This is a genomic window from Streptomyces sp. NPDC001828, assembly GCF_042892175.1.
In the GTDB taxonomy this organism is placed as follows: domain Bacteria; phylum Actinomycetota; class Actinomycetes; order Streptomycetales; family Streptomycetaceae; genus Streptomyces.
In genome coordinates this window covers 799,049-856,719 of sequence record NZ_JBIATV010000002.1, presented here as the reverse complement: position 1 = coordinate 856,719, position 57,671 = coordinate 799,049, and the positions used below count along the sequence as shown (strand labels likewise).

Annotated in this window: 45 protein-coding genes and 1 riboswitch (2 of these 46 running past the window's edge); of the genes, 28 read left to right on the top strand and 17 right to left on the bottom strand. The window is 72.1% G+C overall.

All coding sequences use genetic code 11. The annotated features are described in order from the left end of the window. Window positions 1-910 carry the 5' portion of a regulator gene (locus ACFYZA_RS10805; protein WP_382582617.1) on the bottom strand. Its footprint begins 539 nt before the window's first position, so 910 of the gene's 1,449 nt are visible here — the first part of the coding sequence; its start codon is at window positions 908-910; its stop codon lies beyond the left edge, outside the window. A gap of 232 nt (window positions 911-1,142) precedes the next feature. On the opposite strand from ACFYZA_RS10805, the gene lipB reads away from it, so the two are divergent. The 4 genes from lipB (at window position 1,143) to ACFYZA_RS10785 (ending at window position 4,256) form a co-directional block, all read left to right on the top strand. Continuing rightward, window positions 1,143-1,940, top strand: a complete 798-nt coding sequence (gene lipB / locus ACFYZA_RS10800) for a lipoyl(octanoyl) transferase LipB (protein ID WP_382582713.1) — start codon at window positions 1,143-1,145, stop codon at window positions 1,938-1,940. A gap of 131 nt (window positions 1,941-2,071) precedes the next feature. Beyond that, window positions 2,072-3,028: a lipoyl synthase gene (gene lipA / locus ACFYZA_RS10795; protein ID WP_382582614.1), complete on the top strand. Its 957-nt coding sequence runs from the start codon at window positions 2,072-2,074 to the stop codon at window positions 3,026-3,028. 288 nt (window positions 3,029-3,316) lie between these two features. Beyond that, window positions 3,317-3,529: a hypothetical protein gene (locus ACFYZA_RS10790; protein ID WP_388489236.1), complete on the top strand. Its 213-nt coding sequence runs from the start codon at window positions 3,317-3,319 to the stop codon at window positions 3,527-3,529. A 19-nt stretch (window positions 3,530-3,548) separates the two neighbouring features. Further along, the gene (locus ACFYZA_RS10785) at window positions 3,549-4,256 is read left to right on the top strand and encodes a DUF4191 domain-containing protein (RefSeq protein ID WP_100576873.1); all 708 of its coding nucleotides are present in this window, start codon (window positions 3,549-3,551) and stop codon (window positions 4,254-4,256) included. Between the two features lie 74 nt (window positions 4,257-4,330). Here ACFYZA_RS10785 and ACFYZA_RS10780 read toward each other — a convergent pair whose 3' ends face one another. After that, window positions 4,331-4,798 (bottom strand): RDD family protein, encoded by a 468-nt coding sequence (locus ACFYZA_RS10780; protein ID WP_388489234.1) that lies wholly within the window; start codon window positions 4,796-4,798, stop codon window positions 4,331-4,333. 209 nt (window positions 4,799-5,007) lie between these two features. Between ACFYZA_RS10780 and glnA the strand changes: the two genes are divergently transcribed. Together glnA and ACFYZA_RS10770 are read left to right on the top strand one after the other, a co-directional pair. Next, complete coding sequence (gene glnA, locus ACFYZA_RS10775; RefSeq protein WP_382582605.1) at window positions 5,008-6,417, top strand: type I glutamate--ammonia ligase; 1,410 nt, start codon at window positions 5,008-5,010, stop codon at window positions 6,415-6,417. A gap of 258 nt (window positions 6,418-6,675) precedes the next feature. After that, window positions 6,676-8,586 carry an ABC transporter ATP-binding protein gene (locus ACFYZA_RS10770; RefSeq protein WP_388489232.1) on the top strand — a complete coding sequence of 637 codons (1,911 nt, stop codon included), beginning with the start codon at window positions 6,676-6,678 and terminating at the stop codon, window positions 8,584-8,586. Between the two features lie 36 nt (window positions 8,587-8,622). Here the strand turns inward: ACFYZA_RS10770 and ACFYZA_RS10765 are convergent, their stop codons facing one another. Then, window positions 8,623-9,732, bottom strand: a complete 1,110-nt coding sequence (locus ACFYZA_RS10765) for a HoxN/HupN/NixA family nickel/cobalt transporter (protein WP_382582552.1) — start codon at window positions 9,730-9,732, stop codon at window positions 8,623-8,625. A 28-nt stretch (window positions 9,733-9,760) separates the two neighbouring features. Then, window positions 9,761-9,960: riboswitch (cobalamin riboswitch) on the bottom strand. A 122-nt stretch (window positions 9,961-10,082) separates the two neighbouring features. Beyond that, entirely contained in the window at window positions 10,083-10,364 is a 282-nt protein-coding gene (locus ACFYZA_RS10760) for a hypothetical protein (protein ID WP_189961004.1), read from the bottom strand. Between the two features lie 117 nt (window positions 10,365-10,481). Between ACFYZA_RS10760 and ACFYZA_RS10755 the strand changes: the two genes are divergently transcribed. Then, window positions 10,482-10,844 carry an ArsC/Spx/MgsR family protein gene (locus tag ACFYZA_RS10755; RefSeq protein WP_388489229.1) on the top strand — a complete coding sequence of 121 codons (363 nt, stop codon included), beginning with the start codon at window positions 10,482-10,484 and terminating at the stop codon, window positions 10,842-10,844. 37 nt (window positions 10,845-10,881) lie between these two features. Here the strand turns inward: ACFYZA_RS10755 and ACFYZA_RS10750 are convergent, their stop codons facing one another. Further along, window positions 10,882-11,787 carry a Gfo/Idh/MocA family protein gene (locus ACFYZA_RS10750; protein ID WP_388489227.1) on the bottom strand — a complete coding sequence of 302 codons (906 nt, stop codon included), beginning with the start codon at window positions 11,785-11,787 and terminating at the stop codon, window positions 10,882-10,884. 347 nt (window positions 11,788-12,134) lie between these two features. On the opposite strand from ACFYZA_RS10750, the gene glnII reads away from it, so the two are divergent. The 6 genes from glnII to ACFYZA_RS10720 all read left to right on the top strand — a co-directional run bounded on the left by glnII (window position 12,135) and on the right by ACFYZA_RS10720 (window position 19,101). Continuing rightward, window positions 12,135-13,166, top strand: a complete 1,032-nt coding sequence (glnII, locus tag ACFYZA_RS10745) for a glutamine synthetase (RefSeq protein ID WP_382600167.1) — start codon at window positions 12,135-12,137, stop codon at window positions 13,164-13,166. A gap of 419 nt (window positions 13,167-13,585) precedes the next feature. After that, a complete protein-coding gene (locus ACFYZA_RS10740) occupies window positions 13,586-14,170 on the top strand; it encodes a winged helix-turn-helix domain-containing protein (RefSeq protein WP_382600169.1) in 585 nt (194 codons plus the stop codon). Window positions 14,171-14,374: 204 nt separating this feature from the next. Continuing rightward, complete coding sequence (locus tag ACFYZA_RS10735) at window positions 14,375-15,640, top strand: sensor histidine kinase (RefSeq protein WP_388489223.1); 1,266 nt, start codon at window positions 14,375-14,377, stop codon at window positions 15,638-15,640. After that, on the top strand, window positions 15,625-16,272 hold the full coding sequence (locus tag ACFYZA_RS10730) for a LuxR C-terminal-related transcriptional regulator (protein WP_382600173.1): 648 nt from the start codon (window positions 15,625-15,627) through the stop codon (window positions 16,270-16,272). Before ACFYZA_RS10735 ends, ACFYZA_RS10730 begins: the two co-directional genes overlap by 16 nt. Window positions 16,273-16,351: 79 nt before the next feature. Continuing rightward, on the top strand, window positions 16,352-17,497 hold the full coding sequence (locus ACFYZA_RS10725; RefSeq protein ID WP_382600205.1) for a methyltransferase: 1,146 nt from the start codon (window positions 16,352-16,354) through the stop codon (window positions 17,495-17,497). 98 nt (window positions 17,498-17,595) lie between these two features. Beyond that, window positions 17,596-19,101 carry a DUF1996 domain-containing protein gene (locus tag ACFYZA_RS10720; protein ID WP_388489220.1) on the top strand — a complete coding sequence of 502 codons (1,506 nt, stop codon included), beginning with the start codon at window positions 17,596-17,598 and terminating at the stop codon, window positions 19,099-19,101. A 51-nt stretch (window positions 19,102-19,152) separates the two neighbouring features. Here ACFYZA_RS10720 and ACFYZA_RS10715 read toward each other — a convergent pair whose 3' ends face one another. Next, complete coding sequence (locus ACFYZA_RS10715) at window positions 19,153-19,539, bottom strand: hypothetical protein (RefSeq protein ID WP_382600177.1); 387 nt, start codon at window positions 19,537-19,539, stop codon at window positions 19,153-19,155. A 98-nt stretch (window positions 19,540-19,637) separates the two neighbouring features. Here ACFYZA_RS10715 and ACFYZA_RS10710 point away from each other — a divergent pair, with 98 nt between their 5' ends. The 6 genes from ACFYZA_RS10710 to ACFYZA_RS10685 all read left to right on the top strand — a co-directional run bounded on the left by ACFYZA_RS10710 (window position 19,638) and on the right by ACFYZA_RS10685 (window position 25,869). After that, window positions 19,638-20,240: a rhomboid-like protein gene (locus ACFYZA_RS10710; RefSeq protein ID WP_388489217.1), complete on the top strand. Its 603-nt coding sequence runs from the start codon at window positions 19,638-19,640 to the stop codon at window positions 20,238-20,240. Between the two features lie 28 nt (window positions 20,241-20,268). Next, complete coding sequence (locus tag ACFYZA_RS10705; protein WP_382600181.1) at window positions 20,269-21,063, top strand: tyrosine-protein phosphatase; 795 nt, start codon at window positions 20,269-20,271, stop codon at window positions 21,061-21,063. A gap of 86 nt (window positions 21,064-21,149) precedes the next feature. Beyond that, entirely contained in the window at window positions 21,150-23,084 is a 1,935-nt protein-coding gene (locus ACFYZA_RS10700; protein WP_388489214.1) for a hypothetical protein, read from the top strand. 88 nt (window positions 23,085-23,172) lie between these two features. Next, a complete protein-coding gene (locus ACFYZA_RS10695; RefSeq protein ID WP_382600185.1) occupies window positions 23,173-24,060 on the top strand; it encodes a metal-dependent hydrolase in 888 nt (295 codons plus the stop codon). A gap of 1 nt (window position 24,061) precedes the next feature. Then, window positions 24,062-25,126: a PDR/VanB family oxidoreductase gene (locus ACFYZA_RS10690; RefSeq protein ID WP_388489211.1), complete on the top strand. Its 1,065-nt coding sequence runs from the start codon at window positions 24,062-24,064 to the stop codon at window positions 25,124-25,126. 29 nt (window positions 25,127-25,155) lie between these two features. After that, window positions 25,156-25,869 carry a TetR/AcrR family transcriptional regulator gene (locus tag ACFYZA_RS10685; RefSeq protein WP_382600189.1) on the top strand — a complete coding sequence of 238 codons (714 nt, stop codon included), beginning with the start codon at window positions 25,156-25,158 and terminating at the stop codon, window positions 25,867-25,869. A gap of 15 nt (window positions 25,870-25,884) precedes the next feature. Here ACFYZA_RS10685 and ACFYZA_RS10680 read toward each other — a convergent pair whose 3' ends face one another. The 4 genes from ACFYZA_RS10680 to cynR all read right to left on the bottom strand — a co-directional run bounded on the left by ACFYZA_RS10680 (window position 25,885) and on the right by cynR (window position 36,122). Beyond that, on the bottom strand, window positions 25,885-27,486 hold the full coding sequence (locus tag ACFYZA_RS10680; protein WP_382600191.1) for a SpoIIE family protein phosphatase: 1,602 nt from the start codon (window positions 27,484-27,486) through the stop codon (window positions 25,885-25,887). Window positions 27,487-27,606: 120 nt separating this feature from the next. Beyond that, window positions 27,607-29,658: an ATP-binding protein gene (locus ACFYZA_RS10675; protein WP_382600193.1), complete on the bottom strand. Its 2,052-nt coding sequence runs from the start codon at window positions 29,656-29,658 to the stop codon at window positions 27,607-27,609. 72 nt (window positions 29,659-29,730) lie between these two features. Beyond that, on the bottom strand, window positions 29,731-35,040 hold the full coding sequence (gene pulA / locus ACFYZA_RS10670) for a pullulanase-type alpha-1,6-glucosidase (protein ID WP_388489206.1): 5,310 nt from the start codon (window positions 35,038-35,040) through the stop codon (window positions 29,731-29,733). 185 nt (window positions 35,041-35,225) lie between these two features. Continuing rightward, entirely contained in the window at window positions 35,226-36,122 is an 897-nt protein-coding gene (gene cynR, locus ACFYZA_RS10665) for a transcriptional regulator CynR (RefSeq protein WP_388489204.1), read from the bottom strand. Window positions 36,123-36,246: 124 nt separating this feature from the next. Here cynR and ACFYZA_RS10660 point away from each other — a divergent pair, with 124 nt between their 5' ends. Both ACFYZA_RS10660 and cynS read left to right on the top strand, forming a co-directional pair. Next, window positions 36,247-36,825 carry a carbonic anhydrase gene (locus ACFYZA_RS10660; RefSeq protein WP_382600200.1) on the top strand — a complete coding sequence of 193 codons (579 nt, stop codon included), beginning with the start codon at window positions 36,247-36,249 and terminating at the stop codon, window positions 36,823-36,825. A 43-nt stretch (window positions 36,826-36,868) separates the two neighbouring features. Next, on the top strand, window positions 36,869-37,339 hold the full coding sequence (gene cynS, locus ACFYZA_RS10655) for a cyanase (RefSeq protein WP_382600203.1): 471 nt from the start codon (window positions 36,869-36,871) through the stop codon (window positions 37,337-37,339). 46 nt (window positions 37,340-37,385) lie between these two features. Here cynS and ACFYZA_RS10650 read toward each other — a convergent pair whose 3' ends face one another. From ACFYZA_RS10650 to ACFYZA_RS10630, 5 genes are all read right to left on the bottom strand, one after another. Beyond that, the gene (locus tag ACFYZA_RS10650) at window positions 37,386-38,450 is read right to left on the bottom strand and encodes a LacI family DNA-binding transcriptional regulator (RefSeq protein ID WP_388489201.1); all 1,065 of its coding nucleotides are present in this window, start codon (window positions 38,448-38,450) and stop codon (window positions 37,386-37,388) included. Further along, window positions 38,435-40,084 (bottom strand): glycoside hydrolase family 13 protein, encoded by a 1,650-nt coding sequence (locus ACFYZA_RS10645; protein WP_388489198.1) that lies wholly within the window; start codon window positions 40,082-40,084, stop codon window positions 38,435-38,437. The genes ACFYZA_RS10650 and ACFYZA_RS10645 overlap by 16 nt, the downstream gene beginning before the upstream one ends. Window positions 40,085-40,154: 70 nt before the next feature. Next, entirely contained in the window at window positions 40,155-41,006 is an 852-nt protein-coding gene (locus tag ACFYZA_RS10640; RefSeq protein WP_382599996.1) for a sugar ABC transporter permease, read from the bottom strand. A gap of 7 nt (window positions 41,007-41,013) precedes the next feature. Continuing rightward, window positions 41,014-42,006, bottom strand: coding sequence for a carbohydrate ABC transporter permease (locus ACFYZA_RS10635; protein ID WP_388489197.1), 993 nt, complete (start codon window positions 42,004-42,006; stop codon window positions 41,014-41,016). Between the two features lie 80 nt (window positions 42,007-42,086). Continuing rightward, a complete protein-coding gene (locus ACFYZA_RS10630) occupies window positions 42,087-43,361 on the bottom strand; it encodes an extracellular solute-binding protein (RefSeq protein ID WP_388489194.1) in 1,275 nt (424 codons plus the stop codon). A 286-nt stretch (window positions 43,362-43,647) separates the two neighbouring features. On the opposite strand from ACFYZA_RS10630, the gene ACFYZA_RS10625 reads away from it, so the two are divergent. The 3 genes from ACFYZA_RS10625 (at window position 43,648) to ACFYZA_RS10615 (ending at window position 47,320) form a co-directional block, all read left to right on the top strand. Then, entirely contained in the window at window positions 43,648-45,252 is a 1,605-nt protein-coding gene (locus ACFYZA_RS10625; protein ID WP_388489193.1) for a glycoside hydrolase family 13 protein, read from the top strand. A 25-nt stretch (window positions 45,253-45,277) separates the two neighbouring features. Further along, complete coding sequence (locus ACFYZA_RS10620; RefSeq protein WP_167153659.1) at window positions 45,278-46,306, top strand: LacI family DNA-binding transcriptional regulator; 1,029 nt, start codon at window positions 45,278-45,280, stop codon at window positions 46,304-46,306. Between the two features lie 102 nt (window positions 46,307-46,408). Then, entirely contained in the window at window positions 46,409-47,320 is a 912-nt protein-coding gene (locus tag ACFYZA_RS10615; protein WP_382600005.1) for a phosphatase PAP2 family protein, read from the top strand. A gap of 177 nt (window positions 47,321-47,497) precedes the next feature. On the opposite strand, the gene ACFYZA_RS10610 is transcribed toward ACFYZA_RS10615, so the two are convergent. Further along, window positions 47,498-50,491 (bottom strand): bifunctional [glutamine synthetase] adenylyltransferase/[glutamine synthetase]-adenylyl-L-tyrosine phosphorylase, encoded by a 2,994-nt coding sequence (locus ACFYZA_RS10610; RefSeq protein ID WP_388489189.1) that lies wholly within the window; start codon window positions 50,489-50,491, stop codon window positions 47,498-47,500. An 833-nt stretch (window positions 50,492-51,324) separates the two neighbouring features. Here ACFYZA_RS10610 and ACFYZA_RS10605 point away from each other — a divergent pair. Then, window positions 51,325-53,421 (top strand): PIG-L family deacetylase, encoded by a 2,097-nt coding sequence (locus ACFYZA_RS10605; RefSeq protein WP_388489186.1) that lies wholly within the window; start codon window positions 51,325-51,327, stop codon window positions 53,419-53,421. Window positions 53,422-53,500: 79 nt separating this feature from the next. Here the strand turns inward: ACFYZA_RS10605 and ACFYZA_RS10600 are convergent, their stop codons facing one another. Further along, window positions 53,501-54,607, bottom strand: coding sequence for an acyltransferase family protein (locus ACFYZA_RS10600; RefSeq protein WP_388489184.1), 1,107 nt, complete (start codon window positions 54,605-54,607; stop codon window positions 53,501-53,503). A gap of 196 nt (window positions 54,608-54,803) precedes the next feature. Between ACFYZA_RS10600 and ACFYZA_RS10595 the strand changes: the two genes are divergently transcribed. The 3 genes in view from ACFYZA_RS10595 to ACFYZA_RS10585 are tightly spaced (at most 1 nt apart) and all read left to right on the top strand, a layout consistent with a single transcriptional unit that may run on beyond the window. Continuing rightward, entirely contained in the window at window positions 54,804-55,691 is an 888-nt protein-coding gene (locus ACFYZA_RS10595) for an alkaline phosphatase family protein (protein ID WP_382600014.1), read from the top strand. A 1-nt stretch (window position 55,692) separates the two neighbouring features. Continuing rightward, window positions 55,693-56,961 (top strand): MFS transporter, encoded by a 1,269-nt coding sequence (locus ACFYZA_RS10590; protein WP_388489181.1) that lies wholly within the window; start codon window positions 55,693-55,695, stop codon window positions 56,959-56,961. Further along, on the top strand, window positions 56,958-57,671 hold the 5' portion of the coding sequence (locus ACFYZA_RS10585; RefSeq protein ID WP_388489178.1) for a TolB family protein. Its footprint extends 312 nt past the window's final position; 714 of the gene's 1,026 nt are visible here — the first part of the coding sequence; its start codon is at window positions 56,958-56,960; its stop codon lies beyond the right edge, outside the window. The genes ACFYZA_RS10590 and ACFYZA_RS10585 overlap by 4 nt, the downstream gene beginning before the upstream one ends.

Sequence of the window (57,671 nt, the reverse complement as noted above, 5' to 3'; positions counted from 1 at the left end):
CCTCGCGGCCGTGCCCCAGATAGACGGCCTGCCGGCTCATGGTGACCAGGACATAACTGCCGTACGCGCGGTCCCCCGCCGCCTGGGACAGCCGCAGCGCCTGCACGAAGTACCGCTGCGCGAGCCCGTGCGCCGCGATGTCGTACGAGGTCCAGCCGGCCAGTCTCGTCAGGTCCGCGGCGGCCGCGAAGAGCCGGCGCCCCACGTTCTCGCCGTAGGTGCCGCGCAGCATCGGCTCGGCCTCGTGCTCCAGATAGCGCACCAGGGCCTGGCGCGCGTGGCCGCCGCCGTAGGCGTGGTCGAGGGTGCGGAACAGTTCGCCGACCGAGCGGAGCGCCGCGATGTCCCCGCTGGTCACCCGCTGTCCCGGGCCCCGGTCGGTGGTCCGCTGGCGGGGCACCGACGGGCGGCCCTGGACCGGGATGCGGGTCACGTTGCCCTGCGGGTTCGGCTCACCGCGGCCCACCCGGTCGTCGGCCCGCCCGATCAGCCAGTCCCGGCTGGGGACCACCAGGCCCGCCGGGGTGAAGGCGATCTTGCGGAGTTCGGCGTGGCTGCCCGAGTCCTTGCGCCACAGACCGCTGACGATGTCGACGGCCTCCTCGGGCGTCGCCGCGAACTCCAGGCCCGCGTACACCGGCGCACAGGCGTCGAGCCCGAGATCCTGTGCGGAGAGCCGGCGGCCGAGCCGCCGGGTGAACACCTCGGCGATCAGCGCGGGTGTGGTGCCGCGCGGCTGCTGGCCGCGCAGCCACCGGGTGACCGAGGTCTTGTCGTAGCGCAGGTCCAGGCCGTGCTCGAGACCGAGCTGGTCAACGCGACGGGCGAGCCCCGCGTTGGAGAACCCGGCTTCCGCGATGAGTGTGGCGAGCTGGCGGTTGGGGGTGCGCTGCGAGGGTCGTTCCGTCATCAGCTCTGCGTTCTCCTGCCTTCCGGGCCAACCTTGCAGCCCTCATGGAACGGCGAGAATTTAGCGGTCAATAGGGCCGGTGCCGCCACCTTCGCCCCGCATTCATCCGATCGTGTGGTGACGTGCCGTTTCTGCCGGGCTCCGGGGGGCGTGCGGGGGTCATCGAACACGGTCGTACAGTGATTGAGGGCGCGCATCGATGGCATCCGAGAAGTTCGACAGGGGAGCTGGAGTGAACGAGCTGCGATTTGTCCGGCTGGGTTTCGGCGAGGACGCGGTCGAGTACCAGGAGGCCTGGGACGAGCAGCGCCGGGTGCACGCGGCCCGGTTCGCCGACGAGATCCCGGACACCTGTCTGCTGCTTGAGCACCCGCCGGTCTACACGGCGGGCCGGCGCACCGAGGACAGCGAGCGCCCCCTGGACGGCACTCCGGTCATCGACGTCGACCGCGGCGGCAAGATCACCTGGCACGGCCCGGGCCAGCTGGTCGGCTACCCGATCCAGAAGCTGCCCCGGCCCGTCGACGTCGTCGCGCACGTGCGCCGCCTCGAAGAGGCCCTGATCCGTACCGCCGCCGACTTCGGCCTCGCGACCACCCGGGTCGAGGGCCGCAGCGGTGTGTGGGTGCTCGGCGATCCGGTGGAGCAGCGCCCGAAGCTCGGCGGCCTCTCCCTCGACTTCGACCCGCGCCTGAACGACGACGAGTTCGACGCCCGGCTCAACGGCCCCGAGTACGCGCCCTCCAACGCCGGCCAGCGCCGCGAGGACCGCAAGCTGGCGGCGATCGGCATCCGCGTGGCCAAGGGCGTCACGATGCACGGCTTCTCGTTCAACGTGAACCCGGACAACACCTGGTTCGACCGGATCGTGCCGTGCGGGATCCGCGACGCGGGTGTGACCTCGCTCTCGTACGAGCTCGGCCGCGAGGTCACGATCGAGGAGGTGCTGCCCGTCGTGGAGCGCCATCTCAAGGACATCCTGGAGCACGCGGAGCTCGCCCCCCGCGAGATCGAGCGGGCCTCCGCCTGACGAACCCGTGGCGAGGGAATGCTCCCGCGCCTCCACGGGTTGCCCCCACGGCAGTGGGCCGCACCCCGGCCGTTCAATCAACGGGCGTACCCTAGGGTTCGCCGAAGAATCGAAGTCACAGGGAGCCGGACGTGTCCGCAGTCGCACCCGACGGACGCAAGATGCTGCGCCTGGAGGTCCGGAACAGCCAGACCCCCATCGAGCGCAAGCCCGAGTGGATCAAGACCCGGGCGAAGATGGGCCCCGAGTACAACCAGCTGCAGAAGCTGGTGAAGAGCGAGGGTCTGCACACGGTCTGCCAGGAGGCGGGCTGTCCCAACATCTTCGAGTGCTGGGAGGACCGCGAGGCGACCTTCCTCATCGGCGGCGACCAGTGCACCCGGCGCTGCGACTTCTGCCAGATCGACACGGGCAAGCCCGAGGCGCTGGACCGTGACGAGCCCCGCCGCGTCGGCGAGTCGGTCGTCACGATGGACCTGAACTACGCGACCATCACCGGCGTCGCCCGCGACGACCTGGCGGACGGCGGTGCCTGGCTGTACGCGGAAACCGTGCGCCAGATCCACGCGCAGACCGAGGGGCGCGCCGAGGGCCGCACCAAGGTCGAGCTGCTCGCCCCCGACTTCAACGCGGTCCCCGAGCAGCTGGAAGAGGTCTTCTCCTCCCGCCCCGAGGTCTTCGCGCACAACGTCGAGACCGTGCCGCGGATCTTCAAGCGGATCCGCCCCGGCTTCCGTTACGAGCGTTCCCTCGACGTGATCACCAAGGCCCGCGACTACGGCCTGATCACCAAGTCCAACCTGATCCTCGGCATGGGCGAGACCCGCGAGGAGATCAGCGAGGCGCTCCAGCACCTGCACGACGCGGGTTGCGAACTCATCACGATCACGCAGTACCTGCGGCCCTCCGTGCGCCACCACCCCGTCGAGCGCTGGGTGAAGCCGCAGGAGTTCGTGGAGCTGAAGGAGGAGGCCGACGAGATCGGCTTCTCCGGTGTGATGTCGGGCCCGCTGGTCCGCTCCTCCTACCGGGCCGGCCGCCTGTACCAGCAGGCGATGGAGGCCCGGAGCGCCGCCGCCACCGCCTGATGCGGGAGCGGATCCGGGAGCGGATCCGGAAGCACCGCACGTGAATCTGCTCACAAGCGACTACTGACCGGTAATGGCCTCGTCGACGCGGCTCGTACCGTCCCCGCAGGTCGGGGCGCGCGTACGGGCCGCGTCAACGTTTGCGGGGTCCGCGTCAATGTTTCATTGGGGTTTGACCGCTTGGACACGCCCTGGTAACACCAATCAGTGACTCTGGCTTTACGCACCGCACACGCCCCCACGCCCACCGTCCGTTCCGACTTCCCGTCCCGAGGGGGGACCCCGACGATGCAGGCCGCTACCGCTCCGCAGACCGTCCGAGCCACCACGCTTCCGTCCGTCACCGGCGCGCTGCGCGCCATGGAGTCGTTGATCATGAGCTCCGGCCAGCGGACCGCCCGGCGCAACGCCTGGACCGCGGTCCTGGAGGACCGGCGCCGGGCCAAGGACCGGGTCGAGGCCCAGCACGTACTGGAGGCCGTGGCCACCCGCCGCTCCTAGGCCACGTAAACTTCCTGGTATGGCGAGGAAGGCAACCGCAGAGAGCGCTGCGAACGATGCGAATGCGGGGCGACTGAAGCAGATCGCCCTGACCTACAAGATGACCCGCAAGGCCGATTCCAAGATCGGGCTTGTCATCGCTGGCGTGGGAATCGTCGTCCTCGGCGTCTTCCTCGCGATCGGGTTCCTGCTCGGACACCCGGTCTATCTCGGCATCCTGGGCCTCCTGGTGGCCGTGCTCGCGATGGCGATCGTCTTCGGACGGCGTGCCGAGCGGGCGGCGTTCGGACAGATGGAGGGCCAGCCGGGCGCGGCGGCCGCCGTGCTCCAGAACATCGGGCGCGGCTGGACCACCACCCCGGCCGTGGCGATGAACCGCAGCCAGGACGTCGTCCACCGGGCCGTCGGCCGGGCCGGCGTCGTGCTCGTGGCCGAGGGCAACCCGAACCGGGTCAAGTCCCTGCTGGCCGCCGAGAAGAAGAAGATGGCCCGCATCGTGGTGGACGTCCCGGTCCACGACGTGATCGTCGGCGACGGCGAGGGCCAGGTGCCACTGAAGAAGGTGCGCACCACGCTCCTGAAGTTCCCCCGCGTGCTCTCGGGCCCGCAGGTGACCGCGGCCAACGACCGGCTGCGCGCCATGGGCGACCTGATGAGCAACATGCCGCTGCCGAAGGGTCCGATGCCCAAGGGCACGCGGATGCCGCGCGGCGGAAAGATGCGCTGACCCTCACCTCGTACGCATACGAAGGCGGCCCGGACCATCTGGTCCGGGCCGCCTTCCGACGTTCGGCGGGCGCTCTAGATCCTGACCTGGACCGCGCGGGCGAGGCGGTCGTGCAGACCGCGGCCGTCGCGGTCCCAGATCAGCGCGGGGATCGCCAGGCACAGCAGCACGGTACGGACGATCACGCGCACGACGCCGAGCCGGCCGCCCTCCTCGGCGACCACGCGCAGGCCGAGCAGCCGCTTGCCGGGCGTGAACCCGACGGTCCCGACCGTGAGCACACCGAGCACAAGGAACACCAGAAGTGCCCAGTTGCCCGCGCTGTGCGGGTTGCCGCGGGCGATCAGCTGGTACGCGATCAGGGCGCACAGGGCCCAGTCGATGAAGATGGCGGCGAAGCGCCGCCCGAGCGGGGCCACCGAGCCGGGCCCGTCCTTGGGCAGACCGAGCCGCTGGCCCCGGTAGCCGAAGTCGACGCCCATCTCCTCGGCGGCCGCGCGGGGCCCCGAGAGCCACGATCCGATTGCTTGCCTGTTGTCCACGGATCCCACGGTACTGCGCCCGTTTTCGATCACTTCGGCCCGGGTCAGTCTTGGCGCGCCCGTCACCAGGCCGGTTAACTTGGGTGAAACAAACGGGTCACGCTTGAGAAATCCCGCCTGCCTATGGTCGGGTCCAGCGTGTGCCACCGCACTGGCCGCACGACCGAGCTGCAACCCCGCCCCTCCCGGGTGGGAGTAGGAGGAGTTGGATGTTCCAGAACGGCGACGACGCGAAGAAGTTCATCGCGGACAACGACGTGAAGTTCGTCGACGTCCGGTTCTGCGACCTGCCGGGCGTGATGCAGCACTTCACGATTCCCGCGAAGGCGTTCGACGCGACGGAGGAACTGGCCTTCGACGGCTCGTCGATCCGCGGCTTCCAGGCCATCCACGAGTCCGACATGGCTCTGCGCCCGGACCTGTCGACGGCCCGCCTGGACCCCTTCCGCCGTGACAAGACGCTGAACATCAACTTCTTCATCCACGACCCGATCACGGGCGAGCAGTACAGCCGCGACCCGCGCAACATCGCCAAGAAGGCGGAGGCCTACCTCGCCTCCACCGGCATCGCGGACACCGCCTACTTCGGCCCCGAGGCCGAGTTCTACGTCTTCGACTCGGTACGTTTCGAGACCTCCGCGAACCAGGCGTTCTACCACATCGACTCCGAGGCCGGCGCCTGGAACACCGGCTCCGAGGAGAACAACCGCGGTTACAAGGTCCGTTACAAGGGCGGCTACTTCCCGGCCCCGCCGGTCGACCACTTCGCCGACCTGCGTGCCGAGATCTCCCTGGAGCTGGAGAACTCCGGCCTCCAGGTCGAGCGCCAGCACCACGAGGTCGGCACGGCCGGCCAGGCCGAGATCAACTACAAGTTCAACACGCTGCTCGCCGCGGCCGACGACCTGATGCTCTTCAAGTACATCGTGAAGAACGTCGCCTGGCGCAACGGCAAGACCGCGACCTTCATGCCGAAGCCGATCTTCGGCGACAACGGCTCGGGCATGCACGTCCACCAGTCCCTGTGGGCCGGCGGCGACCCGCTGTTCTACGACGAGCAGGGCTACGCGGGCCTCTCGGACATGGCCCGCTACTACATCGGCGGCATCCTCAAGCACGCCCCGTCGCTGCTCGCCTTCACCAACCCGACGGTGAACTCCTACCACCGCCTGGTCCCGGGCTTCGAGGCGCCGGTCAACATGGTGTACTCGCAGCGCAACCGCTCCGCCGCGATGCGCATCCCGATCACGGGCTCCAACCCGAAGGCCAAGCGCGTCGAGTTCCGCGCCCCGGACCCGTCGTCCAACCCGTACCTGGCGTTCTCCGCGCTGCTGCTCGCGGGCCTCGACGGCATCAAGAACAAGATCGAGCCGGCCGAGCCGATCGACAAGGACCTCTACGAGCTGGCTCCCGAGGAGCACGCCAACGTCCAGCAGGTCCCGACCTCGCTCCCGGCCGTCCTGGACGCCCTGGAGGCGGACAACGAGTACCTCCAGGCCGGCGGTGTCTTCACCTCCGACCTGATCGAGACCTGGATCGACTACAAGCGCACGGCCGAGATCGCCCCGATCCAGCTGCGTCCGCACCCGCACGAGTTCGAGCTGTACTTCGACATCTAAGCCGCGGATCTCCGCACGCAGGCCGCCGTCCCGTCCCGGGGTGGCGGCCTTCGTCGTGCGGCGCCGTACGGGTGGGCGCGGCACCGGGCCCCGCCGCCCCTCCCCGGGCGGCGGGGCTCGTCGCGTTCGGGGCTGCTCCCGGTCGGGCTCCTCCGCTCCCCCGTCGCGCTCCCTCCTATGGGGTGGATCGGCTTACGGGGTGGGCTTGTTGGGGGGATCTTGCGGGAGAGTGGGCGGATTCCTAGTTCAGGGGGCGGCATGGCCGAGGTGCTGGGGGAAGAGCGGGTCGACGAGCAACTGCGGTACAGGTCAAGCTCGTTGGAGGCGAGCCGGCGGCGGCCGGTGAGTACGCGGACCATGGCGCGGCGGCTGCCGCAGCTGGTGCGCAAGGCGCTGGCGCTGGCCTGGCGGGTGGACCGGCGGGCGGTGGTCGTGCTGCTGTGCTGCCAGGCGCTCTCGGGGTTCTTCGAGGCGTTCGGACTGCTCGCCACGACGCGTACGATCACCGCGCTCATCGCGAGCGGGGACATCGCGCACCGGCTGCGCGACGCGCTGCCCTCGATCGTGGTGCTCGCCGGGGCGGCCGGGCTGCGGGCGCTGCTCGGGATCGTGGTGGTGAACATCTCCGGCCGGCTCTCGCCGCGGATCTCCCGCGAGGCCGAGATGCAGATGCTGGCGGCCGCCGTACAGGCCGAGCTCTCGGCGTACGACCAGCCCGGGTTCAACGACAAGCGGGAGGCGGCCGACCGGGGGGCCGAGGTCGCCCAGCAGCTCCTGACCGACTCGCAGGACCTGATGGCGTGCGTGGCCTCGCTCGTCGCGGCCGCCGGGGTGGTGACGGTGCTGCATCCGGCGCTGCTCCCGCTGCTGCTGCTCGCCGCGCTGCCGCAGGGCATCGCCGGGGTCCGGGCGGCCCGGGTGCACTACGAGGCGTCGCGGGCGATGAGCGCGGAGCGGCGCACCCTGAACCTGCTGCGCTGGTTCGTGATCGACAAGGACACCGCCGACCAGCTGCGGTCCTGCACGATGGACCGGTTCCTGCTCGACCGCTACCGGTCGATCGGGCAGCGGGTGGACGCGGCGACCGACGAGGCCGTGCACCTCGGCGCCCGTTACTCGGTGCTCGGCGCCCTGGTGGGCGGGCTCGCGGCGGGGACGGTGTGGGGCGCGCTCGCCTGGCTGCTCGGCTCGGGGCGGATGTCGGTGGCCTCGGCGGGCACCGCGGTGTTCGCGCTGCGCACGGTCTCCTCCTCGCTGCACGGCGTGGTCGGGTACGGGACGCGGCTCTTCCGTACCGGGCTCTACCTCGACGACTGGGCCGAGTTCATCGACGAGGCCGGCGGGCACCGGATGGCCCGCGGCACCCTGGTTCCGCCCGCACCGGACGTCGTACGGGCCGAGGCGCTGACGTACCGCTATCCCGGCAGCGAGCGGGCCGCCCTGGAGAAGGTGACGCTTGAGGTGCGCAAGGGCGAGGTGCTCGCGCTCGTCGGCGAGAACGGGTCCGGCAAGACCACCCTCAGCAAGCTGCTCACCGGTCTGTATCTGCCCAGCGAGGGGGCGGTGACCTGGGACGGGATCGGCGTCGAGCGGTGCGATCCGCAGGCCCTGTGGCGGCAGACCGCCGTCGTGCCGCAGGACTTCGCGCACTGGCCGATGTCCGCGCGCGACAACATCACGCTGGGGCAGCCGCACGGCGGCGACGAGTCCGTGCACCGCGCCGCCGCCCACTCCGGCGCCGCCGAGGTCGTCGACGGGCTGCGCAGCGGGCTCGACACCCTGCTCGCGCGGGAGTGGTTCGGGGGCGTGGAGCTGTCGGGCGGGCAGTGGCAGCGGATCGCGATCGCCCGCGCCTTCCACCGCCCGGCCGGACTGCTCGTGATGGACGAGCCGACGAGCGCGCTCGACGCCCGTGCCGAGCACCGCATCTTCACCGGCCTGCGGACGGTCGCCCGCGACCGCGCGGTGGTCCTGGTGACCCACCGGCTCGCGAACGTGGCGGTCGCCGACCGCATCGTCGTGCTCGACCGGGGCCGGATCCTCCAGGAGGGCACCTTCGCCGAACTCGTGGCGGCGGACGGCCTGTTCAGGGAGTTGTGGCTGCTGCAGAACGACCGGGGCAACCCACGGGACGACCCGGGCGTGCCGGGGCCGCGCGCGGGCGGCTGACCCCGGCCCCCCTCACGCACGCGCCGGGCCCGCTCTTCACACCCCGTTCGCCGCCCACTTCTGCTCGACCTTCCCGAACCGCCAGTACGCGAGGGCCGCCGCCCAGACCACCACGAACAGGCCGACGATGACGAAGCCGACGTTGTCCATGTTCAGCTCCGCGATCCAGCCGCTGACCGGGTCGGTGAGGTCGAGCTTCTCGTGCAGGACGCCGACGAGTTCGATGGTGCCGATGAAGAAGGCCACCGCGATGGAGAGACCCGTGATGGTGAGGTTGTAGTAGACCTTGCGGACCGGGTTCGAGAACGCCCACTGGTAGGCGAAGTTCATGAACGTGCCGTCGAGGGTGTCGAACAGGCTCATCCCCGCCGCGAACAGCAGCGGCAGGCAGAGGATGGCGTACCAGGGCAGTCCGGCGGCGGCGCCGGTGCCGGCCATCACCATCAGGGTGACCTCGGTCGCGGTGTCGAAGCCGAGGCCGAAGAGGAAGCCGAGCGGGAACATCTGGCCGGGCCGGGATATGGACTTGGTGAAGCGGCCGAGGACACGGTTCATGAACCCCCGCGAGTCCAGGTGCGCTTCGAGTTCCCTCTCGTCGTACGCGCCCGCCCGCATCGCGCGGAACACCTTCAGGATGCCGAACAGGGCCACCAGGTTGAGGGCCGCGATGAGGTAGAGGAAGGAGCCGGAGGCCGTGGTCCCGACCACGCCGAGCACCTGGTGGGCGCTGGAGTCCTCGTTCATCAGGGTGCCCGCGAGCTGGGCGCCGCCCGCCACCAGGCCCGCCATCACGACGACGACGCTGGAGTGGCCGAGCGCGAACCAGAAGCCCACGGACACCGGCCGCTTGCCGTCGGCCATCAGCTTGCGGGTGGTGTTGTCGATGGCCGCGATGTGGTCGGCGTCGAAGGCGTGCCGCATGCCGAGGGTGTAGGCGGTGATGCCGAGGCCGATGCCGTACGTCTTGGTGCCGACGGCGTAGTGCGCGGGGGCCACGAGCAGGAACAGGACGCCGAAGGCGACGACGTGCAGGGCGGTTATCACCGCGAGGAGGACGGCGGTTCGGACGGTGTCCTCGCGCCGCCAGCGGAAGGAGGGCACCGCTGTGGTGCCCGTCTCGGGGGACGTGCGAACGGGCAGGGTCATGCGGGTCACGCTCCAGCACCTCGTGGATCACTTCGTGAGATGCCGCGGCCGGTCTCCTGGCTGACGGGTGGGTGCCTTGGTCCCGGCCTTCCCGGGCAGGTGGATCCTGGCCAGTGGCGACGCGAGGGGACGGCGGCTCCCCGGAACCCCGGGGAACCCGATCACAGTGGCGAGGGCCGCTCCGGTTTCGCACCGGTCTTCCCGAACACCACGGCCCGGCCACCCTAAATCATCCGTCGCCCGGGGCCGGGCGCGGGCCCGCGTCGCACCCCCGGCTTCCCGGGGGCGCGACCCGGCCCGAAGCGCGGGCGCCTCCCGGCGCCCCGCGATACGGGAGAACCCGTCGTGCGTCAGCGCCCGTCGTAGATCAGCGCACGCACCATCCGGCAGGTCGTCTCCGACGGCGGATGTACGCCGATGAGCGCGGCCACGGTGCGTATCGTCCGGTCGGGCGCCTGCTCGGGCCGGTAGACGCCGGTGTCGAGCAGGGCGATGGCCAGGCGCATGGCCTTCAGGCGCCGGTTGTGGGACTCGTACCACACGCGCGGACGCCCGGCGGGCAGCGGGACCTTGTGAAGGGGCTGGAGGGACAGCTGTTTCGGGGCGTGCGAGGTGAGTACGGCAGCGGTCATGGGCATCCTCCTGGGCGGTCGGGAACCCTCACTTACTACCTCGATTTTACTGCGGGGCACTGACAATCGGCCCTGGCCAGCGGGGCTTTGACGAGGCGTCGCGGGTAGCCTGGCGGCATGGAGATCTGGATCAACCCGGCCTGTTCGAAATGCCGCGCCGCGGTGGACCTGCTGGACGCGGAGGGTGCCGACTACACGGTGCGCCGCTACCTCGAAGACGTCCCCTCGTCCGAGGAGATCCGGGCCGTGCTCGACCGGCTCGGCCTCGAACCGTGGGACATCGCGCGCACCCAGGAGGCCGCCGCCGAGGAGCTCGGCCTGAAGGAGTGGCCGCGTGACGCGGGTGCCCGCGAGCGCTGGGTGACCGCGCTCGCCGAGCACCCCGAGCTGATCCAGCGCCCGATCATCACGGCGGACGACGGCACGGCCGTGGTGGGCCGCACCGACGACGCCGTGCGCGACGCCCTGGCGCGCAAGTAGCGCGTCGCCGGGCGGACTTCCGCCCGGCAGCCGTTCGTCAGGCCCGGCCGAGCTGGGCCTCCGCCTCGGCGAGCAGCTCGGTGATCCGGGCGCCGAACCGGGCGTCGCAGGGGTGCGGCACCCCGGTACGGGCCGCGTCGAGGAGGGCGTCGATCGCGGCGCCGAAGGCGTCGAGCGCGCCGCCCCAGCCGGGCATCACCTCGGCGCCCGACTCGCCGAGCAGCGACACCTCGACGCCCGCCGCGGCCGGCGGGGCGGTGAAGCTCAGGTCGGCGGTGCTGGAGGCGCCCGAGGCGTGCCGCAGGATCAGGTGCGCGGTGTCGCCGGGTCCCGCCGCCGCCGTCAGTGCGGTCACCTCGCCGAGCACCCCGGCGAGCACGGCGAGCGCGTGCGGGCCCACGTCCCAGAGCGCGCCCTTCTCGCCCCGCCAGGGCGAGGCGGCGTACGGGCTGCGCTCGGCACCCGGCGTGAACAGCGACCCGTACCACCGCGCCCGGCCGGTGAACCACCCTTCCGCAGCGGCCTGTTGGGCCATCCAGGCCGCGGTCTCCCGCGCGAAGCGCAGCGTGAAGAACACGACGGAGGCGACCTCGGCCCGCTCGGCCGCCCCGGCCAGCTCGCGGGCGCTCACCACGCTCGTCGCGACCGGCTTGTCCAGGAGCAGATGGCAGCCCGCCGCCGCGGCCCGCACCGCGAGCGGCGCCTGCACGTCCGGTGGGAGCGCGAAGGCGACGGCGTCGCAGTCCGCGAACAGGGCCTCGGCGTCCTCGTACACCGCCACCCCGTGCTCCCGGGCGAGCACGCCGGCCGCCTCGGGCCGCCGGCCCCACACCCCGACGAAGTCCACGCCGGGGTGCGCGGCGAGCGCGGGCGCGTGGGTGGCGGCGGCCCAGGGGCCGGTGCCGAGGAGTCCTATGCGGGGGGTGGCGGCGCTCTCGTTCATGGGGACCAGTCTGCCCCGGGCGGCGCGTGGGGCGCGAAGGACGGCTCGCGCTGTCGGTATACGAGCCGGATACGAACCTCAGCGCGCCGCGGCGGCCTGCGGTCGGGACGGCCCGGAGTGCCTCTCCGGACGGCCGTTTGGGACGAAACGCCGAGGTTGCGGGCACCGCCGTCGGAGGAACCACACAGGCGTGGGCTTCTCGACGCGCCTGTGGAACCCCAGGTAACACCGGGTTCACAAACGGGCAACGGGCGGGAAATTTCGGGGTGTGAGGCTGCGGGGCATACAGCAGCGCCGCAGCGTGGCAGCGCGCAGGCAACCCGCAGCTCCCACAGAGGATGGCTTCCGTGACGTACAAGGCCGAGTACATCTGGATCGACGGCACCGAGCCGACCGCCAAGCTCCGCTCGAAGACGAAGATCATGGCCGGTGCGCCCGTCGCCGTCGCGGAGCTGCCCATCTGGGGCTTCGACGGGTCCAGCACCAACCAGGCCGAGGGCCACGCGTCGGACCGCGTCCTGAAGCCGGTGTTCGCCTGTCCGGACCCGATCCGGGGCGGCGAGAACATCCTGGTCCTGTGCGAGGTCTTCGACATCGACGGGACGCCGCACGCCTCCAACACCCGTGCCCTGCTGCGCCCGCTCGCCGAGCGGTTCGCCGCGCAGGAGCCGGTCTTCGGCATCGAGCAGGAGTACACGTTCTTCGACGGCGCCCGCCCGCTCGGCTTCCCCGTGGGCGGCTTCCCGGCCGCGCAGGGCGGCTACTACTGCGGCGTCGGCGCGGACGAGATCTTCGGCCGCGAGATCGTCGAGAAGCACCTCGACCACTGCCTCGCCGCGGGCCTGAGCATCTCCGGCATCAACGCCGAGGTCATGCCCGGCCAGTGGGAGTTCCAGGTCGGACCGGTCGGCCCCCTGGAGGTCTCCGACCAGCTGTGGATCGCGCGCTGGCTGCTCTACCGCACCGCCGAGGACTTCAACGTGTCGGCCACCCTCGACCCGAAGCCGGTCAAGGGCGACTGGAACGGCGCGGGCGCGCACACCAACTTCTCCACCCGGGCGATGCGCGAGGGCTACGACGCGATCATCACCGCGTGCGAGGCGCTCGGCGAGGGCTCCAAGCCCATGGACCACGTCAAGAACTACGGCGCCGGCATCGACGACCGGCTGACCGGCCTGCACGAGACGGCCCCGTGGGACCAGTACAAGTACGGCGTCTCGGACCGCGGCGCCTCGGTCCGCATCCCGTGGCAGGTCGAGGTGGACCGCAAGGGCTACATCGAGGACCGGCGCCCGAACGCCAACGTCGACCCGTACGTGGTGACCCGTCTGATCGTCGACACCTGCTGCACCGGCCTGGAGAAGGCCGGCCAGGTCTGAGCCGTCCGCCACGCGTTCACGAGGGCGTCCACCGCTGCGGCGGTGGGCGCCCCCACGCGTTCCGGGGCCGGGTTCGCGGGGCCGACGGCCCGGTTCGGAGCGGCTGACGGTCCGTTCGGAGCGGCTGATTCCGGTCACGCTGTGCCAAGGATCCGTATCAGTCTGTGGGAGGGGGCTGCTGCACCGGGCGGATCGTCTGGTTGAATGGGGACATGACCAGCATCCAGAGCACCTCGACAGGTCGCACCGACCTCGAGCCGTTCTGGCCGTCCCGTCAGGACCACGACTTCGACCGGGTGTGTTGCCGCGCGATGAACGCGCCGGCCCTCTAACGCCTCGATCCACTCCAGGCCTTCGGCCCGCGCGCAACGACGTACGTCTCCTGCTGACGACTCCTCGCGCGAAAGAGCTGACCCCTCATGGCGAACACCCGTACCCTCCCCTCCCCCGACGCCCACACCCCCCTTCCCCTGGGCCGGCACCGACTGCGATCCGTGGACCGTGACGAGGTGGCCCGGCCGGCCGCCGGTCAGGTCGTCGACTTCCTCCCGCCGGGCGCCACTTGGCTGCCCGCCCCGCAGCACACGCTGCCCGCGCTGCCGGGCCGCCCGGCGATGGTCGGCTACCTGGTCCTCGTCCCCGCCGACCAGCAGCCCCCGCTGCTCGCCGCGGCGCCCGAGCCCCTGGCGCCGGTGCCGGTCGAGCCCGCCGCGACCGGCGGCGACGCCCTCGTGCGGATCGACACCGTGCGCCGCACCGCCGAGGTCGACGGGTCCCAACTCGACCTCACTTACCTGGAGTTCGAGCTGCTGGCCCATCTGGTGGCGCACCCGCACCGGGTGCACACCCGCGACCAGCTGGTCACCACGGTGTGGGGCTACGGGCACGTCGGCGACGGCCGCACCGTGGACGTCCATGTCGCCCGGCTGCGCCGCAAGCTGGGCGTCCAGCACCGCGGGGCGATCCAGACCGTGCGCCGGGTGGGCTACAAGTACGCGCCCTGAGCGGGCAGTCGGGAAGGGCGGGGCGCCGGGGGGCACCCCGCCCTTTCGCGTGCGTCTCCTCCCGCTCCCGCGTTCCGGGGTGACCTGCGAGGTCAGGGGGTGTTGCCAGCAACACCCCGGGCCGGGGGCGGGACCCAGTGACCGCGCGTGCGGGGCCCGGCCACACTGGAGGCCGGTCCAGTGCGGCGAGGAGACGGGGAAACCATGAATGCGACCAAGGCGCGCGAAGCGCTCCTGGCGGGGGTGCGGGGCTTCGCCCTGACGCTGGTGTCGATGACCGGCTCGATCCTCCTGTTCACACTGACCGTCGTCTCGATCGCCCTCATACCCGTCGGCATCGGCGTGCTCGCCACCCCGCTCATGATCGAGCGGGTGCGCGCCCACGCCGGCTTCCGGCGCGAGCTGGCCCTGCGCTGGAGCGGGGTGCGGATCGCGTCGGCGTACCGTCCGCTGCCCCGGCGCCCGGGCCCGGCCGGCTGGGCCGTGCGGTGCGCCGCGCTCCTGCGCGACCCCGCGACCTGGCACGACCTGCGCTGGATGCTCGCGGACATGACGGCCGGGTTCCTCATCGCGCTCCTGCCGCCCGTCCTGCTCCTGTACGTGGCGTACGGCTGGGTCATCGCGCTCGGCGTATGGCGGCCGATCGCGGACGCGGGCGGCGACTGGTTCCTGTTCATCCACGTCACCAGCCAGCAGAGCGGCTACGCGGCGGCCGCGCTCGGCACCGCCCTCTTCGTGCTCGGCCTGTTCGTCAACCCGGCCCTGCTGCGCGGCCACTTCCAGCTCGCCCGGGCGCTGCTCGCCCCCTCCCGCGAGGCCGAGCTGGCGCAGCGCGTCGACCGGCTCACCGAGACCCGGCACGACGCGGTGGACACCTCGGCGGCCGAACTGCGCCGCATCGAGAGGGACTTGCACGACGGGGCGCAGGCCCGCCTGGTCGCCATGGGCATGAACCTGAGCACCATCGAGGCACTCGTCGAGAAGGACCCGGCACAGGCCAAGCGGCTCCTCGCGACGGCCCGCGCGTCCTCCGCCGAGGCCCTGACCGAGCTGCGCGACCTGGTGCGCGGCATCCACCCGCCGGTCCTCGCCGAGCGTGGACTCGCCGACGCCGTAAGGGCGTTGGCGCTGCGCCTGCCGGTGGCGACCGAGGTGTCGGTGGATCTGCCGGACCGGGCCCGCGCCGACGCGCCGGTCGAGTCGGCGGCGTACTTCGCGGTCAGCGAGCTGCTCACCAACGCGGTCAAGCACGCGGCGGCGGACAGCCTCTGGGTCGACCTGTCGTACGAGGCCGGCGCACTGCGGGTGTCCGTCGGCGACAACGGCAGGGGCGGTGCGAAGGCCGGGGCGGGCGGTGGCCTGAGCGGGGTCGAGCGGCGGCTCGGTACATTCGACGGCGTCCTGGCCGTCAGCAGCCCCGTGGGCGGCCCCACCCTGGTCACCCTGGAGATCCCTTGCGCGTTGTCCTAGCCGAAGACCTGTTCCTGCTCCGCGACGGCCTGGTCAGAATGCTGGAGGCGTTCGACTTCGAGATCCTGGCCGCCGTGGAGACCGGACCGGAGCTGACCCGGGCCTTCGCCGAGCTCGAACCGGACGTCGCGATCGTCGACGTCCGGCTTCCGCCGTCGCACACCGACGAGGGCCTCCAGTGCGCGCTCGCCGCCCGCCGCGCCCGGCCCGGGCTGCCGGTCCTGGTCCTGTCCCAGCACGTGGAGCAGCTGTACGCGCGCGAGCTCCTGGCGGACGGCGACGGCGGGGTCGGCTACCTCCTCAAGGACCGGGTGTTCGACGCGGCGCAGTTCGTCGACGCGGTGCGCCGGGTCGCGGGCGGCGGCACCGCGATGGACCCCCAGGTGATCCAGCAGCTCCTCTCCCGCAAGGCGCGGGACAAGCCGCTCGGCGGGCTCACCCCGCGCGAGCTGGAGGTGATGGAGCTGATGGCGCAGGGCCGTTCCAACGCCGCGATAGCCGAGCGCCTGGTCGTCACCGAGCGGGCCATCGCCAAGCACACGTCCAACATCTTCGCGAAGCTGGGCCTGCCGGTCTCCGACGACGACAACCGCCGGGTCCTCGCGGTGCTCGCCTACCTCGACCGGGGCTGAGCCCGAGCCGATCCCGGGCCCGGCCGCCGCGGCGGGGCACGAGCGCGGTTTCGGGTTAGCCTGGCAGGCAATGAACCGCATGATCACGCCCTGGGGCGAGCACGACCTGACCCGATTCCCCGAAGACCCCCGCGACCCGCTGCGGGCCTGGGACGCCGCCGACGACTACCTGCTGCGGCACCTCGCCGAGATCGGCGACCTGGACTTCTCGGGGACCGTCGTCGTCACCGGTGACCGCTGGGGTGCGCTCGCGACGGCGCTCGCCGAGCACCACCCCGTACAGATCAGCGACTCGTTCCTGGCCCAGGAGGCGACCCGGGCCAACCTGGCGCGGGCCGGCTCCGCGCCCGATGCCGTACGCCTCCTGTCGACCCGGGACGCGGTGCCCGAGCGCGTCGACGTGCTGCTCGTGCGGGTGCCCAAGAGCCTCGGGCTCCTGGAGGACCAGCTGCACCGGATCGCGCCCTCGCTGCACGCGGGCACGGTCGTGGTCGGCGCCGGCATGGTCAAGGAGATCCACACCTCGACGCTGAACCTGTTCGAGCGGATCCTCGGCCCGACGAAGACCTCGCTGGCCGAGAAGAAGGCCCGGCTGATCTTCACCACCCCGGACCCCGGGCTCAGGCGGCCCCGCAACCCGTGGCCGCTGACGTACTCGCTCGAACTGGGCATCGGTCCGGCCTCCGGGCTCGCCGTCACCAATCACGCCGGGGTGTTCTGCGCCGACCGCCTCGACATCGGCACCCGCTTCCTGCTCCAGCACCTGCCCGAGCGCACGGGACCGGACCACGTGGTGGACCTGGGCTGCGGCAACGGCATCGTGGGCACGGCCGCGGCGCTCGCCAACCCCGAGGCGCGGATCACCTTCGCCGACGAGTCGCACCCGGCGATGGCCTCGGCCGAGGCCACCTTCCGGATGTGTGCCGGGCCGGCGCGCGAGGCCGACTTCCGGCTCGGGGACGGCCTGGCGGACTTCCCGCCCGGGACCGCGGACCTGGTGCTCAACAACCCGCCGTTCCACACCCACCAGGCGACCACGGACCGCACCTCCTCGCGGATGTTCGCGGACGCCCGGACCGCCCTGCGCGAGGGCGGCGAGCTGTGGGTGGTCGGCAACCGCCACCTCGGCTACCACGACAAGCTCCGCCGGATGTTCGGCAACTGCGAACTCAAGGCGTCCGACCCGAAGTTCGTGGTGCTCCGCGCGGTGAAGCAGGCGCGCTGACCCGTCGGATGGCCCCAACTCCCCTGGATCTCCTGAGCCGTTGAACGCCCCACCGTTCCCATCCGTATGGAACGGCGCGCTTCAAGCGAAGGAGTTCCATGGGACGCATCGCACGCTCACCCCGAAAACGGCCGACCCTCCCCCGTCGGATGACGCTGGCCGCGGCCGCGCTCATCCTGGGCGGAGGCGGGCTCGCCGCGGTCAATTTCTACGCCTCCGCCAGTGAGGGCGGTGCGGGCGGCCACGGGCCGTCCGGGCACGACATGTCACAGATGCGCATGTTGTCGACCATCGACTGTCCGGACGTGGGCAATTCCCTTTCCACCGTGCCCGATTCCGCGAAACCGCGCGTCGACCGACAGCTCGCCGATCTCGATACGCAGATCACCGACGCCTATGCCGAGTTCGCCGACAACAAGGACCGGATCCAGCGCGACCCCGGCCTCGCGGACAGCATGGTGCTCACCCCGCTGAAGGCGAAGCGGACCGATTCCATCGGGCAGATCGCGGACGCCACCGGACAGCCGGACCTCAACGGCAAGGGTCTGGCGGCCTGTTCGATGCGGGCCGCCGACGCGCCGGCGCCGGGCGACCGGGCCGGTGACCCGCAGGGCGGCCAGAGCAGCGGCCAGAGCGGTGACCAGGGCGCCGATCAGGGGCAGGCCGGCGACCAGGGCGACGGCCAGGCCGTCGTCACGTCCGCCGCCGCTTCCGCCTCCGGCCTCTCACGTCGCGACTTCGTCGACATCCGCTCCGTACGCCCGAACGCCGCCGCCCCCGCCCCCCGGCGCGGCGCCTCCACCGGCACCTTCACCAGCGACTGCGGCCGCAATCAGAACGGCAAGCGCAACCCCGACAACGTCATCGTGGCGCCGGGCGTGAGCAATGGCGCCCACCACATGCACGACTACGTCGGAAACCAGGCGACGGACGCCTTCTCCAGCGATGCCGATCTCGCCAGGGGCGGTACCAGCTGCCGCAATCAGGGCGACAAGTCCACCTATTACTGGCCGGTCGTGCGAGTTCTCGACCAGGGCAACGACATGGACGCGCGGGCCGACGGCGGCGGCAAGGACAAGAACCTCGGAAAGATCCAGACCCCGGTGCAGGCGACGATTCGATTCGTCGGCAGCCCGGTGGGCAAAGTGACCGCCATGCCCCGGTTCCTGCGGATCATCACCGGCGACGCGAAGGCGTTCACCAATGGCAACGCGAATGCCAACGCCTCGTGGAGCTGCACCGGATTCGAGAACCGTCAGCTCAAGGACAAATATCCGCTCTGCCCCCAGGGCAGCAAAGTGGTCCGCACCTTCACATTCCAGAGTTGCTGGGACGGGAAGAACACCGACAGCGCCAATCACCGCACCCATGTCGCCTTCGCCGACAAGAGGGGTGCGTGTCCGGCCGGCTTCAAGGCCATTCCCCAGCTGGTGCAGCGCATCGTCTACGACGTGCCCGCCAAGGCCGGCGCCTTCGCGGTGGACTCGTTCCCCGAGCAGCTCCACAAGCCGGTCACCGATCACGGTGACTTCATCGACGTCTTCAGCGATCAGCTGATGAGGAAGGCGGTGAACTGCATCAACACGGGGCGCTCCTGCGCCTGACCCCCCGCGCCCCCGCGCGAGGAGGCATCTGCCGCTGCGCGGCCGACCCGGTCAGTGTCCGGAATGCATGGTCCCGGTCTCGACACTGCCACCGAGGCGGCCGTGCAGTGCCGTGACCACCGGCTGCTCGCCGACCGCCACCCACTTGCGGCCGACCAGGTAGACGCCGCCGTAGTCCTTCGCCTCGTTGATCCACTCGCGCTGGCCCCGGTCGGTGGCGAAGGTGGCGAGCACATAACGGCCGTCCCGCGTCGCGCAGTTGGCCTGGCGCAGCTCCGCCGAGTCGGTCGAGACGACCGGCTCGCAGTCGGCGCGCGCGGCCAGCTGTTCCAGGGTGCCGCTCGCGGTGGCGACCGGGTGCGGGGACGACGAACCGCAGCCGGTCACGACGGCGAACGCCGCAAGCACCCCAAGGACCACTCGTGCATCGTTTCGCATCACCCCATCGTGCCCCCAACTCCCTTGTAAATAAAGCGACTTGGCGACACTTCACCGGCCGATGGGCAGCGGCCCGCACGATGCCCGATCATGGACGCATGCGTGTACCCACCCTCGCCCCCGCCTACGTGGGCGGCGTCCAGCTCATCGCGTACGCGAGCCGACGGCTGCTCGGCGGTCAGGCCCGCCGGGACCTGCTGCGCTCGTGCTCCACCAACGTCGACAACCTGGCCGCGGGCCGGTGGGCCACGCTCGCCACCAGCGCGCTGCTCGTCGAGGAGCCCATGGAGCTGCCGTACGCGCTGCTCCTGCTCGCCGTCCTCGGCTACGCGGAGTACGCGCACGGGGCCTGGTGGACGGCAGGGGTGTTCCTCTTCGGGCACGCCGGCGCGACGCTCCTGGTGTACGGGGGCCTGCGCGCGGGCCGCCCCTCGCCCGCCACCCGCACCGCCCTTGACGTGGGCACCAGCTACGGCTTCTACGCGGTCCTGGGCGCCCTGACCTCGGCGCTGCCGCGCGGCCCGCTGCGCGGCGGCGCCCGGATCACCCTGCTCGCGCTCGCCGCGAAGCCCCTTCTGAACCGCGGGCGCACCTTCACGGACGCGGGGCACTTCGCGGCCCTGGGGCTCGGTCTCGGGGTGGCGGGAGTCATGGACTACCGTTCGGACGTCGTGGACTACCGTTCGGTTATAAACCGGTAGATTCCACCCGCTCAGGAGCCGCCCACCCATGATCGCGATCCCCGCCACCACCGTCGCCAACCTCCGCGACCTCGGCTCCACCCCGCTGTCCGGCGGCCGCACGGTCCGCCCGGGCCTGGCCTTCCGCGCCGGCCAGCTCGACCGCATGGACCCGGCCGCCGACCCGGCGGTGGCCGAGCTCGGACTGCGTACGATCCTGGACTTCCGCACCGACGCCGAGCGCGCCGACCATCCCGACCGGGTGCCGAGCGGGGCCCGGCTGCTGATCGCCGACGCGCTCGCGGACAAGATGGCGTCGGCCGGCGCTCCCGCCGCCGCCCAGCTCAAGCACATCCTGGCCGACCCGGCCCTGGCCGAGGAGCACCTCGGCGGCGGCAAGGCGCAGGCCCTGTTCGCGGACACCTACCGCTCGCTCGTCTCCTCCGGTTCGGCCCGCGCCGCCTACCGCACCCTGCTGACCGAACTCGCCGCGAAGGACGCGGGCCCGCTGCTCTTCCACTGCACGGCGGGCAAGGACCGCACGGGCTGGGGCGCGACGGTGATCCTCACGCTGCTCGGCGCCGACGAGGCGACCGTGGAGCGCGAGTACCTGTCCGTCAACCCGGCGGTGCGCCAGGCCTTCGCCCCGCTCATCGAGGGCTTCGTCGCGCAGGGCGGCGACCCCGAGATCGCGCTCGCCATCATCGGCGTGGTGCCCGAGTACCTGGCGGCGGCGCTCGACGAGGTCGACTCGACGTACGGCTCGATGGAGAAGTACGCCCGCGAGGGACTCGGCGTGCCGGACGACGCGGTGGCCCGGCTGCGCGAACGGCTCATCGCGTGACCGCCTCGCGGAGCCGTCAACTCCCTTGAGGGGCGGACCGGTTGGCCACGGGGTGACCATCTCCACATTCGCTCGTTTTGCTGAACGTGGCCCCAGAGCAGGACATCCTCAACCCACCCGCCCCCACCGTCGGCGTCGAGCAGGCCGAGGCCGCGCTCGTCGAGCACTATCCGCGACTGGTGCGGCTCGCCTATCTCGTACTGCCGCCCTCCCTCGGGCGCAATCGCCGGGTGCTCACCGCGCACGCGATCGTGCAGCGCTCGCTGCCGCGCGGCCGCGGCGGCCCCGGCGACGGCTCCGACGAGGGACTGATCCCGGGGGCGCGCAGGCCCGGGGCCGGCGGTGACCCGGGGTACGTGTACGTGCGGCGGCGGGTGCTGCGCCAGGCGCTCGACGCGGGGCTCCCGCTGCGCCGCAGGGCCTGGCCCAAGCGGGCCCAGCTCCCCCCGCTGCTGCCTCAGGTCTGGGGCCTGCGGCTCTTCCCGCGCTCGGGCGGCGCCGATGAACTCGCCCTGGACCAGCGGCTTTCCGCGCTGTCCGGGCCCGCTCGCGCGGCCTATGTGCTGCGCGGCCTCGAACGGCTCGGCGACGACGCGGTGTGCGCCGAGCTGACCGCGGCCGGGGTGGCCGAGGCCCGCCAGGCCCTTGCGGCGGCGGGCGAGCGGGAGTCGCGCTCGGCGCTCCTGGAGTCCGCCGAGTTCGACCCCTGCTCGCTCCAGGCGCGGCCCACCGATCTGATGCGCCGGCGCCAGCACGGCCGGGCCGCGCTCGCCGCCGTCGCCGCCCTCGTGGTGTGCGGGGCGCTGATCGGCCTGCCGGGCGACGGCTGGGGGCCCGACGGGGCGGCCGCGCCCTCGTACGCCCAGAACCCGGCGGCCCAGGCCGCGCTCGACCCGGCCCATCTGCTGCGGGTCGAGCCCACGGCGTGGACGACGGCGACGCGCAGCGACTTCTCGGTGTGGCCGGCCCGCGGCAATCTGCTCGGCGACTCGGCGCTGCTGCGCCGCGCGCTCGCCGTGTGGGCGAGGCCGGGCGAGTCGGTGCAGGTCTCGGCGACGCCGGGCACGCCGTCGGGTCCGCCGATGGGCGCGCCCCAACTCCTGTTCGCGGGCGATGTGGACCGGGCCCGGGTGGTGCTGCTCTACGACGGTCTGCGGGTCGCCCGCTATGCCGAGCCGCACGAGGGCACGACCGGGGCGGCGCTCGACTTCGCGCGCGTGGACGCCGCCGACATCGCGTCCGCGGGCGCGCTCGTGGTGGGCCGCACCGACGGCAACGTGCGCTATCTGACGGCGCCCTGGGTGCGCGAGGCCTCCGTACGCGATCTGCTGACGCCGGACGCGGCGGCGCGGCCGTTGCACCGGGACACCTACGGGGTGACCGACCCCGTCGTGTCGCCCACGCAGGCCCGCCAGTGCACGTCCTGGGAAGCGCTCGAATTCCACGACGACAGCGGGGTGCGGCTCGTCACCGACCTCGGCGAGCTGGCTCCGGCCCGCCTGACCTGGGGGCCGCCGTCGGACGCGCGGGACGTCGGGGACCGCTCCGCGCGCGAGGGCTGGGCGCGTACCGCGTGTCTGCTGCCGACCGTCCGCTCGCACGGGGTGCGCTCGGTCAACGACTGGCAGTTCGCGCGGCAGGCGCTGCCCGAGGGCAACGGCACCGCCGACTGGATCTGCACCCGGGCCGAGACCTGGCGGGGCGCGGGCAGCCGGGTGTTCGCCCAGTTCCAGGCGCCCTCCGAGCGGCTCGCGCCGGGTGCGATCGCGGCCCGCGCCGAGAACTCCGCGTCCTGCGGGGCGCGTGAGGCGCGGGTGCTCGCCGGGGTGCTGTGGAAGTCGCGCGGCGGGAACTGGTTCGTGCTCGCGGCGGGCAGCCCGCAGGTGTCGTCGGTGACGCTGTCCGGCGGGATGTCCGGCACCGAGAAGGGCAACCTGCTGGCCGTGCGGGCCAAGGAGGGGGCGCGCGCCGAGCTCAACGGGCGGCTCGCGGACGGGAGTCCGATCAGCACCCTGCGCTGAACGAGCCTCCCGCACGCAAGGAGGCCTTCCCCGAACATTCCGGCGCCGACCCCTGTCGCTGCGGCGTACCCGTCAGTACATTGACGCCATGTCTAATACGCCGCAGCCCGCTCCGATCGCGGAGGAGCGCATCGAGCTCAAGGCCCGGAACGTCTCGTTCGCGTGGGAGAACACCCCGCTGCACTGGATACCCGGCGACCCGTTCACCGGCCACACCATCAATGTGCTGCACCTGTTGCTGCCGGCCGGTGAGCGCTGGTTCGTGCACGTGTACAAGCAGGTCCTGCCGTACATCACGGACGACCGGCTGCGCGAGGACGTCATCGGCTTCATCGGCCAGGAGGCGATGCACTCCGCCGCGCACGACGACGTACTCCCCCATCTGAAGAAGCTCGGCCTCGACCCGACGCCCTACACCGCCCAGGTGGACTGGCTGTTCGAGAAGCTGCTCGGGGACCGTACGCTGCCGCCGGGCCGGGCGAGCCGCTGGTGGCTGATGGAGCGGGTCGCCACGATCGCGGCGATCGAGCACTACACCGCGTTCCTCGGCAACTGGATCCTCAACGCCGAGACCCTGGACCGGCGCGGGGCCGACCCGACCATGCTGGACCTGCTGCGCTGGCACGGCGCCGAGGAGGTCGAGCACCGCTCGGTGGCCTTCGAGCTGTTCATGCACGTCGACGGCGGCTACCGGCGCCGGGTGCGCACCTGGGCGACCGCGTTCACCGCGCTCGCCTTCCTGTGGCAGCGCGGGGCCCGCTTCTTCATGGACAACGACCCGACGCCGGCGGTCGGCAGGGCGAGCCTCGGCGCGTTCTACCGTGCGGGCCGCAAGGGGATGCTGCCCTCCACGCCCGACATGCTCAAGTCGATCCCGCGCTATCTGAGCCGCACCTACCACCCCTCCCAGGAGGGCAGCACGGCCCAGGCCGTGGCCTATCTCGCCTCCTCGCCCGGCGCCAACGGAGGCCACTGACATGCGCCGCGCCACCACCCTCACGCTGGCCGCCGGAGCCGCGCTGCTCGCCCGGCGGGCGCTGCGCCGCCGCATCGGGGCCTCCCCGCTGTGGCCGATGCCCGCCCTGGAGGAACCCGTCTCGGGGCGCGGCACCCGGCGTTCCACCATCACCCTGAAGCTGACGGTCACCGAGCGCGCCGAGGCGGCCGAAGGCGTCGTACGCCTTCGCCTCGAAGCCCTCGACGGGGCCGAGCTGCCCGCCTGGGAGCCCGGCGCGCACCTCGACCTGGTGCTGCCCTCCGGCCTCGTACGGCAGTACTCGCTCTGCGGCGACCCGGCCGACCGCACCGCGTACACGGTCGCCACCCGGCTCATCGAGGACGGCCGGGGCGGCTCGCGCGAGGTGCACGAGCAGCTCCAGGAGGCGGTGGAGCTGTCGGTGCGCGGGCCGCGCAACCGCTTCCCGCTGGCGGCGAGCGAGTCGTACGTGTTCATCGCGGGCGGCATCGGGATCACGCCAATCCTGCCCATGATCAAGGCAGTTGAGGCGTCCGGCGTCCCGTGGCGGCTGCTGTACGGCGGGCGCTCGCGGGCCACCATGCCGTTCCTCGACGAGATCGAGCGGCTGGGCGGGAAGGTCACCGTCGTCCCCGAGGACGAGTCGGGGCTGGCGGACCTCGGGGCGTTCCTCGCCGAAGCCCCCGCGGACGCGGCCGTGTACTGCTGCGGGCCCGATCCGCTGATGGACGCGGTCGGGGCGGCGCTGGGCCCCGGCCGCACCCCGCACCTGGAGCGCTTCGCGCCCGGCGCGGCCGCACCGGGCGCCGGGTTCGAGGTCGAGCTGCGCCGCTCGGGGCGCACGCTTGCCGTCCCGGCGGACCGCTCGCTCCTCTCGGTGCTGCGCGCGGAGCTGCCGGGCGTCGCCTACTCGTGCGAGCAGGGCTTCTGCGGAACCTGCCAACAGCGGGTCCTGGAGGGGGAGATCGACCACCGCGACGAGCTGCTCACGGACGCGGAGCGCGACGGCTCGATGCTGATCTGCGTGTCGAGGTGCCTCGGGAAGAAGCTGGTGCTCGATCTCTAGGCGGATCGTCCTATAGGTAGTCTGTTCGCATGACGACCGGGGTACGGCGCAGGATGGGCGTCGACGAGCGCAGGCAGCAGCTGATCGGGGTCGCCCTCGAACTGTTCAGCCACCGTTCGCCCGACGATGTGTCCATCGACGAGATAGCGGCGGCCGCGGGGATTTCGCGGCCGCTGGTGTATCACTACTTCCCCGGCAAGCAGAGCCTGTACGAGGCCGCGCTGCGCCGGGCCGCGGACGAGTTGGCGGGTCGTTTCCTGGAGCCGCACGAGGGCCCGCTCGGCTCCCGGCTGCTGCGGGTGATGGGCCGGTTCTTCGACTTCGTCGACGAGCACGGGCCCGGTTTCTCCGCGCTGATGCGGGGCGGCCCGGCGGTCGGCTCGTCCACCGCGAACGCCATGATCGACGAGGTGCGCAACGCCGCCTACCTCCAGATCCTCTCGCATCTGGACGTCCAACAGCCGCCCGCGCGGCTTGAGTTGGTCGTCCGCTCCTGGGTCTCGCTCGCCGAGTCGACGGCCCTGATCTGGCTGGACGGGCGGCGGATCCCGCGCGCCGAGCTGGAGTTGCAGCTGGTGCACGACTTCGCCGCGCTCGCCGCCGTGAGCGCCGCCTACGACGAGGAGATGGCGGCGATCATGCTGCGCATGCTCGCGGACGAGCCGGCCGACGGTCCGTTCGGCCAGCTGGTGGACCGCCTGGCCGCCCTGCTCCCCCTGGTGCCCGCCCCGCGCGTCGGCTGAGCGGCGCGGCGACGGTCATGTCGCCACGGAGGCGCCCCGGTCCGCGCCCAGGCGCAGGGCGAGCAGCGCCACGTCGTCCTCCGGGTCGTCGCCGAAGCGCGCGAGCAGGGTGTCGCAGAGCGCCTCGGTGGCGGACGGGGCCGCGGCCGCCGCGTGCCTGAGGTGTTCGAGGGACACCTCCAGGTCGGTGCCCCGGCGCTCGATGAGTCCGTCGGTGACCATCAACAGGCCGTCGGACGGCCCCAGTTGGAGCCGGGTCGAGGGCGGGTGGCGCAGGCCGAGGCCGAGCAGCGGGCCCCGGGTCTCGATGAACGAGGCCCCGCCGCGCCCCGGAAGCAGCAGCGGCGGGAGGTGCCCGGCGTTGGCGATGCGGGCCGCGCCGGTGGCCGGGTCGATGAGGGCCAGGCACAGGGTGGCGGTGGCCTCGGGGTGGTAGAGCTGGAGCATCCGGTCCAGGAGGCGGACGAGGGCCGCCGGTTCGTGCTGGTCGGTGGCGTACGCCCGTAACGCGTGGCGGAGTTCGACCATGACGGTGGCCGCGTCCAGGGAGTGCCCGACCACGTCGCCGACGCCGACGAGGAGTCCGGCGGGGGTGCTCAGCGCGGTGTAGAAGTCGCCGCCGATCTCGGCACGGCTGGAGGCCGGGACATAGCGCAGCGCGATGTCGGCGCCGGGGAGCCGGGGCGCACGCTGCGGCAGGAAGCTGTGTTGCAGGGTGAGCGCGATGTGCCGCTCCTCCGCGTGCGTGCGCAGGGACTCGGCGGCGACGGCGAGGGACTGGGCGAGCCGGGAGAGCAGCGTCTCGGTCTCCTGGCCGTACGGGAGCCGGGCCGGGACGGCCAGGCACACCGGCGGCTGGTCGGCGTGGCCACGGGCGAGCACGAGGCGGGCGCCTTCCGGGCCGTAGAGTTCCGGCGGCCACAGCGGGGCCGGGGCGAGGACGGAGCGCACACCGCTGCGGCCCGCCATGGCGCGGCGCAGCAGCACGCCGATGGCCGGGGTCTCGGCGGCCTGGTCGGGGCGGGCCACGCCGCCCGCGTGGAGGAAGGCGTCGGCGCCGAACACGAAGGCGGTGACGGGGCCGGAGGTCAGCAGCATGGCCGCGGCGGCGGCCGCGTCCGCGAGCTCTTGCGGGGAGCGCGCCTCGTGCAGGGTGGCGGTCGCCTCGGCCAGGCGGCTGAGCCGGCCCGCCCGGGCGGCGGACTCGTGCCGCAGCCGGGCGCCGCGCAGCGCGGCCCGGATGACGGCCTGGATCTCCTCGGGCTCGACCGGCACGGTGAGATAGGCCTCGGCGCCCGCGTCCAGGCCCCGGGAGCGGTCGTGCGGGGTGACGGAGGCGGCCGAGAAGTGCACGACGGGCATGGGCGCGATGCCGGGGTGGGCCTTGAGGCGGCGGCACAGTTCGAAGCCGTCCATGTCGGGCAGGCCCACGTCGAGTACGGCGGCGTCGGGCAGGGCGCCCGCGCGCAGCCGGGCGTCGAGTTCGATGAGCGCGGCCGAGGCGCTCGCCAGCGGGACGACCCGGTGCCCGGCCCGGCTCAGCACCGCGCCCATCGCACAGCGGTTGGCGTCGACGTCGTCGACCACCAGGACGGTCGTGTCCCAGGACCTGAACATCCGCGTACTCACCGCCGATCGGCTTGGGGAGCCCGCCAACGGGGAGGTGACTCACCGCTGTTGACTCGTCGCCCACCGTAGCGCCGTCGGGCCGTCGAGTGCGGTCACATGCGGGATTCGTCAACTTCCCTCCGGGAAACCACCCTTGAGGGCGAGCGCGAGCCCCTCGTCCAGGCCGGTGGCCACGCCCCGGTCGAAGGCCGAGTCGTACGCGCCGTCGCCGAGCGCCGCGCGCGCACGGCGCTCGCACCGCTCGCGCACGGCGGTCAGTGCGGGCGCGCCCATCTGCGCCTTGCCGACGGTGCGCCAGCACTCCTGGCCGACGCCGAGGAGCAGCGCGCCGTCCTCGCCGTCCCCCTGGCAGGCGACCGCGCAGGCCAGCAGGTCGAGGCCGATCGCGATGCCGAAGCTGTCGTGCAGCAGGCGCTTGCCGCCCAGCATGGCGCGGGCGTGGGCGGCGGCCTCGGCGGGCCGGCCGAGCGCGAGCGCGCTGACGGCCAGCATGTAGTCCGCGTACGCCCGCATCCAGCGTTCGCCGAGCGCGGCGCACCCGTCGCGCAGCAGGACCGCCTCGGCGGACGCCTCGACGTGCCGGCCCACGTTGTTGAGGGCGTAGATCCGGGCGAGTGCGCACAGCGCGCGGCCCGGGGTGAAGGCGGTGTCCTGGGCGAGCGCCGGGTCGAGGATGTCGAGCGCCCCCTGGGGGTCGCCGGGCATCAGGACGCTGCCGCCGTGGAGGTAGGCCGCGCGCAGCCGCTGTTCGGGGTCGGTGGCGGCGCGCGAGGACTCCTCGCCGAGCCGGTGCGCGATGACGAAGTCGCCCTGGAGGAAGGCGCACATGCCGAGTGCCCACACGGCGGCGGCCCGATGGGGGCCCGGCCCCGGGCAGCCGTCCAGGGCGCGCTGGAGGTAGCCGCGCCCCTCGCGCAGCCGGCCGCAGCAGAACCAGACGAACCAGAGCGAGCCCGCCATGTCGAGGGCGGCCTCGGGGTCGGTGGCCAGGAGGTGTTCGAGGGCGGTGCGCAGATCGGCGTGCTCGGCCTCCAGGCGTACGTACCAGTCGAGTTGACCGGGCCCGAACCAGGCGTCGCCGGCCTCGTGGGCCAGGCGCCTGAGGCGCTGGGCGTGCCGGTCGGCGACCTCGGGGCCCTCGCCGAGCTCGTCGAGCCAGCGCAGTCCGTACTCGCGGATGGTGTCGAGCATGCGGTGGCCGAGCCGGCCGGAGGGGGCGAGGCGGGTGCGCACCACCGACTTGTCGACGAGGCCGGCCAGGACCTGCTCGACGGCACAGGCCGGCAGCGGGCCGCCCGCGCCGATGTCCTGGGCGGCGGCGAGGTCGAAGTCGCCCGCGAACACCGAGAGGCGGGCCCAGAGCAGCCGCTCCAGGGGCTCGCACAGCTCGTGGCTCCAGCCGATCGCGGTGCGCATGGTCTGGTGGCGCGGCAGGGCGGAGACGCGGGTGTCGGCGAGCACCTCGAAGCGGGAGCCGAGCCGGGCGGCGAGCTGCTCGACCGACCACAACTTCAGCCGTGCGCCCGCGAGTTCGAGGGCCAGCGGGATGCCGTCGAGGCGCCGGCAGACGTCGGCGGCCGCGGCGGCCCGGCCGGGGTCGTCGAAGGTGAGGTGGGGCGCGGCCTCGGTGGCCCGCTCCTTGAACAGGGTCAGCGCCTCGTGGGCGACGGGGAGCGGCTCCAGGGGGAAGACCCGTTCCTGTGGCCTGCCCAGGGGTTGCCGGCTGGTGGCGAGGACGGTGAGGCCCGGTGAGGTCTGGAGCAGTTCGCCGATCAGATGGCCGCAGGCGCTGATCAGGTGTTCGCAGGTGTCGAGCACCAGGAGCATGCGTTTGTCGGCGAGCCAGGCGCAGAGCGCCTCGCAGGCGGTGCGCAGGCTCTGGTCGGTGACGTCGAAGGCGTCGGCGACGGTGGCCGCGAGCAGGTCGCGGTCCCGCAGCGGGGACAGCTCCACCCACCAGACGCCGTCGGGACAGCGGTCCCGGAACCGCCGGGCGGCCCGCAGCGCGAGCCGGGACTTTCCGACGCCGCCGGGCCCGGTGACCGTGACGAGCCGATGCTGTTCGAGGAGGCCGTCCAGGGCGGTCAGTTCGACGGACCGGCCGATGAAACTCGTGCTCTCCGCAGGAAGATTCCCCACCACGGGCACAGTCTGGACCACGGTGCGGTCCTTGACGGAACCCGGGGCGGGGAACATCCGAAATCACTCGCCGAGCGTCCTGGAATGATCGCTTCAGTGCCGCTTGAAGACCGCAACGGTACGGGCCGGGACTGTGAAACTCCCCGAACCTTGATCGTATGTGGCCGTCCTCACCACCGGGTCGGCCCCGGCCGCCTGTCGCGGGTGCAGGGCGTACGCGGTGCCCGCGAGGTCACCGACCCGCTGCTCCTGGGCCGTCGGCGTCGCGTTGAACACGACGACCAGCGGCCCGAGCCGCATGGTGATCACGCCCGGCGTCTCCGCGCTCCCCGACAGCGGGAACGAGAGCGCCGACTGGACCTGGCCCGCGGTGGCGAGCTTGAACGCGCCCTCGCCGCTCCGGATGGCGAGCAGGTCCTGGTAGGCGGCGGAGGTCCCGTTGATCCGGGCGCAGTCCGGGGTGAGCGCCGGGTTGGTCAACAGGGGTTTGGCGTAGGGCCACTTGGGCCGATTGTCGGCGGCCGGCGGAAGTCCGCGCCCGAAGCCGTTGCCCGCCGCGCAGTTCCAGTGCAGGGCGTTGAACCAGTCGCCGCTGTCGAAGGAGTTGCGGTCGAGTGACTTGGAGCGGAGCAGGTCGCTCCCGGCCTGGGACAGGGCCGGGCCCTGGGAGAGGGCGGCGGTGGCGAGCGCGAGGACCTGCATGCGGGAGCGGTCGGCGGCCGAGGTGCCGGCGGGCAGCTTGTAGGCGAGCGCGTCGTAGAGCGACTCGTTGTCGTGGGCGTCCGCGTAGGCGAGCGCGTCGCCCGGGGCCGCCGCGTAGCCCGCCGGGGCGCCGTTGTAGTCGACGTCGGAGCCCTTGACGGTGCGGCCCGCGCTGTCGGTGAAGGTGTACGCGGCGAGGTTGCCGCTCAGGCCCACCTTGAGCAGGTCCTGGTAGTGCAGGAGGCGGGCCTTCTGCTCGGCCTCGGTGCCGTTCGCCGTCGAGGAGTTGGGGTCGGTGTAGAGGCCGGAGGCGAAGCCCTGGACGCCCGGGTCGGCGTCGAAGGGGCCCCCGCCGCGCACGGCATCGCGGGCCCGGTCGGAGAACGTGGCGATCCCGGTCCCCGCCATGTTCTTCTGGGTGGCCTGCGTGAAGCGGGCGCCGTCGGCGACCTCGCCGAAGTTCCAGCCCTCCCCGTAGAGGATGACCTTCTTGCCGTCGACGCCGTCCTTCGCCGGGGTCAGGGCGTCGAGGGCGGCCCGCACGGCGAGGATGTTGGCCTTGGGGTGGTGGCCCATGAGGTCGAAGCGGAAGCCGTCGACCTTGTACTGCTTGGCCCAGGTCACCACCGAGTCGACGACGAGCTTGCCCATCATGGCGTTCTCGGGTGCGGTGTTGGCGCAGCAGGTGGAGTTGGCGACGCTGCCGTCCGCGAGGAGCCGCTGGTAGTAGCCGGGCACGATCTTGTCGAGCACCGAGCCGTCGGCCTGCCCGCTCGCCGCGGTGTGGTTGTAGACGACGTCCATGACGGTGCGCAGCCCGGCGTCCGCGAGCCCCCGCACCATCTGCCGGAACTCGACCGTGCGCCGGGTCCCGTCCGGGTCGCTGGCGTAGGAGCCCTCGGGCACGGTGTAGTGCAGCGGGTCGTAGCCCCAGTTGTACGCGTCCTTCGCGGCCGACCGGGCGATGCAGGCCTGCTGCTCCTCGGAGTCCGGGGCGTACACCTTCAAGTCGCAGGCGGGGGTGGCCTGTTCGGACTTGCGCTCGGGGATGCCCGCGATGTCGAAGGCGGGCAGCAGATGGACGTAGGAGGTGCCGGACTTCGCCAGCCGGGCCAGGTGCCTCATGCCGTCGGAGCCGGTGTCGGTGAACGCCAGGTACTGGCCGGGGTGGTGCGAGGTGGGGTCCGCGATGGAGAAGTCGCGGATGTGCAGCTCCTGGATCTGGGCCTCGCGCAGCGGCACGGCGGCCGGCTTCTTCAGGGTGGCCCAGCCCTTGGGCGCCAGCTTCGGGTCGGCGAGGTCGACGACCAGGCTGCGCGCCGAGTCGGCGGTGAGGGCGGTCGAGTACGGGTCGGTGACCAGGTTGGTGACGACGCGCTGGACGGTGGGCGCCCACACCGTCACGGCGTACCGGTACGGCTTGCCCGCCCAGGACACGGGCCCGGTCACCGACCAGACGCCGGTGGCGTCGTCGCGCCGCATCGCGAGCGTGCGCCCGTCGAGTTCGAGGGAGACCGCGCGGGCGGTGGGCGCCCACAGGGAGAGGGTGGGCCGGCCGTGGGCGAACACGGGGCCGAGCGAGGCCCGGGTGGCCCTGGCGCCGTACAGGTCGTCGAGGACGCCCTGGGTCTGCACGCCGGTCGCGGCGAGCAGCGCCCCGTTCGCAGCCCGCTGGGTCGCGATGAGCTGACCCCGCAGGGACTCGCGGACGCGGGAGCGGTCGCGGGCGTCCACGGTGAACGCCGGGTAGTCCTTGAGCTGGGGGAACCTGGCCTTCTGGGCGTCGGTCAGCGCGGCCGGCGCGAGCCGCAGCCACTGGCCCTCGTCGGACAGGGCGCCGTCCTTGACGGTGATGCCGCCGCCGGGCGCGTACACGAGCTGCTCGCTGGTGGCGCCGGTCGCCTTGGCCTTCCACACCACGGTGTCGGCGTCGATCCACTGCGCCTCGGACTTGGCGAGGTCGAGCGAGACGCCCGAACTGCCCTGTGGCAGCAGGTACTTGGCCGTCGCGGAGAGCAGCCATGCCTCATGGCCGTAGGTGGCGAGGTCGAGGGACTGGTCGTCGGGCAGGTCCTTCTGGTCGCCCTTGTGCAGGAGGTAACTGAGCGAGGTCGCGCCCGGGACCAGCGGCACCTCGAAGGTCACCCCGTAGGCGTCGCGGCCGGCCGGCATCAGCGGCTTGGACCAGTCGGTGGGCGCGGCGGCCCCGGTCCAGGTGTGCAGGCCCCAGCCGTCGTAGTCGCCGTCGGGCCGGAAGTAGTGCAGGACCGCCTTGGAGGTGTCCTGCGGCGGGTAGGTGCCCGGGGGCGCCTGGTCCGACTGGCCGTCCTTGCCCTGCTCCACCCACACCTCCCCGGTACGGCCGAGGTCGACGGTGCGCTCGGGCCCGTCGGCGCTCGCGCCCTTGGCGACGGTGTAGGTGATCGAGGCGGCACCCTGCGGGACCTTGACCCAGGCGAAGGCGCCGTAGGCGTCCCGGCCGGTGAAGGCCGCGCTCCGGTCCCCGGACGTCAGCTGCCAGCCGTCGTAGTCACCGGCCGGGCGCCGGTAGTGCACCACGGCGTAGTCCCGCTCGACGGCCGTCGGCTTCGCGGGTGCGGGGGTCTGCCCCGCCGTGGTGGCGGCGAGCGCGCTCGCGGTGCGTCCGGCGCTGTCGACGACAACGGCCTTGTAGCGCACGGGAGTTCCGGCGGGCAGGTCCAGGTACTGGGTGACCTTGTAGGGGGCGTGGTCGGCGGTGCCGAGCGTCTGCCACGGTCCGTTGCCGCTCTGCGCGGCGAAGACGACCCGGTCGAGCTGTCCCCCGCTGACGTCGGCCGACAGCTCGACCGTGCCGGTGGCCCCGGCGGCCGGTGCCCTCAGGGTGACCGACGGCTTGGTGACGGGGGCGGGCAGCGGGGCAGCGGCCTTCAGGACGAGGGAGGACAGCGCGGGCACGGTCACCTGGACGGCGGCGTCCGAGCCGCTGCGTACCGTGCCCGAACCTCCGTACAGCACGACGAAGTTGGCGTTCGCTGAGCCGGTGGGCACGGTGACCGTCCTGGGCGCGGTGGCGTTGTTCACGGCCACGACGTACTCGGTGCGCGTCCTGGCGTCGGTGCGCGAGAAGGCGTAGACGGAGTCCTTGGCGTAGCGCTCGGTCTGGACGCCGTCGCGCAGCGCCGGGTTGGCCCGGGTGAGGCGGGAGAGGCCGGCGATGGTGCGGTACAGCGGGTGGGCGGGGTCGTAGGCGTCCGAGGCGTGGGTGCGGCCGGTGCCCAGCTCGTCGTCGTCGAGGTAGTCGGGGACCTGGGACGCGAACATGGTCTGCCGGGCGTCCTTGTCGCCGCCGGCGCCGGTGAAGCCCTGCTCGTCGCCGTAGTAGACCACCGGGTTGCCCCGGCTGAGGAACATCAACTCATTGGCCAGTCGGTCGCGTTGGAGCAGTTCGGCGTCGCTCGCCAGCGGATGGTCCTGCTTGAGGAAGGTGCCGATGCGGCCCATGTCGTGGTTGCCGAGGAAGGTGACCTGCTCGTAGGCGTTGGCCTTGTCGGTGGTGTAGCGGTAGTCGTCGGCGAACAGGGCGGCGAGCTTGGTGGCCGGGGCGCCCTGTGAGGCGTACTGGCGGGCCGCGTCCTGGAAGGGGAAGTCGAGGGTGGCGTCGAGGCGGCCCCGGGTGACGTACGGGGAGGTGACGGCGGGGTCGGCCGAGTAGGTCTCGCCGAACATGAAGAAGTCGGGCCGCCCCCGCTTCTTCGCGTACGCGTCGAGGGCGGTCGCCCACTGGGTCCAGAAGTCCAGATCCACGTTCTTGACGGTGTCGATGCGGAAGCCGTCCACGTCGAAGTCGTGGACCCACTTCTCGTAGATCCTCTCCATTCCGGTGACGACCTCGGGCCGCTCGGTCCACAGGTCGTCGAGCCCGGAGAAGTCGCCGTACTCGCCGCTCTCGCCCGCGAACGTCGAATCGCCCCGGTTGTGGTACATCGTGGGGTCGTTCAGCCAGGCCGGGACCTTCCGCTCCTTCCCGACGGGCACGACGGGCGTGTAGGGGAAGGAGTTCGCGTCGACGTTCCTCATGCCCGCGCGGTCGTCGAAGGGGCGGCCGCTGGTATCGAGGTAGGGATAGGCGCCCTTGGGCCGGTAGTCGTAGCGCTTCTCGGCGTAGTCGACGGTGTCGGCGGTGTGGTTGGTGATGACGTCGAAGAAGACCTTCATGCCCTTGGCGTGGGCCCCGGCTATCAGCCGGGCGAGGTCGGCGTTGGTGCCGAAATGCGGGTCGACCTGGGTGAAGTCGGTGATCCAGTAGCCGTGGTAGCCGGCCGACGCGTCCTTGCCGGTGCCCTGCACGGGCTTGTTCTTGAAGATGGGGGCGAGCCAGATGGCGGTGGTGCCGAGGCCCTTGATGTAGTCGAGCCTTCGGGTGAGGCCCACCAGGTCGCCGCCCTGGTAGAAGCCCTTGTCCGTCGGGTCGTACCCGGTCCGCGCACGCGAACCGGTCAGCCCGCCGAGGTCGTTGGCCCTGTCGCCGTTCGCGAACCGGTCCGGGAGCACGAAGTAGAACTGCTCGCGCGTCGCGTCGTGCCGGGCGGGTTCGGCGGCGAGGCGGGCGTCGCCGGGCGGCGCGGGCGGCCCGGGGGCGGCCGTGGCGGGCGGCGCGGGGACGAACGCGGCGCACAGGGCGGCCGCGAGCGCGACCGCCGTTCTTCGCAGGGGGATCACCGGATGCTCCTCGGTCGTACGTACCGGCGCGGCTGAATGTTCTTGCTGCAAGATTGCAAGTGCCTCTGAGCAGGTGACCGTAGGAGGAGGGAGGGCCGGGGTCAACGGTTCGGGCGAAATCCGCAGCACGGATGCGTCCATCTGCAAGGAATTGCGCGGCCGTTGAGCCGGGCCCCGGGCGTTCGTCAGGCCGGCGCGTAGCCACGGGCACGGACGAGGGCCTGGGTGAGCCGGGTGAACTCCCGGGCGGCGGCGCTGCGGTAGGCGTTCTCGCGCCGCAACAGCGCGACCGTGCGGGCCGGCAGCGGCGGGTCGAGGGCGACCGGCGCCAGGTGCGGGTGCTCGTGCGCGACGGCGTCGGGCAGCACGGTGGCCAGCGGGGTGCGGCGGACGATCTCGGTCAGCGCCTGGAGCGAGTTGGCCTCGACGGCGATGCGCGGCGTCACGCGGTGCTGCCCGAGATAGGCGTCGATATGACCCCGGGTAGCGAAGTCGCCGCTGAGCAGGGCGAGTTGACGCTCTCCGAGGTCGCGCACGGCGAGTGCGCCCGCCTGTGCCGCGCCGGCACCGACGACCAGGCCGAGGGTCTCGGTGTAGAGGGCCGTCGCGTGGATGCCGGGCAGATGCGGTCCCGCGAAGGCGATGCCGAGGTCCAGCTCGTCGGCGAGCAGCGCCGCCTCGATGCGGTCCTGTGCCAACTCGCGTACGTCCAGGGCGATATGGGGGTGCCGGGTGTGCAGCTCCGCGACGAGCGGGCCGACGAGGTAGGCGGTGAACGTCGGGGTCACCGCGAGGCGCAGGCCCCCGCGCGAGAGGTCTGCGACGTCCAGGACGGCGCGCTCGGCCGCGGCCAGGTCGCGCAGGGCGCGCCGCGCGTAGTGGGCGTAGGCCTCCCCCGCGTCGGTGAGCCGCACCGCGCGGCCGCTCCGGTCGAGGAGCTGGACGCCCACGGTGCGCTCCAGCTGCTTGATCTGCTGGGACAGGGTGGGCTGGGAGATCCGCAGCTCTTCGGCGGCGCGGGTGAAGTTGCCCTGCTCGGCGACGGCGAGCAGATAGCGCAGATGACGCAGTTCCGGGGCCATGGATTCCACTATAGATGAGCTCTATAGCAGATATGGAAACTACGTCTTGGACGCTATAGACGCAGCTCATGCATGGTGGATCCCGTCGGCCCCCACGGAGTCGGCAGCACCGAAGGGAGTGACCATGCAAGACCTCGCCGAGGGCGTCGCGCGTTTCCAGCGCGGCGTCTTCCCCGCCAAGGCGGACCTCTTCGCCCACCTGGCCGCCACCCACCGCCCGGGCACGCTGTTCATCAGCTGCTCGGACGCCCGGGTGGTGCCCGAGCTCATCACCCAGAGCGAGCCGGGCGAGCTGTTCGTCATCCGGACGGCCGGAAACCTGGTGCCCGCTTACACCCCGGACGCGGACGGCGTCGCGGCGAGCATCGAGTACGCGGTCGGTGTGCTCGGCGTCCGCGACCTCGTGGTCTGCGGCCACTCCGCCTGCGGCGCGATGACCGCGCTCGCCGAGGGCCACGACCTCGCCGCGCTGCCCGCGATCGCCGGCTGGCTGCGGCACGCGGACGCGGCCCCGGCCCACGCGGACGCCGGGGACCTCGACGCCCTGGTACGCGGCAACGTACGCGCCCAGCTCGCGAACCTGGCGACGCACCCCTCGGTGGCCCGCGCCCTGGCCGAGCGGCGGCTCACGCTGCACGGCTGGGTCTACGACATCCCCACCGGCAGGGTCGAGGAACTCGACGCCGCCCGCGCCCTCGCCTGAGACCCTGTCCCCTCAACTCACCTGATCCACCAAGGAGTTACTCGTGATTCAGTCCCAGTACGACACCACCGCCCGCCAGGACCTGGCCACCGCCGCCGTCGAGGCCAAGCTCCGCAAGGACCTCTCGTGGCAGCAGATCGCGGACGCCGCCGGCTTCTCGGTCGCCTTCGTCACCGCGGCCGTGCTCGGCCAGCACGCGCTGCCCGCCGAGTCCGCGCGGGCCGTCGCCGAGCTGCTCGGCCTGGACGACGACGCGGCCCTGCTCCTGACCACCATCCCGAGCCGCGGCTCGATCCCGGGCGGCATCCCCACCGACCCGACGATCTACCGCTTCTACGAGATGCTCCAGGTCTACGGCACCACGCTGAAGGCCCTGGTGCACGAGGAGTTCGGGGACGGCATCATCAGCGCCATCAATTTCACGCTGGACGTGAAGAAGGTGGCCGATCCCGAGGGCGGGGAGCGCGCTGTGATCACCCTCAACGGCAAGTACTTGCCGACCAAGCCGTTCTGAGAGTGGACCGGCGTTTCCGGGGGCCCTGCCCCCGGACCCCCGCTCCTCAAACGCCGGAGGGGCTGCTTTTGACTCGCGCCGTGGACCCCCGTACCACCAGCTCCGGCTGGAAGACGAACTCCGTTCGCTGGACGGGGGTTCCGGCGATCTCCTCCAGGAGGGCGGACACCGCGGCCGTCGCCATCGCCCGCACGGGCTGGCGGACCGTGGTCAGGGGCGGGTCGGTGAAGGCGATGAGCCGGGAGTCGTCGAAACCCACCACCGAGACGTCGACCGGCACGCGCAGGCCGCGCTCGCGGGCGGCGCGCACCACGCCGAGCGCCATCATGTCGCTGCCGCAGACGATCCCCGTACAGCCCTGGTCCAACAGCGCGTTCGCGGCGACCTGGCCGCCCTCCACGCTGTACAGGGTGGGCCGGACACGGGCGGCCGCCTCGTGCCCGGGCAGGCCGAGCCGCTCCCCCAGCGCCGCCGTGAAGCCCTCGGCCTTGCGGCGCGAGGGCACGTACCGCAGCGGTCCGACCGCCAGGCCGATCCGGGTGTGCCCGAGATCGGCCAGGTGGCCCACCGCCATCCGCATCGCCGCGTGGTCGTCGGGCGAGACGAACGGCCCGCGCAGCGCCTCGTTGTAGCCGTTCACCAGGACGTACGGGACGCCCCGTTCGGCCAGGGCCAGATAACGGGCCGGGTCGGCGGAGGTGTCGGCGTGCAGCCCGGACAGGAACACGATGCCGTTGACACCCCGCTCCTCCAGCTGCTCGACCAGCTCGTCCTCCGTTGCCCCGCCCGGCAGTTGGGTGCACAGGACGGGCGTGTAGCCGTGGCCCGCGAGGACCTGCTCCACCGCCTGCGCGAAGGCGGGGAAGATCGGGTTGGTCAGCTCCGGGGTGACCAGGCCGATCAGCCCCTCGCTGCGCCGGCGCAGCCGGGCCGGGCGCTCCCAGCCGAGCACGTCCAGGGCCGCGAGCACCCGCTGGCGGGTGGGGTCGGCGACACCGGGCCTGCCGTTGAGCACCCTGCTGACGGTGGCCTCGCTGACGGCGGCCTGCGCCGCGATGTCCGCGAGGCGCGGCCCGCCCGGCTGCGCGGCATGGCTCACACCGTCCACCACACCGTCGTGTCGCCCGGCAGCTCGAACCGGTCGCCGTCCACCGCGAAGGGGCCGCTGGACAGCAGGGCGCGGCCGGGCACCGGCAGCGACACCAGGCGTCCCGTGAGGTTCACCGTGCACACGAAGCCCTCGCGGGCGAAGGCGAGGACGCCCTCGGGGGCGTCCAGCCACCGCAGGTCGTCCCCGGCGCCGAGCCCCGGGTGGGCGCGGCGGGCCGCGATGGCCGCGCGGTACAGCTCAAGGGTGGAGTCGGCGTCGCCGGTCTGCGCCTCGACGCTGAGGCCGCCCCACGAGGCGGGCTGCGGAAGCCAGCTGCCGCCGCTGCCGAACCCGTACGAGGTGCCCTCGACGGTCCACGGGATCGGGACGCGGCAGCCGTCGCGGAAGCCGTCCTGGCCCGCCGCGCGGAAGAACGACGGGTCCTGGCGCACCTCGTCGGGCAGGTCGGTGACGTCGGGCAGGCCGAGCTCCTCGCCCTGGTAGACGTAGGCCGAGCCGGGCAGGGCCAGCATCAGGAGGGTGGCCGCGCGGGCCCGGCGCAGGCCGAGTTCCCGGTCGCCCGGGGTGCGCAGCTGGGTGCCGAGGCCCGGCGGGTTGGCGAAGCGGGTGGCGTGCCGGGTGACGTCGTGGTTGGACAGGACCCAGGTGGCGGGGGCGCCGACCGGGCGCATCGCGGCGAGGGAGGTGTCGATGACCTCGCGCAGCGCCGCCGCCTCCCAAGGGGCGCCCAGATACTGGAAGTTGAAGGCCTGGTGCAGTTCGTCGGGGCGTACGTACAGGGCGGTCCGCTCGACCGTGGGGGTCCAGGCCTCGGCGACCGCGATGCGCTCGCCGTCGTACTCGTCCAGGATGGTCCGCCAGGACCGGTAGATCTCGTGCACGCCCTCCTGGTCGAAGAACGGCATGACGTCGTTGCCGAGCAGCTTGAGTTGGTCGTGGCCGCCGATGTCGGGCAGGCCCGGCGCCTTGACCAGGCCGTGGGCGACATCGATGCGGAAGCCGTCGACGCCCATGTCGAGCCAGAAGCGCAGGATCGAGCGGAACTCGTCGGCGACCGCCGGGTGGTCCCAGTTCAGGTCGGGCTGCTCGGGGGCGAACAGGTGCAGGTACCAGTCGCCGTCCTCGGTGCGGGTCCAGGCGGGGCCGCCGAAGATGGACTCCCAGTCGTTGGGCGGGAGTTCACCGCTCTCGCCCTTGCCGGGGCGGAAGTGGTAGCGGGCGCGCAGCGGCGAGCCGGGCCCCTCCTCGACGGCGCGCCTGAACCACTCGTGCTGGTCGGACGAGTGGTTGGGCACCAGGTCGGTGATGACGCGCAGGCCCAGCCCGTGGGCGTCGCGGATCAGCGCGTCCGCGTCGAGCAGGGTGCCGAACATCGGGTCGATGGCCCGGTAGTCGGCGACGTCGTAGCCGGCGTCGGCCTGCGGGGAAGCGTAGAAGGGCGAGAGCCAGACGGCGTCGACGCCGAGGTCGCGCAGGTACGGCAGCCGGGCGCGCACGCCGTCGAGGTCGCCCATGCCGTCACCGTTCCCGTCGGCGAAGCTGCGCGGATAGACCTGGTAGATCACGGCGTCCCGCCACCACTGCGTACCGGTCTTCCCGGTGAGGCGGTCGGGGGCGGTGAAGTGCTGGGTCATGTCGTCCTTAGGGGTCTGGGGGTGGTCAACCCCCGAGCCTTTGCTGGTGGGGGCCGGGGCGGAGCCCGGCTCAGCCCTTGGTCGCGCCCGCGGTCATGCCGGTGACCAGGTGCTTCTGCACCAGGTAGAACACGGCGGAGACGGGGATGGCGATGAGTACGGCGGTGGCGGCCATGTAGTTCCACTGGGCGTCGTGCTGGCTGACGAAGCTGGAGAGGCCCACGGCGAGCGTGTACTTGCCGTCGTCGAGCATGAACGTGGAGGCGAACGCCACCTCGCCCCACGCGGTGAGGCAGGTGTAGAACGCGGCGACCGCGAGGCCCGGCCGGGCGAGCGGCAGGATGAGGCGGAAGAAGGTGCCGAACGGGGTGAGCCCGTCGACCCGGCCCGCTTCGTCGATCTCGATCGGGATCGAGTCGAAGTACCCCTTGAGCATCCAGGCGCAGTACGGCACCGCGGTGGAGCAGTACACCAGGATGAGGCCGCCGTAGGTGTCGATGAGGCCGAGGTCGCCGAGGATCTGGTACATCGGCACGATCAGCACGGCGATCGGGAACATCTGGGTGACGAGCAGCACCCACATCAGCTTGCGGTAGCCGGGGAAGCGCATGCGCGAGACCGCGTAGCCGGTGGTGGCCGCGAACATCACGCCGATGACGCAGGTCGCGACCGCGATCAGGGCGGTGTTGCCGAGCCAGGTGAAGAACTTGGTGTGCTCGGTGACGAACGCGTAGTTGGAGAAGGACATCTTGGACCAGATGCGGCCCGGGTGCAGGTAGTCGTCCTTGTCGGGCCCGAGCGAGAGGAAGAGCAGCCAGACGATCGGGAAGAGGGCGACGAGGCTGGCGACGCTCAGTGCCAGGTGCGACAGGACGGCGGTGCGGCGCCGGGTGTGGTCCCGGGAGACGACCTTGGGGGCCATGGGGGCATCAGACCTGTTCATTGCGGGCCAGCCAGCGTCGGTAGAAGGAGGTGAAGACGATCAGGATGGAGAGCAGCAGCACGCCGTAGGTGGCGGACTGGGCGAAGTCGCGGGGCTGCTGTCCGAAGCCGAGCCGGTAGGCCCAGGTGACCAGGATCTGGGCGTCCGGGGCGCCGCCGTTGCCGAACAGCAGGAAGATGATCACGAACTGGTTGAACGTCCAGATGATGCCGAGCAGCACGACGGTGGCGCTCACCGGCCGAAGGCCCGGCAGGGTCACGTGCCGGAAGCGCTGCCAGGCGCTCGCGCCGTCCATCTCGGCGGCCTCGTACAGGTCGGCGGAGATCGACTGGAGCCCGCCGAGCAGCGAGACCATCATGAACGGCACGCCCACCCAGGTGTTGACCAGGATCGCGGCGAGCTGCTGGAAGTGCGGCTGCTCGAGCCACTCGGGCTGCGGCAGGTGCAAGGTGCCGAGCACGGTGTTCACGATGCCGGAGTCGCTGAGCATCAGGCGCCAGGAGAACACGGTGACGAAGGTGGGCACCGCCCACGGCAGGATCAGCATCATCCGGTAGAAGGTGCGGCCGCGCAGCTTCTGGTTGAGCAGCAGGGCGAGCGAGAGCCCGATGACGTAGTGCAGGGTCACACAGGCGACGGTCCACACCACGGTCCACAGGAAGTGCGACCAGAACCGGTCCCAGGCGGTCGGCCCCCACAGGATGTCCGCGTAGTTGTGCAGCCCGACGAACTCGTAGGTCGCCTCGATGTGGTTGGCGCCGATGGTGCGCGCCGAGTTGAGGCTGTTGGCGTCGGTGAGCGTGTAGTAGACGCCCTGGACGAGCGGATAGAGCACCAGGACGCCGAGCACGACGACGATCGGCGCGACCATCGCGTACGCGTACCAGTGCTTCTGCCAGGAGCGCCGGACGCGCTCCAGCGGCCCCCGGCGCGCCGGGGACGCGCTCTTGGGGGCCGCGCCATCGACGGCAACGGTCATCTCGACACCTTTTCCGGGGAGTTCGACGGACGTGCGTGCCGCCGGGCCGTCCCCGAGGGGGAACGGCCCGGCGGCGGGGCTCACTTGGTGAAGTCGGGAACCAGCTTGGCCATGTCCTGCTGAAGGCTCTTGGTGGCGTCGGCGACGGACTCCTTGCCGTCCGCGACCTTCGGCAGCTCGGTGTCCATCGGGGTCCACAGCGAGCTGTACTCGGGCAGCTCCGGGCGCGGCTGGGCGGCGGGGAGCACGCTCTGGAAGCCGGCGATGCCCGGGTCGGCCTTGACCTGCGCGGTGTAGGCGTCCACGCGGGTGGGGAGCGTGGAGTTCTTCAGCGCGATGGACTCCTGGCTCTTGGCCGAGGTCATGAAGTTGACGAACTTCATCGCGGCGGCCGCGTGCGCCTTGTCGGAGCCCGCGTACACGGACAGGTTGTGGCCGCCGGTCGGGGCGCCCGCCTTGCCCGCGGATCCGGCCGGGACGGTGGCGATGCCGAGGTTGGCCTTGTCCTTGAAGGCGGAGCCCTTGTAGAAGTTGGTGATCTCCCACGGGCCCTGGACGATGGCGGCGACCTTGCCGTTCACGAAGGCGTCCTGGATGTGGGCGTACGCGTCGGCGGTGACGTCCGCCTTGTGCAGGCCGGGGCCGTCGAACAGGCCCTTCCAGGTCTCAAGTCCCTTGACGGCGGGGGCACTTGCGATGGTGACCTTCTTGCCCGCGGCGTCCACGGTGTCGGTGCCCTCGCCGTACAGGAACGGCTGGGCGTAGTACCCGGCGGTGGAGGCCCAGTAGCCGTCGACGCCGGCCTTCTCCTTGACGAGGGCGGCGTCCGCCTTCAGCTCGTCCCAGGTGGTGGGCGCCTTGGTGATGCCGGCCTTGGCGAACAGGGCCTTGTTGTAGACGAGGGCGAGGGTGTCGGTGACCAGCGGAACGCCGTAGGTCTTGCCCTGGAACTGGGCCTGCTTGATCAGGCTGGGCTGGAACTTGGCCTGGTCGGCGAGGGCCTCGGTGCCGTCGAGCGGCAGGAAGTAGCCCTTCTTCGCGAACGCGGGCGTCCAGCCGACCTCGGCGCGCAGCACGTCCGGGGCACCCTTGGCGCCGGCGGCGGTGTCGAACTTGTTCTGCGCCTGGTCGAAGGGGACGTTGACGTACTTCACCTTGACCGTCGGGTTCGCCTTCTCGAACTCCGTGACCAGCGCCTGGTACGTGGGTGCCTCGTTCGTGGCGTTCGAGGTGTCCCACCAGGTGATGGTGACGGGGCCGTCCGCCTTGCCGCCGTCACTGTCGCTGCCACCGCAGGCCGTCGCCGCGAGCGCGAGGGTCGCCGCGAGCGCGGTGGCCGCTATGCCACGTCGCATGAGAACTCCTTCACTGGGTGCCGTTCCATCACGGCGCCGGATCGCCAGGAACGTAACAAGGATGAAAGGCGACCGAAAGACCTTGCGAAGAATTTCTGCAAGGGCGGTCGATCGTTATATCAGCGTGTCCGCACGGTTGCCGTTGTGCGCCTTGTCAAAGCCGGTATTCCTGGTCCACCCGCACCCGCGGCAGGACTGCAAGGGTTCCGCAAGGTCTTGCAAGGCTGTTACTTTCGGGGGCCATCGGCGTTGATCCCGTGACCGCTGGATTCTCGAGAGGGCCCCCATGACGCAGGAGCTGACGACGACCGCCGTCACCCAGGAGCCCGCCGGGCCCCGGACCGGCTGGTGGCGCGACGCGGTGATCTACCAGGTGTACGTGCGCTCCTTCGCGGACGGCGACGGCGACGGCATCGGCGACCTGCCCGGCATCACGGCCCGGCTGCCGTACGTGAGGGAACTGGGCGCGGACGCGGTCTGGCTCACCCCCTTCTACGCCTCCCCGCAGGCCGACGGCGGCTACGACGTGGCCGACTACCGGACGGTGGACCCGCTCTTCGGCTCTCTCTCCGACGCCGACGACCTGGTGCGCGAGGCCCACCGCCTGGGCCTGCGCGTCATCGTCGACGTCGTCCCCAACCACACCTCGGACCAGCACCCCTGGTTCCGCGCGGCGCTGGCCGGCGGCCCCGAGCGCGCGCGCTACCACTTCCGTCCCGGCAAGGGCGCGGACGGTCAACTCCCGCCCAACGACTGGGAGTCGGTGTTCGGCGGGCCCGCCTGGACGAGAGCCGGCGACGGCGACTGGTACCTGCACCTGTTCGCCCCCGAGCAGCCCGACCTGAACTGGGACCACCCGGCGGTGCACGCCGAGTTCGAGTCCGTGCTCCGCTTCTGGCTGGACCTCGGCGTGGACGGCTTCCGCATCGACGTGGCCCACGGCATGGTCAAGGCGCCGGGCCTGCCGGACATCGGCGCCAGCGAGCAGGCCAAGCTCATCGGCAGCCAGGTGCTCCCCTTCTTCGACCAGGACGGCGTCCACGAGATCCACCGCGCCTGGCGGACCCTGCTCGACTCCTACCCGGGCGAGCGCATCGCGGTCGCCGAGGCCTGGGCCCCCTCGTCCGAGCGCCTGGCCCTGTACGTACGCCCCGACGAGCTGCACCAGGCCTTCAACTTCCAGTTCCTCACCTGTGGTTGGGACGCCGAGCTGATGCGCGCGACCGTCGACGCCTCGCTCGCCGCGACGGGCGCGGTCGGCGCCCCCACCACCTGGGTGCTCTCCAACCACGACGTCGTACGCCATGTCACCCGCTACGGCGGCGGCGCCCAGGGCCTGCGCCGGGCCCGCGCCGCGATCCTCCTCACCCTGGCGCTGCCCGGCTCCGCCTACCTCTACCAGGGCGAGGAGCTGGGCCTGCCCGAGGTCACCGAGCTGCCCGACGAGCTGCGCCAGGACCCCGCCTTCCACCGCGCGGCGGGCCAGGACGGCTTCCGCGACGGCTGCCGCGTCCCGATCCCGTGGAGCGCGGAAGGGCCCAGCCACGGGTTCGGCGAATCGGCCGCCTGGCTGCCGCAGCCCGACGCGTGGCGCGGGCTCAGCGTCGCCTCCCAGTCGGGCGACCCGCACTCGACCCTCGAGCTCTACCGGGCGGCCCTCGCCCTGCGCCGCGAGCTGCCGGGCCTCGGCGACGGCACGATGAGCTGGCTGCCCGCGCCCGCCGGGGTGCTCGCCTTCGCCCGGCCGGGCTTCGTCTGCACCGTGAACACCACGGCCCACGAGGTCCAACTCCCGCTCGCGGGAAGGCCGGTGCTCACCAGCGCGGCCGTGGAGTTCGGTGCGAAAAGCGCCCTGCTCCCGGCCGAGTCCGCCGTCTGGTGGGCAATCTGACGTGCGACCGGTACAGTCCAATCCCGTGACCGCACGGCTCGCCGACATCGCAGCCCAGGCGGGGGTCAGCGAAGCCACAGTCAGCCGCGTGCTCAACGGCAAGCCCGGTGTGGCCGCGGGCACCCGCGAATCCGTTCTGGCCGCACTCGACGTGCTGGGCTACGAGCGGCCCGTACGACTGCGCCGGCGCAGCGCGGGGCTCGTCGGCCTGATAACGCCGGAGCTGGAGAACCCGATCTTCCCCGCCCTCGCCCAGGTCATCGGCCAGTCGCTGACCCGGCAGGGATACACCCCGGTGCTCGCGACGCAGACTCCGGGCGGCTCCACCGAGGACGAGCTCACCGAGATGCTGGTGGACCGGGGCGTCTCCGGGATCATCTTCGTCTCGGGGCTGCACGCGGACACCACCGCCGACATGGAGCGCTACGAGCAGCTGCGCGCCCAGGGCGTCCCGTACGTCCTGGTGGACGGCTTCTCGCCGAAGGTGCAGGCGCCCTTCATCTCCCCCGACGACCGGGCCGCGATGCGGCTCGCGGTCACCCACCTCGCGGCGCTCGGCCACACCCGGATCGGCCTCGCGGTCGGACCCAAGCGCTTCGTGCCGGTGCTGCGCAAGATCGAGGGCTTCACGGCCGGGATGCAGGACCGGCTCGGCCTGACGACCGCCGAGGCGGAGTCACTGATCCAGCACTCCCTGTACACGCTCGAAGGCGGCCAGGCCGCGGCCTCCGCGCTCATCGCGCAGGGCTGCACGGCGGTGGTGTGCGCCAGCGACATGATGGCGCTCGGCGCGATCAGGGCCGCGCGCCAGGCGGGTCTCGATGTGCCCCGTGATGTCTCTGTGGTGGGCTTCGACGACTCTCCGCTGATAGCGTTCACCGACCCACCGCTGACCACCATCCGCAAGCCGGTGACGGCGATGGGGCAGGCGGCGGTCCGCGCCCTGCTCGAAGAGGTCGGGGGCACCCCCGCGCCGCACAGCGAGTTCGTCTTCATGCCCGAGCTGGTCGTGCGCGGTTCGACCTCCGGCGCGAGACCCCGAAGCCGGCCCTGACGCACGCCGGGAAACCTCGTCCTTTGGGAGTAGCAGGTGCGGAGCGAACCCGACCGGAGGATGATCGGCGGGGGGTATGTGCATCTGGCAGACTCTCTTCCTATGGGTGAAATGACCGTGAAGACTCTGGAAGGCCGGACGGCCGCTCCACCGCATGAGCCGTCGGCCTCACCCTCAAGCAACGAACCGGGACGAAGCGGATTTTCCGCCCGGCTGCGTGCTGTGCGCCTGCCGCGCCGCCCGCGCATCTGGTTCGAAGTGCTTCTGATCGCGGTGAGTTACTGGGTGTACTCACTGATCCGCAACGCGGTGCCCGAGCAGAAGGCGAAGGCGCTCAAGAACGCGGACTGGATCTGGAGCGTCGAGCACCACCTCGGCATCGCCGTGGAGCAGTCGGTCAACCATGCCGTGAATTCGGTGACATGGCTCATCGTCGGCATGAACTACTACTACGCGACACTGCACTTCATCATCACCATCGGTGTCCTGGTGTGGCTGTTCCGCTACCACCCCGGCCGCTACGCGGCGTCACGCCTCGTACTCTTCGCGACCACGGGCGTGGCCCTGCTCGGCTACTACTTCTTCCCGCTCGCCCCGCCCCGCCTGATGAACGGCGGGGGCTTCATCGACACCGTCCTGGTGCACCACACCTGGGGCTCGATGGCGTCGGGCGACCTGAAGAACATGTCGAACCAGTACGCGGCGATGCCGTCCATGCACATCGGGTGGTCGACCTGGTGCGGCCTGACGATCTTCGCGCTCGCCTCCGCGCCCTGGGCGAAGATCCTGGGCCTGCTCTACCCGACGGCCACCCTGATCGTGATCGTATCCACGGCGAACCACTTCTGGCTGGACGCGGTGGGCGGCCTGCTCTGCCTGACCTTCGGCTTCCTGGCCTCCCGCGCCTGGTACGGCAGCTTCCCCCACCAGCTCCCGAAGCTGGTCCCCGCCTCCACGCCGAGGCGCTGGGGATCACGTCCAGCCGGTCCGGCGCTTGAGGACAAGCGCGCCTGAGGCCGCAAACGCCGGGTCACCTACAGCCCGTCCGGCGCTTGAGGACGAGCGCGCCCGAGGCCGCGAACACCGGGTCACCTACAGCCCGTCCGGCGTTTGAGGACGAGCGCCCTCAAGGCGCGAACGGGGGTCTGGGGGCAGAGCCCCCAGGAGCAGCGACCCCGACCAAGCCGCACGCTAAAGATGCGCCCCGTAAAACAGCTCTTCCACGATCCCCCGCGCCCTGCGCGTAAGGCGCCGGTAGTCATCCAGCATGTCCCCGACATGCCCCGGCTCGTACCCCAGGTACCGCCCGACCGCCGCGAGCTCCCGCCCGTCGGAGGGGAACGTGTCCCCGGCCCGCCCCCGGACCAGCATGACCCCGTTGCGCACCCGCGTAGCCAGCACCCACGCCTCGTCCAGTATCGAGGCCTCCTCCGTGCCCACGAGCCCGGCCGCGTGCGCGGCGGCCAGCGCCTGCCGGGTCCGCGTGGTGCGCAGCCCGGGCAGCTCCCAGGCGTGCCGCATCTGCAGCAGCTGGACCGTCCACTCGACGTCGGAGAGCCCGCCCCGGCCCAGCTTGGTGTGCAGGGTGGGGTCGGCGCCGCGCGGCATCCGCTCGGACTCCATGCGCGCCTTGAGGCGGCGGATCTCGCGCACCGCGTCGTCGCCGAGGCCCTCCACCGGATACCGCAGCGGGTCGATCAGCTCGATGAACCGTGACCCGAGGTCCCGGTCGCCCGCCATCACCTCGGCGCGCAGCAGTGCCTGGCTCTCCCAGACCAGCGACCAGCGCCGGTAGTAGGCCTCGTAGGACTTGAGGGTGCGCACCATCGGACCCGACTTGCCCTCCGGCCGCAGGTCGGCGTCGATGAGCAACGGCGGGTCGGCGGTGGGGAGTTGGAGCAGTCGGCGCATCTCGGTGACGACGCGGTTGGCGGCCCGCGCGGCCTCCTGCTCGTCCACGCCCTCGCGGGGTTCGTGCACGAACAGGACGTCCGCGTCCGAGCCGTAGCTCAGCTCGTGGCCGCCGAAGCGGCCCATGCCGATGACCGCGAAGCGGGTCGGAAGCAGTTCGCCCCACTCGGCCCGCACGGCGGCGCGCAGGGCGCCCGCGATGGTGGCCGCGTTCAGGTCGGTGACCGCGTTGCCGACCCGGTCCACCAGGGCGCCCGGGTCCTCCTCGGCGGGGCTTTCCTCGGTGCCGTAGGAGCCGATCAGGTCGCCCGCGGTGGTCCGGAACAGTTCGCGCCGACGTACCCCGCGCGCCGCTGCCACGGCTCCCTCGGCGGTCTCGGCGCGGCCCACGGCGGCCAGCACCTCCTGCTCCAGGTGGTCCTGGCCGCGCGGCGCGAGCCCGTCCGGGTCGCCCAGGATGGCGACCGCCTCGGGGGCGCGGAGCAGCAGGTCGGGGGCGAGCCGGCCGGCCGAGAGGACCCGGGCCAGGTTCTCGGCGGCGGCGCCCTCGTCGCGCAGCAGCCGCAGGTACCAGGGGGTCTTGCCGAGCGCGTCGGAGACCCTGCGGAAGCCGAGCAGGCCGGCGTCCGGGTCGGCCGAGTCCGCGAACCAGCCGAGCAGCACGGGCAGCAGGGTGCGCTGGATGGCGGCCTTGCGGCTCACGCCCGAGGACAGCGCCTCCAGGTGACGCAGGGCGGCCGCCGGGTCGGCGTAGCCGAGCGCTTCGAGGCGGTGCGCGGCGGCGCGGGCGCTGAGCCGGGTCTCGCCGGGCGCGAGCTGGGCGACCGCGTCGAGGAGCGGCCGGTAGAACAGCTTCTCGTGCAGCCGGCGCACGACGGAGGCGTGCCGCTTCCACTCCTTGTTGAGGCTGACCACGGGCTCGGTGCGCAGGCCGAGCGAGCGGCCGAGCCGGCGCAGATCGGCCTCGTCCTCCGGCACGAGGTGGGTGCGGCGCAGCCGGTAGAGCTGTATGCGGTGCTCCATGGCGCGCAGGAACCGGTACGCCTCGTCCATCTGGGCCGCGTCCGCGCGGCCGACGTATCCGCCGGCCGCGAGCGCCGCGAGCGCGTCCAGGGTGGAGCCGCTGTGCAGGGTGGCGTCGCTGCGCCCGTGCACCAACTGCAGGAGCTGGACGGCGAATTCGACGTCGCGCAGACCGCCGGGCCCGAGCTTGAGCTCGCGCTCGACCTGGGCGGCGGGGATGTTGTCGACGACCCTGCGGCGCATCTTCTGCACGTCGGCGACGAAGTTGTCGCGTTCGGCCGCCTGCCAGACCAGGGGTGAGACGGCCTCGACGTAGTCCCGGCCGAGCACGGGGTCGCCGGCCACCGGGCGGGCCTTGAGCAGGGCCTGGAACTCCCAGGTCTTGGCCCAGCGCTGGTAGTAGGCGAGGTGGCTGGAGAGCGTGCGCACCAGCGGGCCGTTGCGGCCCTCGGGGCGCAGGTTCGCGTCGACGGGCCAGATCACGCCCTCGACGGTGGTCTCCGAGCAGATCCGCATGAGGTGGGCGGCCAGCCGGCCCGCGGCCTGCATGGCCTTGCCCTCGTCGAAGCCTTCGGCGGGCTCGGCCACGAAGATCACGTCCACGTCGGAGACGTAGTTGAGTTCATGGCCCCCGCACTTGCCCATCGCGATCACCGCGAGCCGGCACTGCGCGGCATCGGCCGGGGCCGCGGTGCTCGCGATGGCGAGGGCGGCGCGCAGGGTCGCGGTCGCGAGGTCGGCGAGTTCGGCGGCGGTCTCGGCCACATCGGTCGTGCCGCACACGTCGCGGGCCGCTATGGCCAGCAGGCAGCGGCGGTAGGCGACCCGCAGGGACACGGGGTCGGTGGCCTCGGCCAGGCCCCGCTCGAACTCGGCGACCCCGGGGTGCAGGTCCGCCGCCTCGTAGGTGACCAGGGCGTGCCAGTCGCGCGGGTGGCGGGCGAGGTGGTCGCCGAGGGCCTCGGAGGCGCCGAGCACCCCGAGCAGCCGGTCGCGCAGGGGCTTCGCGGTGACCAGGGTGTCCAGGAGGGCGCGGCGCTCGTCGTCGTCCGTCGCCTCCACGACGCGGACGAGCCCGAGCAGGGCGAGATCGGGGTCGGCGGTCGCGCCGAGCGCGTCCAGGAGCACCGGGTCGGACCGTACGGACGCCAGCTCGGGGCTCTCCAGGAGCCGCTCGGCGGCCGAGGGATCGGTGAAGCCATGCCGCAGCAGCCGTGTGAAGGTACTGCTCCTGCGCCCCGGCACGGTCATCTGGCCGCCTCCCACATGTACGTACACCCGCACGCCCGGCCGGGGGTTCCCGGAACCGGCCCACCCGATCAAGACCCGGCTTCCGAGCCTAGGGCCTGTCCGGCGGATCTTGTCTGGGATGCGGGGGTCTGGCACGCCCATCTGCGGCGTTGTCGTCAATCGGCGACGCTCCGCGTCGCCTCAATCCTCCGCCTTGCAGCTGAACGCACCAGACCCCCGCTCACCAGCACCGTAAAGCCGAAGCCCGCCGACGGCGACCAGATCCGCCGGACAGACCCTAGCCGCAGTGGGGCCGCCGGGCCCCGGTGAGGCTGCCGGGGAGGGCTACCGGGGACGGCCGGAACGCGGCGGGCGGGGGCCCGCCCGGGCGGGGGCCTCCGGCGGGCCGTGGCGGGGCGGAGGGGCATCGGGGGCGGGGCCGGAGGTCCTCGGGGGCGGGGCTGGGCGCCCTCGGCGGTGGGGCCGGACGTCCTCGGGGGCGGGGTGCGGCGGCCCGGGACCTTCGACCCGAAAGACACCCTGTGGCGTCTGTCTCAGCGTGACGCCACCCTCACATTCAGCAATTTCACGGACATTCCGCCCATGAACTCCCCGCCCGCCGGGCCCAGTTCGCCACCCATACGTCCGACTTGTGCCGATATAGCGGCAATTCGAGGTGATCAAGACCACATCATTTGCCGAGACGTCCAAATGAACCCGCTTATCGGCGCTTTCGTCTTTACAGCCGATCAGGTTCTGACCAGTCCTGATCGAGCACTCACGGCCGGGCTCGGCGAGGACGTGCTCACGCACTGACCGGCCGCCCAGGCCGCCCGCACCGAAAGACCACTCCCATGAAGTCCAGGCTGCCGCTGCGCTCCGCGCTGCTCTCCCGCCGTGGCGCCGTCGCCGGCGCCACGCTCGCCGCCGTCCTCGTCTCGGGCGGCGTCTTCGCCGAACTCGCCATGTCCGACACCGAGGCCACGGAGACCCCCGGCGGCCACGCCGCGGCCACCCCGGCCACGGTGTCCTCGGGCCCGGTGCGGCCCACCGGCGGCTCGGTGATGCAGATCATGGCGCACCCGGACGACGACCTGTTCTTCATGAACCCGGACACCGGCCAGTCGCTGCGCTCCGGCCGCCCCATCACCTCCGTGTACGTCACGGCGGGCGAGTCGGACGGCGTGAACTCGCCGTCGCTCAAGAAGGGGACCCCCAAGCCCCGGGCAGACCGGGCCGCGTACTCCGAGGCCCGCCAGAACGGCATACGCGGGGCCTACGCGCAGATGGCGACCGGCGACCGGGGCAGCTCGTGGACGCGCGCCTCGCTGCCGACCGCCGGCGGCGGCACCGCCGAGATCGACACGCTCGACGGCCACCCCGGGATCCACCTCGTGTGGGTGCAGCTGCACGAGGCCGAGACCGTCTCCGGCAACCAGCCGCACAGCCTGCGCGGCCTGTGGAACGGCCAGGTCGCCACCCTGACCTCGCAGCTGGCCTCGGGCACCCCGGCCCACCCCTTCGCCTACACCAAGGACCAGGTCGTCAAGACGCTGGCCGGGCTGATGGAGAAGTTCCGCCCGACCCATGTGCGCACCCTCGACCCGACCCCGGGCAAGGAGGGCAAGCTCCACAAGATCGTCGACCACCAGGACCACACCTACAGCGCCCGCTTCGCGCAGGCCGCGATGGCCCTGTACGCGAAGTCGGCGAACCACCCGAGATTCAGTGTGCAGAACTACGTCGGCTACAACACCGGCTTCCTGCCGCACACCTTCGCCAAGCCGGCCACCGACGCCAAGGCCGACATCGTCAAGACGTACGCCTGGATGGATCCGAAGGACAACTACTGCGCCAGCGCCGCCGGTTGCGGCGACCGCAAGGTCTCCAGCAACCCGCACGGCACCAACTGGGCCGAGTCGATCCGGTACAGCCGCACCAACTCCACCTCCTGGCTGCAGGCGGGCGCGGACGGCAGCCTGTGGGCGTTCGGGGTGCTCGACCAGCGCCTCGCGGTGTGGCACAGGGCGCCCGGCACGGACGCCGCGTGGGGCGAGCCCGAGCTGCTGCCCGGTGACGGCATGGATTCCGGAGTGAGCGCCACGCGTCTGCGGGACGGCCGGCTCGCGGTGTTCGGCACCCGCACCCTGTTCGGTGCGGGGCTCACCGACTACCGCCGCGAGGTCGTCGCCACGGTCCAGACGACTCCCGGCGGGCACTTCGGCGCGTGGCGCTCGCTCGGCTCGCCCGACCGCAGCGGCACCGACGGCGTCTTCGACATGTCCACCCCGACAGCGGCCGTGGACGGGTCCGGAAAGCTCTCCGTGTTCCTGCGCGGCGGTGACCTCCAGCTGCACGCCACGACCCTGGGCGCGAAGGGCGACTGGACGCCGTGGGCCGCTCTCGGCGGCACGAACCTGGTCGGGGACCCGGTCGCCACCACCGACGCCACGGGCCGCGTCCACGTCTTCTCCAGCACGCCCCGGACGATGCTGACCTGGGCCCAGCCGGCGCCGGGCGGCGCGCTGCCCGCACGCGCGTCGGACACCGGGCTGCCGCCGAACACGACGGGGCTGTCCGCCCGCCAGGACGGCGACGGGGTGCGGGTGTACTACCGCCAGGCGGACTCGGGCAACGTCCAGAGCGTGACGTTCGCCGGCACCACGCCGTCGGCGGCCACCGACCTCGGCGACACCTCCGGCTACGGCATGGTCGGCACGGCGGGCCCGCTCGTCACCGGCCGCACCGCCTCCGGTGCCCTCGCCACCCTGGAGCCGAACGCCACCGACCCGGCCTGGAAGGCGGACAGCGGCATCCTGTTCACCGGCGCCCCCTCGGCGGTACAGGACGGCAACGACGCCGTGGCCGCCGCGATCGGCCTGGACGGCCGGCTGTACTGGACGCGCACCGCCGGCGGCCCGGCCGCCCCCTGGAAGCCCGCCGCGAACTGACCGGCCGGGGCTGGGCCACAGCCGATCGGCAAGCACCCGGCCGGCGCCGAACGGCAGGAGCCGACCGGTGCCCGGTCCCTCAGCGCGCGAGCGTCTTCTCGCGCTCGGCGGCGGCCGACGGCACGGTCGCGGGTGCGGGCACCGCCTCCGCCCGGGGCACCAGCCACTTCGGGAAGCGCGGCTCCACCAGGGGGCGCAGCACCGCACGCACCGGCGGCGTCGACAGCAGCACGACCACCCCCACCACGAGGGCGCTCAGCACCAGCTCGCCCGGAACGCCCGTCTCGCGCAAGGCCCGGAAGGCGCCGTAGTACTCGGCGACCCGCAGCACGATCCCGTGCAGCAGATACGGATAGAGGGTGACGGCGCCGAGCCCGGTCAGCCACGTCCGGCGGCCCGGGACCAGGGCGAAGAACGACGCGACCAGCAGTGCGGACACCGCGAACAGGGCCAGCCTGATCAGCAGGTCCCGCAGGAGTGAAACGTGCAGCGCGGTGTAGTCGGCGTCGCTGGAGAGCCAGTCGTCGCTCGGATTCGGCGAGAGCAGACAGGCGAGCGCGAAGACGCCCACGAACACCGGCACCGCGATGAGGCGGGCCGTGCGGGTGCGCAGCCTGGCGAAGTGTTCGGGGCGCAGTCGCAGCCCCAGGACGAACCACGGCAGGAACATCAGGACCCGTGAGAGCGCGAGCTCGCCGCTGATCCGGGTCGTGCCCGCCACGAGCGAGACGACGATCGCGATGGGCAGCGGATACCGCACGGCTTTCCAGACCGGGGTGGTGAGCCGCCAGACGAAGAGGGCGATGAGGAACCAGCACAGATACGTCGGCGAGGTCGGTGTGATCACGAGTTCCGTGCCGCGCAGCCAGTGGTACACGAGGCTGTAGATGGTCTCGAAGATCAGGTACGGCACCAGTACCCCGGTGAGCAGCCGCCGGATCTGGTCGGGCCGCCCGGTGAAGCCCCGGGAGAAGTAGCCGCAGAGCAGGATGAAGGCCGGCATGTGAAAGCCGTAGACCAGGTTGTGCACGGCTCTGAGGACCGGCGTGTGCGGGGTGATCACGCCTTCCCAGGTGTGGCCGAGGGCGACCAGGGCGATCAGCAGGAACTTGGCGTTGTCGAAGAACGGCGTGCGATCGAGCGTTCGGGGGCTGCCAGGACCGGGGTGAGGGGTGGAGCTGGTCATTCGCCCCAAGGTAGGGGACGGGGCTCCGTTCCCGAGGGTGCCACCGCCTCGGGCACGGTACGTTCCCCGGGTCTTCACCCACTTCCACCTTCCCGGTTGACATGGACACCCCTAATCTCTGCGGTGCACCGCCGCCCGTGGGTGCACCGCCATCGGCGGGCGCCCCGCCCGCCTCCCCCTCATTCCGGAGGTAGCCGTGTTCGGCGAGCCCAGACCGCGCCGCACCCGCACCGCCCTCTTGTCCGCCCTGGGCCTCGCGGCCGCATCCGCCGGCCTGTGGGCCGGCCTCGGCGGCACGTCCTCGGCGCAAGCCGCGGCGAGCGTTCCCACCCCCGACCACGTGGTGGTCGTGGTCTTCGAGAACCACGCCTACGACCAGGTCATCGGCAGCTCCGGCGCCCCGTACATCAACTCGCTGAAGTCCGGCGGCGCCAGCCTGCCCGCCTCGTACGCCGAGACGCACCCGAGCCAGCCGAACTACTACGCGCTGTTCTCCGGCTCGACGCAGGGCGTCACCGACGACAGCTGTGTGACCCCCGGCTTCTCCTCCGCGCCCAACCTGGCCTCCGAGCTGATCGCGGCCGGGAAGACCTGGGCGAGCTACAACGAGACGCTGCCCAGCCAGGGCTCCACGAAGTGCACCAGCGGCAAGTACGCGCAGAAGCACAACCCGTGGTTCGGCTTCTCCAACGTGCCCACGTCCTCGGCGTACACCTTCGCCCAGTTCCCCACCGACTACACCAAGCTGCCGCAGGTCTCGTTCGTCACGCCGAACCTGTGCAGCGACATGCACGACTGCTCGGTCTCCACGGGCGACACCTGGCTGAAGAACAACCTGGGCGCGTACGCGACCTGGGCCAAGACCCACAAGAGTCTGCTCGTCGTCACCTTCGACGAGGACAACCGCCTCGCCGGCAACAGGATCCCGACGGTCCTGTACGGCCAGCAGGTGACCCCGGGCTCGTCGTCCTCGGCCACCTACAACCACTACAACCTGCTGCGCACGATCGAGGACATGTACGGCACCTCGCACGCCGGACAGGCCGCGGGCTCCACCGACATCACGGGGATCTGGGCCAACTGACGTGTACGTAGCGGACAGTCGCGGCACTCCCGCCGCCCCCGCCGACGCCGCCCGGACCGGGTCCGGGCGGCGTTCGGCGATCGCCCCCACCGTGTTCGCGCTCGGCGCGGTCAGCCTGGTCACGGACGTCTCGTCGGAGATGGTCACCGCCGTCCTGCCGCTGTACCTGGTGACCGGCCTCGGCCTGTCCCCGCTCGGCTTCGGCCTGCTCGACGGGGTGTACAACGGCTTCAGCGCGCTCGTCCGGCTCGTCGGCGGCCATCTCGCCGACCGGGGCGGCCGCCACAAGGCGGTGGCGGTGCTCGGCTACGGCCTGTCCGCGCTGTGCAAACCCCTTCTCCTGGTGGCGAGTTCACTGCCGATGATCGGGGCGGTGCTCGCCGCGGACCGCACCGGCAAGGGCCTGCGCACCGCCCCGCGCGACGCGCTGATCTCCCTCGCCTCCGCGCCCGAGGCCCGCGGCCGGGCGTTCGGGGTGCACCGCGCGATGGACACGGCGGGAGCCATGCTCGGCCCGCTCACCGCGTTCCTGATTTTGCGTCAGGCGGCCGACGGCTATGACGCGGTGTTCACGGTGAGCTTCTGCGTGGCGGCCCTCGGCGTCCTCGTCCTGCTGCTCTTCGTCCCCGCGCGCACCCCGCTCACCGCCCCACCAAAAGGCGCGCCGCGCCCCTCCCTGAAAGCGGCCCTGACCCTGCTGCGCCTGCGTCCGGTGCGTCAACTGACGCTCGCCGCGCTGCTGTTGGGCCTCGCGACGGTGAGCGACTCCTTCGTCTATCTCCTCCTCCAGCACCGGCTGGGCGTGCCCGACCGCTGGTTCGCCCTGCTCCCCCTCGGCACGGCGGCCGCCTTCCTGCTCCTGGCGGTGCCGCTGGGGCGGCTCGCCGACAAGGTGGGACGCTGGCAGGTGTTCCTCGGCGGCCACGCGGCCCTGCTCCTCGCGTACGTACTCCTCCTGACCGGCTGGCAGGGAACGGCACTGCCCTTCCTCACGCTGGCCCTGCACGGCGGGTTCTACGCGGCGACCGACGGCGTCCTGATGGCCGCGGCCGCCGGGTCGGTCCCGGCCGAACTCCGTTCCTCCGGCCTCGCGTTGATCCAGACGGGTCAGGCGCTGGCCCGCTTCGCCTGCTCGATCGCCTTCGGCGCGGCCTGGACGGCGTGGGGCGACCGCACCGCGCTCGGCACGGCGGCCGCCGTCCTGAGCGCGTGCGCGGTGGGCGCCTTCCTGCTCCGGCCCGCGAACTCCCCGAAAGAAGCCCGGCCTTGACCCTGCGCAACAAGATCCTGGTCTTCGTAGCGGCCCTGGCGGTCCTGGCCGGCGTGGCCACCGCGTCCCTGCTGCACGCCGCGAGCCGCGCGGACCGCAAGAACCAGACCCAGGCCGGCGGACCCCAAGTAAGCGCGGAGGCAGTCTCGTTGGGACCCGGGCACGAGGACAGGATCGTGTTCCGCAACATGGCGTGGGGCCCGCACCGCGACGAGCTGGTCACGGTCGCGGCGACCGACCCGGCGGGCCCGCGCACCGCGTCCGGCGTGAAGTGCCTGCGCTTCTACGCGGCTGCGGGCACCGGCATCTGTCTCCAGGCCGAGCGCGGCACGGTGACGGACACCTACCGCGCGGTGGTCCTCGACGCCGGGCTCAAGGAACGCGCCCACTACAGCCTGCCCGGCATCCCGACCCGCGCCCGGGTCTCGCCCAGCGGTCGCTGGGTGGCCTGGACGGTGTTCGTGGGCGGCGACTCGTACGCGGGCACCAACTTCTCCACCCGCACGGCGGTCCTCGACACCAGGAGCGGTCAACTCACCTCATCGCTCGAGGACTTCACCGCCACGCTGGACGGCAAGGAGCACCACGCCGCCGACACCAACTTCTGGGGCGTCACCTTCGCCGCCGACGACCGGCACTTCTACGCGACGATGGCGACGGGCGGCCACACCTACCTCGTACGGGGCGACCTCGCGGCGCGCACAGTGACA

Excerpts from the sequence above, each read along its gene's own strand:
- ACFYZA_RS10790 (WP_388489236.1), top strand. The coding sequence starts at position 3,317 with ATGCAGGCCGCTACCGCTCCGCAGACCGTCCGAGCCACCACGCTTCCG.
- ACFYZA_RS10785 (WP_100576873.1), top strand. The coding sequence starts at position 3,549 with ATGGCGAGGAAGGCAACCGCAGAGAGCGCTGCGAACGATGCGAATGCG.
- glnA (WP_382582605.1), top strand. The coding sequence starts at position 5,008 with ATGTTCCAGAACGGCGACGACGCGAAGAAGTTCATCGCGGACAACGAC.
- ACFYZA_RS10770 (WP_388489232.1), top strand. The coding sequence starts at position 6,676 with ATGGCCGAGGTGCTGGGGGAAGAGCGGGTCGACGAGCAACTGCGGTAC.
- ACFYZA_RS10765 (WP_382582552.1), bottom strand. The coding sequence starts at position 9,732 with ATGACCCTGCCCGTTCGCACGTCCCCCGAGACGGGCACCACAGCGGTG.
- ACFYZA_RS10760 (WP_189961004.1), bottom strand. The coding sequence starts at position 10,364 with ATGACCGCTGCCGTACTCACCTCGCACGCCCCGAAACAGCTGTCCCTC.
- ACFYZA_RS10755 (WP_388489229.1), top strand. The coding sequence starts at position 10,482 with ATGGAGATCTGGATCAACCCGGCCTGTTCGAAATGCCGCGCCGCGGTG.
- ACFYZA_RS10750 (WP_388489227.1), bottom strand. The coding sequence starts at position 11,787 with ATGAACGAGAGCGCCGCCACCCCCCGCATAGGACTCCTCGGCACCGGC.
- ACFYZA_RS10740 (WP_382600169.1), top strand. The coding sequence starts at position 13,586 with ATGGCGAACACCCGTACCCTCCCCTCCCCCGACGCCCACACCCCCCTT.
- ACFYZA_RS10735 (WP_388489223.1), top strand. The coding sequence starts at position 14,375 with ATGAATGCGACCAAGGCGCGCGAAGCGCTCCTGGCGGGGGTGCGGGGC.
- ACFYZA_RS10725 (WP_382600205.1), top strand. The coding sequence starts at position 16,352 with ATGATCACGCCCTGGGGCGAGCACGACCTGACCCGATTCCCCGAAGAC.
- ACFYZA_RS10720 (WP_388489220.1), top strand. The coding sequence starts at position 17,596 with ATGGGACGCATCGCACGCTCACCCCGAAAACGGCCGACCCTCCCCCGT.
- ACFYZA_RS10715 (WP_382600177.1), bottom strand. The coding sequence starts at position 19,539 with ATGCGAAACGATGCACGAGTGGTCCTTGGGGTGCTTGCGGCGTTCGCC.
- ACFYZA_RS10710 (WP_388489217.1), top strand. The coding sequence starts at position 19,638 with ATGCGTGTACCCACCCTCGCCCCCGCCTACGTGGGCGGCGTCCAGCTC.
- ACFYZA_RS10705 (WP_382600181.1), top strand. The coding sequence starts at position 20,269 with ATGATCGCGATCCCCGCCACCACCGTCGCCAACCTCCGCGACCTCGGC.
- ACFYZA_RS10695 (WP_382600185.1), top strand. The coding sequence starts at position 23,173 with ATGTCTAATACGCCGCAGCCCGCTCCGATCGCGGAGGAGCGCATCGAG.
- ACFYZA_RS10690 (WP_388489211.1), top strand. The coding sequence starts at position 24,062 with ATGCGCCGCGCCACCACCCTCACGCTGGCCGCCGGAGCCGCGCTGCTC.
- ACFYZA_RS10685 (WP_382600189.1), top strand. The coding sequence starts at position 25,156 with ATGACGACCGGGGTACGGCGCAGGATGGGCGTCGACGAGCGCAGGCAG.
- ACFYZA_RS10680 (WP_382600191.1), bottom strand. The coding sequence starts at position 27,486 with ATGTTCAGGTCCTGGGACACGACCGTCCTGGTGGTCGACGACGTCGAC.
- cynR (WP_388489204.1), bottom strand. The coding sequence starts at position 36,122 with ATGGCCCCGGAACTGCGTCATCTGCGCTATCTGCTCGCCGTCGCCGAG.
- ACFYZA_RS10660 (WP_382600200.1), top strand. The coding sequence starts at position 36,247 with ATGCAAGACCTCGCCGAGGGCGTCGCGCGTTTCCAGCGCGGCGTCTTC.
- ACFYZA_RS10645 (WP_388489198.1), bottom strand. The coding sequence starts at position 40,084 with ATGACCCAGCACTTCACCGCCCCCGACCGCCTCACCGGGAAGACCGGT.
- ACFYZA_RS10640 (WP_382599996.1), bottom strand. The coding sequence starts at position 41,006 with ATGGCCCCCAAGGTCGTCTCCCGGGACCACACCCGGCGCCGCACCGCC.
- ACFYZA_RS10635 (WP_388489197.1), bottom strand. The coding sequence starts at position 42,006 with ATGACCGTTGCCGTCGATGGCGCGGCCCCCAAGAGCGCGTCCCCGGCG.
- ACFYZA_RS10630 (WP_388489194.1), bottom strand. The coding sequence starts at position 43,361 with ATGCGACGTGGCATAGCGGCCACCGCGCTCGCGGCGACCCTCGCGCTC.
- ACFYZA_RS10625 (WP_388489193.1), top strand. The coding sequence starts at position 43,648 with ATGACGCAGGAGCTGACGACGACCGCCGTCACCCAGGAGCCCGCCGGG.
- ACFYZA_RS10615 (WP_382600005.1), top strand. The coding sequence starts at position 46,409 with ATGGGTGAAATGACCGTGAAGACTCTGGAAGGCCGGACGGCCGCTCCA.
- ACFYZA_RS10610 (WP_388489189.1), bottom strand. The coding sequence starts at position 50,491 with ATGACCGTGCCGGGGCGCAGGAGCAGTACCTTCACACGGCTGCTGCGG.
- ACFYZA_RS10605 (WP_388489186.1), top strand. The coding sequence starts at position 51,325 with ATGAAGTCCAGGCTGCCGCTGCGCTCCGCGCTGCTCTCCCGCCGTGGC.
- ACFYZA_RS10600 (WP_388489184.1), bottom strand. The coding sequence starts at position 54,607 with ATGACCAGCTCCACCCCTCACCCCGGTCCTGGCAGCCCCCGAACGCTC.